This window comes from Caulobacter sp. GW821-FHT11E10 (assembly GCF_058808375.1).
The window spans coordinates 117,369-175,039 of sequence record NZ_JBXARP010000004.1; the positions used below are offsets into that span (position 1 = coordinate 117,369).

Consider the following 57,671-nt stretch of genomic DNA (forward strand, 5'->3'; position numbering starts at 1 on the left):
TTTCGCCGAGCTTCACGCCCGCACCCGTCAGCCGCGCTGGCTGGATCTGGCCCGACGGGTCCAGCACACGGACATCGTCACGCCCCTGGCCGAGGGTCGGGACGAGCTGGCCGGCAAGCACGCCAACACTCAGATCCCCAAGGTGATCGGGGCGGCCCGCCTCTACGAGACCGGCGGCGACGCAAAGGCCGCCAAGGCGGCGCTGTTCTTCTGGGAAACCATCGTCCACGACCACTCGTACGTCATCGGCGGCAATTCCGAGTTCGAGCACCTGGGCAAGCCGCGCCAGCTGTCCACGCGACTGGGCCAGCAGACCTGCGAGTGCTGCAACAGCTACAACATGCTGAGAGTGACCCGGCATCTGCACGCCTGGTCCGGCGAGGCGCGATACTTCGATTTCTACGAACGGGCCCACCTGAACCACATCCTGTCGCAGCAGGATCCCGACACAGGGATGTTCACCTATTTCTCGCCGCTGGCTTCGGGCTATGCACGGGGCCATTCGACGCCGACGGACTCGTTCTGGTGCTGCGTCGGCACCGGCATGGAGAACTTCTCAAAGCTGGGCGACAGCGTCTTCTGGCGCGACGGCGAGCGGGTGCGGGTCAATCTCTACTACCCCGCCACGCTGAACTGGGCCGAGAAGGGCGCGACGCTCGAGATCGACACCGCGTTTCCATACGGCGAAGAGGTCGTCCTGACCCTGGCCAAGGCTCGCTCGCCCCTGCCCGTCTCGCTGCGGGTTCCCGGCTGGTGCGCCAAGCCGTCGCTGAAGGTCAACGGCCGCGTGCGTCCGGCGACGGCGAGGAACGGCTACATCGCGCTAACGCTGCGCGCCGGCGATCGCGTCGCCCTGACCCTGCCCATGTCGGTGCGGACCGAGGCCATGCCGGACGATGCGAACCTGGTTGCCTATCTGAACGGCCCGCTGGTGCTGGCCGCCGACCTCGGCCCGGTCGACCAGTCGTGGGACGGCTTCGATCCTGTCGTGATCGGCGAGGCCACGCTGAGCCCGGCCGACGGTCCGCAACGGTTCGCTTTGGGCGAAAGCGGACGGCCGCGAGACCTGGCGTTCCGCCCCTATCTGGAGCAGCACCGCAATCGCACCGCCGTCTATTTTCGTCGCCTCAGCCCGGACCAGTGGGCCCAGGCCGAGCCGCGCCTGATCGCGGAGGCGAAGGCTCGCGCCGACATCCGCGCCCGCACGGTCGACATCATCCGCTTCGGCGAGCAGCAGCCCGAGGTCGATCACGATCTGAAGGCCAGTCCCGGCACTCAGGACAGCGGCAACCTGACGGTCCGCAGCCGGGTGCTGAACAAGGGCTTCATCGCGTTTGAAATGGCCGCCGCGCCAGGACCGCTGACGCTACAGGTCATCTACGACGGCTCGGCGCGCGGCAAGGCCTTCACGATCCTCGTCGAGGGCCAGGAAGTGGCGCGCGAGACCCTCGCGGGCGGGCGCACCTCGACCCTGAACGTCAGAACCTATCCCCTGCCCCAGGCGCTGACAGAAGGCCGCGGCAAGGTGAAGGTGAGGTTCGAAATGGCCGCCAACCAATGGACGGCCGTCTTCGAGGCCCGGATCTTCAAGAGCGCGCCCTAGGCCCTAGGCTTGGGCCAGGCGATAGAGCCCCGCGCCGTGCGCCGGCAGCTTGACCGAGAACCGCCCTGACACGGCGCCGAGCGCGCCGTGGGTCCACAGGTCCCGCGCCGCGCCAGAGGTCGCCAGACCGAGACTGGCTAGGTCGACGCCAACCTCGCGCGCCTTGCCGCCGGTGTTGAACAGGGCGAGGTAGGCGTCGCCGTTCGGCGCCCGCGCGGTCCAGACCCGCATCCCGTCCTCGACGAAGTGCGGGCGGTTGTCGCGCGAGGCCTGGTTCACGGCGATGACCTCGAGGTTCGTCAGTAGAGCCTTGGTGGCGGCGTCCAGATGCCGCAGGTCGCCGCCCATGATCAGGGGCGAGCGCGCGATCGACCAAAGGGTCATCAGGGTGCGCTGTTCGTCGGCGGTGAACTTGGTGTCTCGCTCGCCCAAGGCCAGACGGCCCAGCGGCAGCATGTCGGCGTCGGGCCAACCCCCATCGCCGATATAGGGCGACCAGTTTTCCAGGCGCGTGAACTGGGCGTCCAGCATCCGCCAGTCGTCCCAGAAGTCGTCCGAGATGCGCCACATCTGGGCATGACGGCGCGCGTGGGCGCCGCGGATCACCGGGGTCTCGCCCGGTGACATCGAGAGGATCATCGGCCGGCCCGAGCGCACGATGGCGCGATGGATGGCTTCGATCTCGGCCATGTGTGCGTCGTAAGGACGGCAGAGATCATCGACCTTGACGAAATCCACACCCCAGGACGCCAGCAGGGCGAAGACGCTGTCGTAATAGGCCTGGGCGCCCGGCTTGCTCATGTCGACGCCGTACATGTCGGGGTTCCAGGAGCAGACGCTGCGCTTGTCGACGATGTCGGCGACGCGGATGTTCGTGCCCAGCACCTTCAATCCCCGCTCGGCCGCCAAGCGGGGCGCGCCACGCATCAGGTGGACGCCGAAGCGCAGGCCCAGGGCATGGACGCGATCGGCGAGCGGCTTGAAGCCCGTGCCGCCGGCGCTGGAGGGGAAACGGTTCGAAGCGGGCAGCAGCCGGCCGTGATCATCCAGCGTCGGGACCGGTTTGGCCGCGTACTCGTAGCTGCTGGCGCCCGGCTCGTACCACTGGATGTCGACGGTCAGGATGTCATAACCGGCGGGCAGCAGCTCGCGGGCCATGATCCCTGCCTGCTCCAGGGTTTGGGCCTCATTGATGGTGGTGGCGAAGCTGTTCCAGCTGTTCCAGCCCATTGGCGGCGTGGGCGCCAGGACGGGCTTCGCTTTCGCGCTCGCCTTGACGCCCTTCGGTTTGGTCGCGCCCGCCGCCGGCGTGGCGGCCAGCAGGGTCGACGCCCCGAGCAGGGATCGGCGGTTCAAGTCCATCGCTCTGCTCCGGTCGCCGGACGCCTAGTGGTTGTCGCGCGGCAAGCCCTTGGTCTGGGCGATGCGCTGATACTTCACGGCCGGTTCCAGAACCGCGCCGGTCTCCATCTGGCCAACGACAGCGCGCTGCATCTCTTGCCAGGGCGTCTGGCTTTCCGGGTAGGCAAAGCCGCCCGCGGCCTCGAGGGCCTTGCGGCGCTCGACGATCTCGGCGGGCGAGACCAGGACATCGACGCGAGACTTGCGCAGGTCGAAGCGCACGCGATCGCCGCTCTTCAGCAGCGCCAGGCCTCCACCCGCCGCCGCTTCGGGCGAGGCATTCAGGATCGAGGGCGAACCCGAAGTGCCCGACTGGCGTCCGTCGCCGATGCACGGCAGCTGGGTCACGCCCTGTTTGATCAGGTAATTCGGCGCGCGCATGTTCACGACCTCGGCCGCGCCCGGATAGCCGATGGGGCCGGCGCCGCGCATGAACAGGATCGAGTTGGCGGTGATGCCGACCGACGGATCGTCGATCCGGTGGTGGTAGTCTTCCGGCCCCTCGAACACGATGGCGTCGCCCTCGAAGGCGTCTGGATCGTCGGGGTTGGAGAGATAGCGGTCGCGGAATTCCTGCGCGATCACGCTGGTCTTCATGATCGCCGAGTTGAACAGGTTGCCGCGCATGACGACGAAGCCGGCGCGCTCGACCAGCGGCCGCGAGAACGGTCGGATGACCTCCTCGTCCTCGATCTGCGCGCCGCGATACTGCTCGCCGATGCTCTGCCCCGAGACGCAGCGGGCGTCCTCGTTGATCAGGCCCTGCTCGATCAGCTGGCCGAACACGGCGGGCACGCCGCCGGCGCGGTAGTAGTCCTCGCCCAGATATTCGCCGGCCGGCTGCAGGTTGACCAGCAAGGGCACGTGCTCGCCCTTCTGCTGCCAGTCGTCGATCGAAAGCTCGACCCCGACGTGGCGCGCCAAGGCGTTCAGATGGATCGGAGCGTTGGTCGAACCGCCGATCGCCGAATTGACGACGACGGCGTTCAGGAAGGCCTCCCGGCTCAGAATGTCCGAGGGCTTCAGGTCTTCATGCACCATGTCGACGATGCGCAGGCCCGTCCGGTAGGCGTTCTCCTGGCGGTCGCGATACGGCGCCGGGATCGCGGCCGAGCCGGGCAACGACATGCCCAGGGCTTCGGTCAGCGAGTTCATGGTCGTGGCCGTGCCCATGGTGTTGCAGTAGCCGGTCGACGGGGCCGAACTGGCCACCAGCTTGATGAAGCCGGCATTGTCGATCTCGCCGCCCGCCAGCAGCTCGCGAGCCTTCCAGACAATGGTGCCCGAACCGGTGCGCTGGCCCTTGTGCCAGCCGTTCAGCATCGGGCCGACCGACAGGGCGATGGCCGGGATGTTCACCGTCGCCGCCGCCATCAGGCAGGCCGGCGTGGTCTTGTCGCAACCAATGGTCAGCACCACGCCGTCCAGCGGATAGCCGTAGAGCAGCTCGACCAGGCCGAGGTACGAAAGATTGCGATCCAGGCCCGCCGTGGGGCGCTTGCCGGTCTCCTGGATCGGGTGGACCGGAAACTCCAGCACGATCCCGCCGGCGCTGCGGATGCCCTCACGCACGCGTTCGGCCAGGACCAGATGGTGGCGGTTGCAGGGCGACAGGTCCGAGCCGGTCTGGGCGATGCCGATGATCGGCCGGCCCGACTGCAGCTCTTCCAGGGACAGTCCGAAGTTCAGGTAGCGCTCCAGATAGAGCGCGGTCATGTCGATATTGTCGGGATTGTCGAACCAGGCGCGCGAACGCAGGGCGCGGGGCGGAACGGGGGTAACGCTCATGACAATCCTTGACGACGACGACGTGGAAGCTGCGATCATCAGACGAGGCGCGAGATCGCGGACTCGGGCCTTCGCCGCTTCGCTTATAGTATTTGTCTGACTATACCTCGCCGCACCCAGCGTCAATCATCGCCCGCCCCATCGTGGTGAGGCGGCGGGAAGCGAAATTCTCTCCGATATCAACGTTCGCGACGGTCCGCCGACTAGGATTCAGGCCGGTGGCCGCGTTCGATCGCGGCGCGCGTATCGTCCAGTGCCAGGCCGACCAGCCGCTCCATCGCCTGCCGCGCCTGGTCCGCCCGACCGGCGGCGATGGCGTCGAACACTTTCCAATGGTCCGGCATCGGATCGCGCGCCAACTCGCCGCCGCGCTGCTTGAAGATCGTCGTCCAGCGCACCGCCGCGCCGATGCTGCTGCTCAGGGTGAACAGCGGGGCGTTGCGAGTCGCCTCCAGCACCGTGTCGTGGAAGTCGCGGTCGGCGGCCTGCCCGGTCTCGGTGGCGAGGGTCTCGTGCTGCATGGTGACCAGCGCGGCCCGCATCCGTTCCAGCTGGGCGTCGTCCCGGCGCTCGGCGGCCAGGGCCGCGGCCGAGGGCTCGACGATCATCCGCAACTCGTAGAGCTCCCGGAGGAAGTCCTCGCTGGGCTCGGACGCGAAGAACCAGGCCAGCACCTCGGGATCCAGGAGGCTCCAGCGCGAACGCGGGCTGACACGGGTGCCAGTCTTTGGCCGGCTCTCGACCAGACCCTTAGCGGCCAGGATGCGGATGGCTTCACGATAGGCGCTGCGCGAGACGTGCAGTTGCTCGCTGGCGTCGATCTCGTTGTTCAGAACGTCGCCCGGCTGATGCTGGCCGGAGACAATGGCGATCCCCAGGGTGCGGGCGATCGAGCCGTGGATTCGGCCGGAGAAGCCTTCATCGCGCTCGCCTTCGGCGCCACGCCCCGCTTCCTTGGCCTTCGACACGCGCCCTTCGCTCCTTCTGCGAGATCAAACCGGGCCGCGAAACCAGCCTGCCGCGACTCTAGCGAGACCATTTGTCGGAGAACAAGCGAATTCGCCAAGGGACCGCATACTCATGAGTTCTGCCCCCGCGCCTCAAATGTACGATGAATCCGACCCGCGATCGGCGCACTGAGGCCGTTCAGCCGGACACAGCGACGCGTCGGCCCCGATTTCGCCGTCGGCCATCTCAAACGCGATTTGACAGCGCGGCCCACCGCGCTATTTGTCAGACTATTATACAGCTTCAAAAAGGTCGTTCGCCGTGGTGTTCCGGTTCGTTCAGTTGAAGACCTCGCGCGGCGATCGCCAGCTGGCGGCCGTGGACGACGCGGGGCGCGCCCGCAAGGTCGAGGTCGCCGACACGCTCTACGATCTGGCCCAGGCCGCCGTGAGAGTGGGCGCCACGCTCGCTGAAGCCGCTCAGTCCCACGCGCTGGGCGAGGAGATCGACATCCCCACCGCCTTGGCGGAGGGCCGCGTGCTGGCGCCGATCGACCATCCGGATCCCGCCCACCTGGCGCTGACCGGTACGGGCTTGACCCACCTCGGCTCGGCCGAAGGGCGCGACAAGATGCACAAGGCCGCTCAATCCGGAGAGCAGCTGACCGACTCCATGCGGATGTTCCTGATGGGGGTCGAAGGCGGCAAGCCGGCTGACGGCCAGACCGGCGTGCAGCCGGAATGGTTCTACAAGGGCGACGGTTCGCAGCTGATTGGTCCGGGCCAGCCCCTCACCTCCCCGGCTTTCGCCCAGGACGGCGGCGAGGAGCCCGAGATCGCCGGCGTCTATCTGATCGGCGCGGATGGGACCCCGCATCGGCTGGGCTTCTGCCTGGCCAACGAATTCTCCGACCACGTGATCGAGCGCGGCAACTACCTGTGGCTGGCCCACTCGAAGCTGCGCAACGCGGCCTTGGGTCCGGAATTGCTGACCGGCCCTCTGCCGGCCGATGTGCGCGGCTCCAGCCGGATCATCCGCGACGGCGCGGTGGCCTGGGAGCAGCCGTTCCTGTCCGGCGAAGCGAACATGTCTCACGCGATCGCCAATCTCGAGCACCACCATTTCAAGTACGACCTGTTCCGCCGCCCCGGCGACGTGCACGTCCACTTCTTCGGCACCGCCACCCTGTCGTTCTCGGCGGGCTTCCAGACCAAGGTCGGGGACGTCTTCGAGATCGAGGCCGCGCCGTTCCACTATCCGGTCAGCAATGTGCTGGCCCAGGCGACGGAACGTCCGGTCGTGGTGAAGTCGCTGTGACGCCTATCCACCTCGCCCTGGTCGGCTTGGGAAAGATCGCCCGCGACCAGCATCTGCCGGCCATCGCCGCCGATCCGCGCTTCACGCTGGCCGCCGTGGTCAGCCGCAACGCCGAGCTCGACGGCGTCCCGCATTTCACGGCCCTCGCCGACCTGCTGGGCAGCGACGTCGCGATCGACGCGGTCGCGCTCTGCACGCCGCCGCAGCCGCGCCATGCCTTGGCCCACCTGGCCCTTGCCGCCGGCAAGCACGTGATGCTGGAAAAGCCGCCGGGCGCGACGCTCAGCGAGGTCGAGGATCTCCGTCAGGCCGCCGCCGCGCGGAGTCTGACCCTGCAGGCCACCTGGCACTCGCGCCACGCCGTCGGCGTCGAACCCGCGCGCGCCTGGCTGGCGGACCGCGCCGTCCGGGCCGTGCGGATCTTCTGGAAGGAAGACGTGCGAGTCTGGCATCCCGGCCAGGACTGGATCTGGGAGGCCGGCGGCCTGGGCGTCTTCGACCCGGCCATCAACGCCCTGTCGATCGTCACCCGCATCCTGCCGCGCCCGTTCTTCTTGTCGCGCGGCGTGCTGCACGTGCCGTCGAACCGCCAATCGCCGATCCAGGCCGAGCTCGACTTCCGCGACGCCGCCGGCGCGCCGATCCGCGCCGAGCTGGACTTTCTGCAGACCGGTCCGCAGAGCTGGGACATCGAGGTCGACACCGACGACGGCGCGCTGAAGCTGACCCACGGCGGCGCCAAGCTCTACATCGACGGCCAATTGATCCAGGAAGGTCCGGATCGCGAATATCCGGGCCTCTATGACGAATTCGCTCGGCTGATCGCCGACGGAGCCAGCGACGTCGACGTCAGCCCGCTACGCCATGTCGCCGACGCCTTCCTGCTCAGCGAACGCGTGGTGGCGCCGCCTTTCGTCGAATAGGCCGGCCCAACAGAAGAACAGAACAACAAGAGGGAGAAGACCATGAAGCTGAAGAGCATCGCCCTATGCGGCGCGGCCACCTTGCTCGCGACGACCGCGGGCGCCGCCGAGCTGTCGCGTAAGCCGTTCGGCCAGATCCCGTCGGGCGAAGCGGTCGAGGCCTTCACCCTCACCAACGCCCACGGCGTCAGCGCCACGGTGATCACCTACGGCGCGACCTTGCAGTCGCTGATCGCGCCGGGCCGCGACGGCAAGGGCGCCGACATCGCCCTCGGCTTCTCCGACGCCGCCGCCTACGCCAAGAACGCCAGCTATTTCGGGGCGACGGTCGGCCGCTTCGCCAATCGCATCGGCAAAGGCCGCTTCTCGCTCGACGGCAAGACCTACCAGCTGGCCCTGAACAACAACGGCGTCGCCGCCCTGCACGGCGGCGTGAAGGGCTTCGACAAGGTGGTCTGGAAGGTGCTGGACACCAAGTCCGGTCCGACCGCCTCGGTCACGATGGGCTATGTCAGCCCCGACGGCGACGAGGGCTATCCCGGGACCCTGACCGCCACGGCGACCTACGCCCTCGATGAACAGAACCGGCTGACCATCACCTACGGCGCGACGACCGACAAACCGACGATCGTCAACATCACCAATCACGCCCTGTTCAACGTCGCTGGCGAAGGCGCGGCGGAAGGCGCGATGGGCAATGTGTTGACCATTCCCGCCGACGGTTACTCGCCCGTCGACGGCGAGCTGATCCCCACCGGCGCCACCACCCCGGTGGCGGGCACGGCCTTCGACTTCCGCAAACCGACGGCCGTCGGGATGCGCATCCGCGACGCGCGCGACCCGCAGATGGTCATCGGCCGGGGCTACGACCACAACTACGTCCTGAACGGCAAGTTTGGCGGCGACCTGCGTCTGGCCGCGCGCCTGGAAGATCCCAAAAGCGGCCGGGTCCTGGAGATCCTCTCGGCCGAGCCGGGCATCCAGTTCTATGCGGGCAATTTCATCGACGGCACAGTGATCGGCAAAAGCGGCAAGATCTATCGCCAGGGCGACGGCATCGCGCTGGAGCCGCAACACTTCCCGGACGCGCCGAACAAGCCGCAATTCGCGCCGGTCCGGCTCGATCCCGGCCAGACCTACAAGAACACCATGGTGTTCAAGGTCTCGGTGGCCAAGTAACCGGGCTGGAGACCGGCGGGCGGCCTCCCGTCGGTCTCAGGCCTTCCGGCCCTTTAGCGCCCGGGCCACCAGCGGCGCCAAGGCCTCGCCGATCCGTTTGGCGCCGGCGGCGTTGGGATGGATTCCGTCCCCTTGCATCAGGGCCTTGTTGCCGCCGACGCCGGCCAGGATATTGGGATACAGCGGCGCGGAGAACTCCCGCGCCAGCGCCGTATAGATCCCGTTGAAGTCCCGGGCGTACGCCGCGCCGATGGTCGAGGGCGCCCCGACGCCCACCAGGACCACGCCAACGCCCCGGGCCTTCAGCTTCTGGAGGATGCCGCGCAAATTGGCCTTGGTCTGGGCCGGCTCGACGCCCTGTAGAAGATCGTTCCCACCTAGCGCCACCACGCAAAGCCGGGTGTCGACGGCGACGCTGAAACCGACCCGCGCCAACCCGCCGCCGCTGGTGTCACCCGAGACGCCAGCGGCCCGCACGATCGCCGACACGCCTTGTCGCGCCAGGGCCGTCTGCAACTGGGCGGGCATGGCGTCCCGGGCCGGAAGGCCCAGGCCGGCGGTGATGGAATCGCCCAGCACCGTCACCACGGGCGGCTTTGGAGCCGCGCCGGTCAGGGACAACAGACCAAGGCTCACCAAAATTCGGCGACGGCTCGGAAAACGCTGTGCGGTCTGGCTCATGCCTTCCTATGTAGTCTAGCTGCCGCCGCGACAATGGTCGGCGATTCAGGAAGAACCATGACCGACGACGCCCAGCCCGCCGCCCCCTTGGTTCTCCACGCCGTCACCCTGACCCTGCCCTCGTCCGCCGGCCCCGTGAACATCCTTCGCGGCGTGGATCTCGTGGTTGAACCGGGAGAGCGCGTCGCGGTGGTCGGTCCGTCGGGATCGGGCAAGTCGTCCCTGATCGCGGTCGGCGCGGGACTGGAGGAGCCCACCTCCGGCACCGTACGCCTGTTCGGCCAGGACCTAGGCAAGCTGGACGAGAACGGTCGGGCCCGCTTGCGACGCGGTCGCGCGGCCCTGGTCTTCCAGGCCTTCCATCTACTGCCCAACATGACGGCCGAGGAGAACGTCGCCACGCCGCTGGAGATCGCCGGAACCCGCGACGCCATCACGATCGCGCGCGATTGGCTGGGACGGGTCGGACTCTCCGAGCGCCTCACGCACTATCCTCATCAGCTGTCGGGCGGCGAGCAGCAACGCGTGGCCCTCGCCCGCGCCCTGGCCGCGCGCCCCGCCCTGTTGTTCGCCGACGAGCCGACCGGGAATCTGGACAGCGCCAACGCCGCCTCGGTGGCCGATCTGATGTTCAACCTCGTCGCCGAGGTTGGATCGGCCCTGGTCATGGTCACCCACGACCCGAGCCTGGCCACGCGCGCCGATCGTATCGTGCGCATGGCCGACGGCCGGATCCAGGCTTGAGCATGGCGCCGCCCGCCTTCCATTTGGCCTTCCGACTGGCCGCCCGCGAGTTGCGCTCGGGCGTGCGGGGATTCCGCATCTTCCTCGCCTGCCTGGCGCTGGGCGTGGCCGCCATCGCCGCCGCTGGCTCTACCGCCGAGGCCTTCCGCCAGGGTCTCGCCAGCCAGGCGCGCGAGATCCTGGGTGGCGATCTCTCCTTCTCCATTGAAAACCGTGACTTCACCGACAAGGAGCGCGCCGCCATCGATCGCCTGGGCGTGACGACCTACGCCGCCGGGGCCCGCGCCATGGCCCAGGCGCCCGGCGGCGATCGCCGCTTGGTCAGCCTGCGCGGCGTGGACGACCGCTTCCCGCTCGCGGGGGTCGTGAAGCTGGACGGTGCGCCGAACCTGGCCACCGCCCTGGCCGAGCACGATAGCCTGCCCGGCGCCGCGGTCGAACCGGCCTTGATGGATCGTCTCCACCTGAAGGTCGGCGACCGGTTCGAAGCCGGTTCCATGACCCTGGTCGTGCGGGCCCGGCTGCTGGGCGAGCCCGACGGCCTGTCCCGTGGCTTCTCGCTGGCGCCGCGCGTGCTGGTGCGGCGCGAGGTTCTCGAGCGGTCAGGGCTGCTCGCGCCCGGCGGCCTGTCCAGCCGCACCGTCCGGGTGGCGCTGCCGGCCAACCAGGACCCCCGCGCCACGGGGCGGGCGATGCAGACGGCGTTCCCGGAAGCGCACTTCCGCGTGCGCGACCGCCTGGACGCCGCGCCGGGCGCTCGTCGCCTGATCGATCAGTTGGAATACTTCCTCGGCTTCATCGGCCTGGCCTCGCTGGTGGCGGGCGGCTTGGGTGTCGCGGGCGCGGTGTCGGCCTATCTGTCGACCCGCGAGCCGTCGATCGCGGTCCTCAAGGCGCTGGGCGCGGAGAGCGGGCTGATCCGCGACCTGCACCTGATCCAGATCGGCGTACTGGCGTCCTTCGGCGTGGCGATCGGGCTGGCGATTGGAGCCGGTGCGCCGCTGGCCCTGGGACAACTGGTCGGCTCGTCCCTGCCCATCCCGGCGCTGTTCAAGGTCTATCCCTGGCCGCTGGCGAAGGCCGGCCTGTTCGGCGTCCTCGCGGCCATGGCCTTTTCGCTGCTCCCGCTGGCCCGTGCGCGCAGCACGCCGCCTTCGGCCCTGTTTCGTCGAGCTCCTCGCGCCCGCCTGCCCCTGGGATTGGAGACGATCGGCGCCGTCATCGCGGGCGCGGGGCTCGCGGCCCTCGCGGTCGTCACAGCCCCCACGCCCATGGCGGCCGCGATCATGATCGCGGGCGTCGCCATCGCCTTTGGCCTACTCTCGGCGCTCGGTCGGGCAGCGGCCTGGGGCGCCGGTCAGACGCGAAGGCTGACGCGTGGGCCCGTCAAGCTGGGCCTGGCCAATCTCGCCGGTCCAGGATCGGCCGCGCGCACCGCCAGCCCCGCCATCGGCCTCGGCGTCGCGCTGCTGGCCTGCGTGGTGCTGATCCAATCGGCGCTGCTGGCCCAGGTCAGCGACGTCGCGCCCCGCTCGGCCCCGGCGATGGTGTTCACCGAGATCCCCGCCGACCGGGCCGCCGCCTTCGACGCCACGGTCGCCGAGGTCGCCGGTCCGCAAACCGAAGAGACCTATCTGCGCATGCCGTTCGCCACCGGCCGGATCGTCGCCGTGAAGGGCAAGCCGGTCGACGCCAAGACGATCAAGCCATCGGAACGATGGGCGTTCGACAATGACATCAGCCTGTCGCTGTTCGCGCGCCAGCCCCGGAACGCGGGCGTCGTCGCCGGACAATGGTGGAGCCCGACCTATGCCGGCCCGCCGCTCGTCGCCATGAATGTCGAGATCGCCGAGGCGGCCGGCCTGAAGATCGGAGACGCGATCACCGTCCAGGTTCTGGGTCGCGAGATCGAAGCGCGGATCGGCGTGCTGCGAAAGGTCGACTTCGGCGGGTTCGGACCGAACTTCGCCCTGATCTTCAATCCATCGACACTGGAAGGGGCCGAGCTCCGCAGCGTGGCCATCGCCCGTCTGGATCGCGCCCGTGAAGCGACCTTGACGCGCCGGCTTGGCGAGCGATTTCCGGGCGTCAATGTCATCAGCGTGCGCGAGCAGCTCGACGCGGCCGCGGCCCTGTTCGACCGCCTGGCGTTGGCGGTCCGAGGCGCGGCCGCTGTAGCGGGGCTCGCTGGTCTGCTGGTGCTGGCTGGCGCTATCGCCGCCGGCGCACGGGCTCGTGCGCGCGAAGCCGCCACGCTGAAGGTGCTGGGCGCGACCCGCACCCAGATCCTGGTCGCCTACCTCGTCGAGTACGGCGCGGTGGGGCTGATCGCCGGCGCGGCCGGCGTCCTGCTGGGTTTCGCCGCCGCCTGGCCCGTGGTGGTCAAGGTCTTCGAGGCCAGCTGGAGCGTCGACTGGGGCGGGGTCGTGATCCTGTTGGTCGGCGCGGCCTTGCTGTCCACCGCCGGCGGGCTGATCGCGGCCGGCCTGGCCCTGTCGCAGCGCCCCGCGCCGGTTCTTCGGGGCGAGTGAGCCGGTCTAGAAACAAAAAAGCCTCCGCTGACGGATCAGCGGAGGCGTTTTTAGGCTGCGTGAGCGCTAAAGCTTACGCGCCGCCCGGGAAGCGGAAGGGAACCTTCACCGCGCCGGTCTTGGCGCCCATCGGGAGCTTTTCGGCGATGCACATGGCGGCCTTGTCGAAGCCCTTGCCGGCCGCGCTGTTGTCGATGACCTTGCAGTCCGACAGCTTGCCGCCGTCGGCGTTGCACTCAAGCATGACCTGAGCGGCGTCGCGGGTGTTCGCGTATTGCTGCAGGCAACGGCCCATCTGGTCTTCGAAACCGCCAGCGGCCGAAGCGGCTTGAGCGATGATGAGGCTGCCGGCGAAAGCCGCGGCGATCGCGATCGGATATTTCATGGCCCATTCCCTTGGTGGACGACACTTGATGTGAGGCTTTTCGCAGCCAGGCCCTAAGGAACAGCCAAGGTTCGCGGTTAATCATTTTCGAAAATCATTAACCCGGCGCGGCCGCCTAGCCCGCGAACACCCGCCGACGGCGCTCGACGCGCATCTGGTGCGATCCCGCCAGAGCGGTCGTGCGAGCCCTGATCGTCTGCAGGAAAAGCCACTCGCCGGTCACCCGCTGGGGCGTGATCTCGACCATGAGGTAGCCGCGCTGGCTGGTGTCCGCCCATTTCAGCTCGGGATTGGCGGCCATGAAGCCCTTGGCGACCAGCTTGGGGTCGGCCGCCATGTCGCCTTCCATGCCGCCCGAGGTGACGCCCTGCCCCGCGAACTCGACGCCGGCGGGACGACCATCCTCCATCAACCCATAGGCCCAGGCGTTGTGGCTGTCGCCGGACAGCATGACGAGATCTGCGTCAGCCTGCTGGGCCGACTTGAGCAGCCGCGAGCGGGCCTCCGGATAGCCGTCCCAGCGGTCCATCCACATCGGCAAGCCCAGTTGGGCGGCGCGCGCGTTGTTGCGGTAGCCGTTCACCTTGCGCTCGGCTGTCTCGGGGCGCAGCCAGCCGACGGCGTCCCGCGGCATTACCGTCCGGCCCATGATCGTGCCCATGCCGACCATCTGCCAGGCCGTCGAACGGGCATTGGTCGTCAGCGCGTGCGCCAGCCAGCCCTCCTGGGTCGAACCGAGCATGGTCGCCGAGGAGTCTCGCCACGGTCCGTCGCGGAAGGCCTTCAGCGCAGCGTCGGGGTTCGGCGCCCGAAAGGCTGAAGCGATGTCGGCGGGGCGGGTGCGCCCCAGCAGACGCGATTCCGTTCGATAGAGCGTCGCCAGCGTTCCGACCGGATAGGCCTTCCAGGGCTCGTCGGAGACCGGCATCCATTCGCGATAGACCTGCATGGCCGCGGCCTTGCGGACAATCCAGTCGCCCTCGGTCGCCACCTGGTGGTTCTGCGCCCCGCCCTCCCAGCTGTCGTTGGCGGACTCGTGATCGTCCCACAGCGCCACCATCGGCGCCATCTGGTGCAGGCGTTGAAGGTCGGGATCGGCCCGATAGCAGGCGAACCGCAGGCGATAGTCGGCGAGGCTCAGGATCTCGTTGGCCGGCTCCAGCGCCCTGCCCTCGACCCCATCGCCCTCGCGAACCGACGCGGCGCCATATTCATAGATGTAGTCGCCCGTGTGCAGCCACAGATCCAGGTCCGGGCGCGCGGCCGCATGACCGTAGGCGTTGAACCAGCCATAGGGCAGATTCGAGCAGGAGAAGACGCCGAGCCCGAACCGGGCGACGTCGCCCTCGGGCAGGGTCTTGGTGCGGCCGACCGGCGACTTGCCGCCATCCGGCGCCACGAAACGATACCAGTAGACCGTGCCCGGCTTCAGGCCCTGCACGGTGAACTTCACTGTCCAGTCGCGATAGGCGCCGGTGCGGACGCTGCCGCCCGACACGACCTTCGAGAAGCTCGGATCCAGCGCCGCCTCGACCTCCAGACGGATCGTGTTGTGGTCGGTCGCCGGGACATAGCGGGTCCACAGCAGCATGGAGTCCGTGCCGGGTTCGCCGCTGGCCACGTTGTGCGTGAAGCCCGTGGCGCCGAGCAGTTCGGCGGCGAGGCTACGGCCCGCCGGGCGCAGGAGGGCGGCCAGGCCCAGGGCTCCGCCCAGGACCAGGCTCCGGCGATCGATGTTCAAGGCCACGACGCGTACTCCGCGATGATTGAGATCACGCTCCCGGAGGCGATGCGCTCGACGGGAGGCCGGAAAAACACGGCCGCGTCGCCGGAACGACGCGGCCGCAGTCGGGGGGATGGCCTAGAAGGTGCCCTTGACGCCGATGTTCCACATCGAGCCGTAGATGCTGTACTGCTGCACCCGGGTGCGGACGTTCGAGTAGATGACGTCCGGCGCGTTGAAGATGTTGCGCCCGGCCAGCATGACCTCGAACCGCTTGCCGAGCTTGTAGCTGGCGCTGACGTTCCAGAGCTCGCGCGGCGCGTGATAAAGGATGCCGTTGTTGGCGGTCGTGGGCGTGTTGCTCAGGGCGCTGGTGCGATACTTGCCCTGCGCGTTGCCGGTCAGCTGAAAGTCGAACTTGCCGTAGCTGTAGCGAACGCCCCAATTGGCCGCCGTCTTGGGCATGTTCACGCGCTCGCCATTGGCGTCGATCTTGGTGATCGAGCCCCGCAGACCGAGGCCCCGCAGCGCGCCGGGCAGGAAGGTCAGCTGCTGGTCGTATTCGAGGGTGACGCCCTTGTTGGTGTTGGTCCCCGGCAGGTTCTGAGCGCTGCGGAAAGTGTAGCCGGCATAGTCGCCGGGGTTATAGCCGACGTCTTCGGGATCGACCGTGATCCCCGTCACCTGCATGTCCTTCACGTCGAGCTTGTAGACCGAAAGGCCGATCACGCCCGACGGTTCGAGGAAATACTGCAGGCCGGCATAGTACTTGGTCGAGTGCTCGGGCTTCAGCAGGGGGTTCGGCACGGTGACGAACAGACTGTTGTCGTCGACCGCGACCACCCCGCCCAGATTGCCGTAGTCGGGACGCAGGATCGACTGGCTGAAGGCCAGCTGACCGACCAGCTTCTTGGTGAAGTCATACTTGGCCCCGCCGCTGAGGAACCAGTCGTCGTACTCGCCGTGGCGGGTCGTATAGGTTCCGAAGCGGTACTGATAGAGCAGACCGGCGACGGTGCTGGTCGACAGACCCGCGGCGGTCACTTCCTTGGCAGGCCGGATGTCCGCGACCCTGGCGTCGGTTTCGGTCTTCTCATAGCGTAGGCCGAGGTCGAACTGGGCCTTGCCGACGCGCGGCTGGATCTCGAAATAGGCGGCGTTGACCGTCTCGCCGACCTTCTTGTTGTTGTCGAGCCGGCGCTTCAGGTTACCGACCGTGTCGGCGACAAAGTACTCAGGATGCGCCCGGTAGATGTCGTAGGTCGCGTAGTTGCTGTCGGCGCGCCAATGCTGGTCGTTCATATCGCCGGCGTCGAAGCCGTGGATCTGGAACTGGTAGCCCTTGGTCCAGGGGATGACCGCCTCGGGAGCCTTCTGGGTCAGGTCGCCCGTGGGGCCGACGTACTGGAACTGCTGGAACGAGCCTTCATTGGTCTTCCAGACGTTGGTCCGGTAGGTCGCGCCGGCCAGCACCTTGAGCTGAACGGCGCCAAGGTCGAGCTTCTTCTTCAGGTCGAAATTCAGACCATACATCTGGTTGGCGGCGTCGGACTCGGACGTGCGGATGTTGTTGCCGATGTCGTCGTCGCGATTGAAGCTGGTCGGATCGCTCCACGAGCGGCCGGCGGTCTGTTTCAGCGTCCATTCGTTGGAGTCCTCCGACGCGCGGTCCAGCGTGAAGCCGATGCGGGTCAGGTAGTCGTCCGTCCGCTGAAAGAAGCCCTTGCTGTTGTCCCGGAAATTGAACTCCGAGCTGGAATAGCTGCCGCGCAGCACGGCCTCCCAGGTGTCGCCGCGGTATTCGAGCTTCGGCGCGAACAGCCAAGAAGGCGTGCCCGCGTAGCGGTGCGAATACTGGGTGTGCAGGCGGGTATTGGTCCCGTTCGGGTTGACGACGATGTGGGTCGGCGTGGAGTCGGCCGTGGTCTGCGAGGCCGTCGTCGTGCCGAAGATCAGGTAGGTATATTGGTTGAAATACTCGACGTCATAGAACGAGTAGGTGCTGCGCAAGGACAGCGCCAGCTGGTCGGTGATCTTGTAGTCCACGCTGAGATTGGCGGCCTTACGGCTCGTCAGCTTCGGACCCGGGCGCCACATCACCTGGTACGGGATGACCCGGCCGCTGGCGAGATAGGACCAGTCGGTCTGGATACGGTCCTGCTGGACGTAGTTGGCGTTGTAGCTGGCGTTGAACGCGATCCCGAGACGACCGTCCAGGAAGACGTCGGCATAGCCGATCTGGGCCGAGGGGAAGATCCGGGCGTGCTTCTTGTCGTCCGGCATGTAGGCTTTCGAGAAGCCGGAATCCGAGGTTCCGACGCCGCCGAACTGGAAGCGCAGCAGGCGGCTGTTGCGCTGGAAGGCGTACTTGCTGCGCAGGTTGATCGCGCCGCCGGGGGAGTCGGCGTCCATGCTGGCCTGCAGCGTGTTGTTCAGTTCGATCGAGTCGACGCCGGTGATCGACATCTGCTCGAACGAGTTCTGGCGGCCATTGTTGTTGTTGGATGTGGCCGTCGCCATGCGTGCGCCGTCGGTGGTGAAGGTCGAGTATTTCGGATCCAGACCGCCGATGCGGACCGCTGTGGCGTCCACCTCGGTATAGTCGAGCGAGATGCCCGGCATGTTCTTCATGAACTCGCCCACGTCGCCCATGGTGAGGGCGCCGAAGTTGTCGGCGGCGACGACGTTCTTGGCATTCGTCGAGGCGCGACGCTCCATGATGGCGCTGGCTTGGCCCTCGCGCTTGGCGGTGATCGTCACCGCCTCGACGCCATCCGCCGAGGCCGCATAGGACGGAGCCTGCAGCGAAAACTCGACCGTCGCCACCTGGCCCGGAGCGACCGTCACGACCTGCCGCGACTCCTGCAGGCCGGTGTATTTGACGATGACGGTGACGTCGCCGGCCGGCACACCGGTCAGTCGAAAGTCGCCGCCGTCTTCGGAATAGACGACGATCTTCGTGCCCTCGGCACGGATCTCGGCGTTACGCACGAACTCGTTGGTCGCGGTGTTGAAGATCCGCCCGCGTACGACGCCCGCGCCAACGCCGGCTTGGGGCCGCGCCAGGTTCGAGGCCGACGACCGCAGCGTGATCACCTGGCCGTCATCGGAGTCGATCTGTAGCGGCGTGCCTGCAATCAGGCGACGCAGCGCGGTCCGAACGTCCATCGTGCCCTTCACCGCCTGGGTCTGGACGCCTTCCAGGTTTCGAGCCGGGGCCACGATTTGCACCTGCCCTTGGCGGGCCAGTTCGGGAATGGCGCGAACGGCCGATTGGGCCGGAATGTCGAAGACACGTTCCTGCGCGAGGGCCGGCGCGGCGATCGCGAGCACGGCTATGGAGGCGCCACAGGCGAGGATGGAATGGCGAGAATACATTGGCTGACGAACCCCAATCGTCGCTCAGTCGCGACGTTCACGGTTGAGAGCCGTCGGCCGATTGGTTCCGCTATCAGTCACAAAACTTTATTGGTGCGGCGTCGTCGCGGCCCGGGTCAGGATGACCTCGTCGCCACGCTGCTCGAGCCTAGCGTCGAACACGCGCGCGACGGCGTGGCTGAACCCCACCGGGTCATTGGCGGCGAAGAGGCCGGTCACGGGCTCGCGCGCCAAGGCCGCGTCAGGGACCTCGATCCGAGTGTCGCTGTAGCGCGCGAAGGCCTCCGCCGCCTGTTTCAGCGTCTCGCCCTCGAAGGCCAGCTTGCCTTCGCGCCAGGCCAGGTCGCGCGTGACGGCGTCCGGCCCGACGGGCCGCGGACGTTCGACAGCCCCCGCCAAGGCCAGTCGCGTATTGGCGGAGAGCGCCACGACCTTGGTGAAGCTCCTGGCGTTCGGGGCGGCGATGTCGATCCGCCCCCACTGCACCAGAATGTCGACGGGAACGGCGTCCAGCTTGCGAACCCTAAAGCCCGCCTGCGTCGTTCGCAGCCGGCGGCCATCTACCTCGACGACAAAGGGCCGCCCCTCGTCGCGCGCCACCGAGAAATAGGCCTCGCCCTTCAGCAGAGTGACGAGGCGCTCGCCCCGATCGTAGCGGACACGGATGCTGCTTTCCGTATTCAGCAGGACGGTCGAGCCGTCCTTGAGCGGCGCCAGGCGGATCTCCCCGCGACCCGTGCTGGTCACGGCGCCGGCCGTCGACACGCCGACTCCGAGGGCCGCCACGATGGCCGTGGCTGCGCCGCCGCCCGCCCAGGTCAGCGCCTGCCGGCGCGACAGGCCCACGAACGCACGCTTTGGCTCTTGGAAGGCGGTCGGGTCGAAATCGAGGCCCAGCGCCTGGGCGGACTCGCTCATCATCGCCAGCGCCTGGGCGCGCAGCAACGCGCCCTTCCGACGTGGATCCCCCTTCAGCCAGGCTTGAAGCGCCTCTTCCGCCTCCGGCGCCAGGGGCCCACGGTCCAGCCGCGCCGTCCAGATGGACGCCGCCTGATCAATGTCTCGACTGGATTCTCGTTCGGGCATCTAGCGCGGCAATCTCTGCTTCCGTCTTCCTAGAGGTTTGGGACCGCTTGTTTCCGCCACGACCGAACCAATCAATCAAGAAAAGGACGCCTCGGGAGATGTGGGTTTCGACCGTATTTTCGGATATGCGCATCCGGGCGGCGACCTCGCGTTGCGACAAACTTCGAACTCTTCGCAGGATGAAGGCCTGCCGGGTCTTGGCCGGCATCGCCGCGATCGCCCGGGCGACATGGCGCAACTCATCACGGTCGATCGCGTATTGCTCGGGGGAAGCCCCCTCGTCGGCATGTTCGAGCCGCTCGAGATCATCGACGGCGTTGATCGAGACGATGCGAGCCCGTCGCACGTGCCGCACCACGATCGAGCGCGCGACCTGGAACAGATAGGCGCGCGGATGGCGAATGCCCTCCACGCTCTCCAGCTCGGCCAGGATCGTATAGGCCTCCTGGATCACGTCGTCGGGTTCAACGCCCGACGAGGTGCTCCGCGAGAGCCAGCCCCTGAGCGCGGGTTCGTGCGGAAGGATGTTTCGCAGGAACCAAAGCTGCCTTTCCCTGTCGACGCCGCTCATCTCTGACCCGCTGGTTGGACATCGCGCCGCCGCCGACGCTTGCGGACCTGCCTAGCCGTCATTTGTGACAGTCAGGCCCTGGGTCGCGGGCCCTTCCGATTAATGGGCGAGGCCGCGCAGATCCTCTGCGCTCGCCGGCGCGAACGGCGCTCGCGTATCCCCGGTCCAGCGCATGAGCGCCAGGTCACCGGTCTGCAGGCCTTCGCGCTTGCCGTTCTCGACCAGGTAGAAGAGCCCGTGACCGACGGGTTGGAGGCCGACATCGGCCTTCTGGTTCCAACCCCGGACGCCGGTGGCGGCATCCTTCAGGCCGTCATCCGCCAAGGGAAGCAGCTGCCCCCTCTCCCACCCTTCGCCTCCGGCGTCGGGCACGCCGACGAGGTCGGTCAGCTTTGGCTTGTCGCGCGCCTCGACGGCGAACAGCCGATAGTTTGGAAAGGCCGGCTTCTTGCCCGAGTAGACACCCAGGAGCCAACGCCGCTGAGCCTCGTCATAGGCCAGGTTCTGCACGCCGTAATGGGTGTTGCCCGTGCGGACGAAATACTTACCGCGCGGGGCTGCCGGACCGTTGTGGTGCGGCGCGGCCTCGGTCAGCGGGCTGGCGTAGCGCGCCCAGTCGCTGATGTCGTACTGCAGCAGGACCTGATGGTCGTTGTCAGCACGTTCGACATTGCCATAAATCCCATAGGCGACGGTCAGGTAGCGCGGCCCATCGGTCCGCCCAAAGGCCGGACCGAAACTGACGCCGTCGATGCCGGAGCACCCGTAGCGATGATCCGGCGAGGCCGCGACGTCGTTCCGGAACTTGCCGTCATCCCCCTCGAACTGGCCGTCGCCATTGACGTCGGCGGTGTAGTCGCTCGCGACCTCGGACAGATAGACGGTGCGGAAGATGTCCGACTTGCTGGCCTCGACATCCACGCGATCGAGCAGCGCCACGTCGATCACCGCGATGTAGAAGGCTTTGTCCTTCTTGTACTCGAGGGAGCCATACACCTTGCCGTCGTCCGGATTGAAATCCAGGTCGCCAAGGTGCCCCGTCCAGCCAACCAGGGTCCCGACCAGGTTTCCCTCGAAGTCGTATTTCGCCAGCAGGTTGGTGAACGAGTAGTAGATGTAGCCGCCCCGCACATCGATGGCGACGCCTTGGACATGGCCCGAGGGCCATGCGCCGCCGCTCTGCTTGAGGGGCAGGCGACCGAGCGACGCGGCGACCGCGGGTGAGCCCATCGCGACGACGGCGGCGGCGAGCAAGAACAGCAGCGAGGAACGCGTCTTCATCGGGAACTCAAGCGGCGACTGAAACCGAAACCGCCGACCTAGCGCGCAAACGTGAACCCTTGGCGACAGTTCGCGCACCCGGACGATGATCCTAACGGGCGCGGAAAAAGCGGGCGTCGCGGGGAGGACCACGACGCCCTTGAGAGGTTTCCTACAGGGCTAGAACGTGTACCGGACCCCGACCACGAACTCGCGGCCGGTGTGGTGGTAGACGGACTCCATGTTCTGCGGCCCGATGAACTGGTCCTGGAACTGATCGGTGAGGTTGATGCCCTCGATCGACAGCTTCAAGCGCGGGTTGATCGTGTACTGCAGCGAGGCGTCGACGTTCAGCGTCTCGTTCGTGCCCTGGAACGGGATCGGCGTGACGGCTGTGTTGTCGGCGCCGGGCACGGCGGTCAGGTAGCGGCTGCGCCAGGCGGCCGAGACCCGGGTGCTGATCCGGCTGTCCTCGTAGTAGAGCGTGGCGTTGTACGAGTGCGGCGAGAGGTTGGTCAGGTTCTGGCGCGCGACCGTCACCCCCGCCCCGTTCACGTAGTTCACCTTGGCCATTACGCTGGTGTAGTTCAGCAGCACCCCCGTATTGCCCAGCAACCCCGGCAGGAATTTGAACGCCTGCTGGTAGTTGACCTCGAAGCCCTTCAGGTCGCCGCCCGGCGTCGATGTCGGGGCCGCGAAGGCCCAGGTCGTGGTGGTGACATTGCAGTCCGTCGTCTGGTTGCCGCACGCGGCGAGCGCCGCGCTGTCGGGCAGGCCGAACGGATTGCCCTGATAGGGCTGGTTGGTGGTCACGACCTGGACGAAGCTGGAGATCTTCTTCTTGAACAGGGCCACCGACAGCAGCGAGCCGGGCTGGAAGTACCACTCCGCCGCCAGGTCGTAGTTCGTGGCCCGGATCGGGTCGAGACTCGGGTTGCCGGCCGTCACCGAACGGGTCGAGCCGGCGACGTTGAAGCTGGCCCCTGGCGAGATGTTCACCAGTTCAGGCCGCGCCATCACCTTGCTGGCGCCGAAGCGGATCAGCAGACTCTCGGTCGGCTCTGCCACCAGGTTCAGGCTGGGCAGGGTGTCGGAATATTTCCGCTCGGCCGTGATCGGCGTCACTTGGCCGCCGACATAGGCGTAGCCCGACGACTGCTGCTGTGTCTGCACATAGCGCACACCGACATTGCCGCGCACCGGAATGCCCAGGGCGTCGGTGCGGAAGTCGGCCTGCAGGAAGGCGCCCTTGTCCTCCTCGACCACGCCCTTGTTGTTGGTCAGGGCGGGCGCGGTCCCCATCTTGAACAGCCCGCCCAGGGCGGTCTGGTCGTTGATGTTGAACAGCGTGTAGGCCTTCATCAGGTCCGGAATGACCCAGGCCTTCGGCGTTCCGGCCGGGATGCCCAGGCCCTTGCCGTTCAGCTTGGCGATCATGCTGTACGAGGACAGGGGCGCGATGGCGTTCAGCTGCGCCACCTGAGCGGCCGTGAACACCTCGACATTGGCCGTCGAGCCGGCGGCGTCAACACGGCGGAGCTCCGTCGTGATGAACTTGTACTTCTTGTAGTCGAGGCCGGCGCTGAACTTCAGTCCGTCGGACCAGGCGTATTTCGCCGAGACCTTGGCGCTGTCGTACTTGTTGCCCGCCGTGATCTGACGGGCCCGCAGCTCGCGCAGGACCCAGCCCGACGGATCGGTCAGATCCACCGTTCCATAGGTCAGGGCCGGGTGGCGATTGTCCGTATAGTCATAGCCGTAGCCCTGGATGTTGAACTTGTCGAAGGTCAGGGTCGACTGGAATGGGTTGTCGTGGAACGAGCTCGAGTGGCCCAGGTGCATCGCGGCGCTCAGCTTGTCGCTGAACTCATGATCGACCTGCAGGGTCACCTGCTTGAACTTGGTGTCCAACCGGTCGAAGCGGTGCTCCATCCGCAGGTCGACGTCGTTGAAAACGCCCTTGGTCAGCACGTTGTTGCTGTCGATCGTGGCCGAGACGACGTTGAAGTCGGCGACGCCGCAGTTGGTGGCCTTGTTGGCCGCGGTGCACGCCCCGCCGGTGCTGAAGGACGGCGCTTCGAGATAGTACTCGCGGCGCGTCGCCTTGAAGTCGGCATAGAGAGCGTCCAGCGAAACCAGCGTCTTGTCGCTGGGCTTCCACTGGATCGAGCCAGTCAGGCCGATCCGCTCACCGTGGTTGTCGAAGTGGTCGTAGCGCGGGAAGCGCGGGTGGAAGGCGTTGTTCAACTGGGCCAGGGTCGGGCCACCCACCGGGGCGGACTCGAAGCCCGGATTGAAGTTGCCGATGTTGCTGCCCCAACGAACGGTGCTGGAGCCTTCCTCAATGGTGTCGCGCTGCGAATAGGCGCCGGAAACCAGCACGCCCAGCTTGCCGTCCATGAAGGTCTTGGAGATCAGGCCGGCCAGGCGCGGACCGGTCTTGCGCGACAGGTCGTTGTAGGAGGCCTGGGCCGAGGCGGCGAAGCGGAAGTCGGCGCTGGTGTCGAACGGCCGGCCCGCCTGCAGATCGACCGTGGCGCCCAGTGAGCCTTCCTCCTGCGCCGCCTCGGCGGTCTTGGCCACCTTGATCGAGCTGAAGAGATCCGAGGCGAAGACGTTGAAGTCGAACGAGCGGCTGCGGTTGGCGCCGCCCGAGCTGTCGGCCCCGCCGGTGCTGGCCAGGGCCTCCATGCCGTTGATCCGCACGCGGGTGAAGGTTGCGCCCAGGCCGCGCACCGCGATCTGCCGCCCTTCGCCGCCATCGCGCGCCAGGGCCACGCCCGGAATGCGCTGGATCGACTCGGACAGATTGAGGTCGGGGAACTTGCCGATGTCCTCGGCCAGGATGGCGTCGACGGCCACCGAGCTTTCACGCTTGGTGTTCAACGCCTTGGCGAGGCTGTTGCGGAAGCCGGTGACGACGACTTCGCCGACCTCGGTGGAGTCGGCCTTGCCGGTGCTTTGAGGGCCGCTTTGGGCCAGGGCCGGCGCGCCCAATCCGATGACGGCGCAGAACGCGCTGGCCGACAACAAGGCACGACGACGCGATCGCCCAAACGGGCGTTGACGATAGCTCACGATGGTATTCCTCCCAGGTACGGAGCCCTTACCGCTCCGAAACTTCGACAAACCGCTCCACTCGCGGCCCCTGCGCGGGGGTCGTGCTGGCTGGGACGCCAGGCTCGTTCTGGGTTGGGCTTGGTGGGCGCGGCGGTCCTTACCTCGCAGCGCCGCGAGCGCGCCTCTGGCGCCCTCGCATCGTAGTTTCCCCTCCTTCGGCACACGCCGTTATTTATTATGTGACCCGGTCATATGATGAATTTTGACCGACGTCGAGCCCCCGGGCGCTTAAGCTGATTGAAGCGGGTCGGGCCAAGCTCTAGACTCTTCGCAACAGTAAGGAGTCTTCATGGCCGTCGCCCGCCGACGTTCGCTCGTCGATGAGATCTTCGACGACTTCGCGGGCCAGATCCGCAGCGGCCGGCTCGTGCCAGGCGAACGGCTGCCGACCGAGAAGGTGTTGTCGGCCGAACTCGCGGTCAGCCGCACGGTCGTGCGCGAGGCCGTGGCTCGGCTCACCGCCCATGGGCTGACGGTGCCCAAGCAGGGCTCCGGCGTCTTCGTCGCAGAAGGACCGCGCTATGAGGCCTTCCAAGTCACCCCCGATGAGCTGTCGGCCCTCGAGGACGTGATGAAGCTGCTGGAGATGCGCGTGGCCATCGAGGCCGAGATGGCCGCCCTGGCGGCCGAGCGCCGCAGCCCCGCCGATCTTGAGGCGCTGCACGACTATCTCATGGCGATGTCACCCGAGGCCCCTGCCGTCGACGAAACCGTCGACGCCGACGTCGCCTTCCACCGGTCCCTCGCCCGCGCCACGGGCAATCAGTACTTCGAGCGCTTCATCGACTTTCTGGGCGTGCGCCTGGTGCCGCCGCGCACGGTCTATCTGGCCGGGCGCGACGAGACGGCTCACCGCGACTATCTGCGCGGCATCTGGAAGGAGCACGAGGCGATCTATAAGGCGGTCGAGAAGAGTGACCCCAAGGCCGCCGCGGCCGCCGCCCGCCTGCACATGACCCGGAGCCTCAAGCGCCACGCCGAACGCCTCGGGCGCTAGGCCTGGCCGTCACGACGCGCTCCGGGGCGGGTCAGATGATCCGCGCGCCCTTGGCCCGTACGACCGCATCGGTCCGGTTGACGGCGCCCAGCCAACTCGTCAGCCGCGCCACGTGGATCTTCACCGTGGCCGGGGAGATGCCGAGATGCCGACCGATCTCCTTGTTGGTCATTCCCTCGGCAAGCAGTTGAAGCACCTGCTGCTGGCGGGGCGGCAGCCGTTTGGCCTCCAGCGCCTGTAGACCCGGGATGCGCGTTCGGACCGCCTCCATGAGGACGGCCGCCTCCGCGTTCTTGGAATAGACGCCCGCGACACCGCACGCCTGCACCGCCTCAAGCAGCGTCGCGTCTTCCACCCCTGTCACCACGAGCATCACGGCGTCTGGAATCCGTGCGCGCAGGCCGTTGATGCCGACCAGCGGCTCGGCGCCGGGCATGGAGAGATCGACGAGGCAGAAATCAGGCCGCGCGTCGGTCTTGGCCCAAGCCGTCGGGTAGTCCCCGGCCTCGTCCAGGGTTACGTCGGGCCACCGATCCTGTATCGCCGCGACCAGCGCTTCGCGCATGAGCGGATGATCGTCGCAAATCAGGCCGCGCATTTCACCTCGTTCACGGCGGGATCCGCCGCTAGTCGGATGTAGAAGGCCGCGCCGCGCGTGACGCCAGGTTTCACGCCGCACGTTCCGGCCATGGCGTCGACGAGGCCCAGGGTGGAAGCGAGGCCCAGACCGAAGCCGCCAGCCACGCCCACGTGCCCGCCTTGTTCGAACGGACGGAAGATGCGCGCCTGGTCTCCTGGGGCGAGGCCGCGGCCGTCGTCCACGACCCAGATCGTCACGTGGTCGCCGTGAGCGCGGGCGCCGATGACGACCCGCCGCCCTCCAGAATGCCGGATGGCGTTGGCGACTAGATTCTCCACGGCGCGCGCCAGGAGTTGCGCGTCCGCATGGAGCGTCACAGTCCGACCGACGAAGGAAAGACGGACATGCGCGGCGGCCGCCGCCGGCCCTTGGGTCAGCATCACCCGTTCGAACAGTTCGCCGGCCCGGAAGCGGGCGAAATCGGGCCTCACCGAGCCGCTCTCCAGCTTCAGGTGCTGCAGCATCGCGTCGACCAGCTCGCGCGCCAAGCTCAACGAGCGCTTGACGCCGCCCAGTGACGCCTGTCCGCCAGTCCTTGCGCCGAGCCTTATCCGGTCAAGAAATAGCGACGCGGCCTGCAACGGCTGCTGGAGGTCGTGCGAGGCGGCGCGGATGAAATGCGTCTTCGCGTCCCGCTCACGCTCTAGATTTACGAGCGCCTCCGCCAGCTCGCGTCGCGAAGCGTCAGCCGCGGCCTGGGCGGCGGTCGCCTTCACCACGGCTTCGCGCACGAAGCGTCGGATCGCGACCAACGTCGCTCCGAACAGCGGCAGAAACAGGATGAGCTTCTCGAAATGCGGCGGTCGCTCGATGATGAGCCAGGCGGTCAAGGAGCCCAGGACCAGCATGACCGCGACTCGAAGCACCTGGGTCGCCTCGGTCGCCGCCGCGAACTGGACGATCAGGAACCAGGCGTAGAGGACGATCAGCAGCGCCCGCAGCTCGGGCTCGGACGCCGGCATGAAGACCCAGACGCTGCCCGCGGTCGCCGCGTTGCATAGCGACATGCCGAGCTTGGCGCCGGGAATCCATCGCTTGAGAATGGCCTGGTCCGTCGGTGGTCGGACCTTGAAGCGAACCCACGCCACGAGCCAGCCAACCAGGCAGGTCGAGATGGAGCCGAGCCAGAGGAGGTAGCCGATGCGTTCCGTGCGCCCGGCGAATTCGAAGGCGACGAACGCGGTGACGGCCACCAGGCCGAACCATGCCGCGATGCTGCCCTTCAACTCGGTGCGCGCTTCATTGACGAGAACCTGGTCCCGAAACGCCGGATCGAACACTAAAGAGTTCCCCCACACTCGCGACGACGATCCGCACACGGTGCCTCGCCGTCAAGCGATGCCGGGCCTGGATGTCCCCATCTCGAGCGAACCTTGTAGCCCATTCGGTCTAGTGGCCGCGCAGGCGCCCGCGACCTAGCTTCGAGACCAGGTCGGACACCGGCACGCGCAAGACCTTAGGGGGTTATCTCATGAAGTTCGCCGCAAGTCTCGCGGGCGCCCTGGCGCTTGCCTCCGGCGCCAGCGCCCAGACCGGGTCGTTCGGCGTCAATGTCGGCACGCCGGGCATCGGGATCCAGGCCTCGGCCAAGGTCGGGAACGCGATCGTGCTGCGCGGGGCGGTCGACGGGCTGAGCATCAGCCACAACGAGACCTATTCGGACATCGCCTATGATGGGAAAGCCAAGCTGATGACCGGCGGCCTGTTCGCCGACGTGCATCCGGGCGGCGGAAGCTTCTTCCTGTCCGGCGGGGCCTATGTCGGCAAACGAAAGATCAATCTGAGCGCCCAGCCGACCACCAGCGTCGACATCGGCGGCCAGACCTTCACGCCGGCCCAGGTCGGACGCCTCGACGGCGAGGCCAAGCTGTCCAGTTTCCAACCTTTCGCGGGACTGGGCTTCGACAGCACCTTCACCGGCGATCAGGCCTGGGGCTTCCGCGCCATGGCCGGCGTCTCGTTCAGCAAGCGCCCGGACGTCAAGCTCGCGGCCTCCGGCGGCACGCTAGCGAACGACGCCAATTTCCTGACGAGACTGCGAGCCGAGGAAGCCCAAGCCCAGGATGACGCCAAGAACTTCAGGTACTTTCCGATCGTCCAGCTTGGCGTCACCCGACGCTTCTGAGCCTCCGGTCCGGGCTATTTAAACGTCACGCCGCTCACATGGGGGCCGATGTCGAGTACGCCCGCGGCGGGGCCCGTCAGCTTCCGATCGCCGATCATGACATTGTCGAAGACGACGTTCCGGACCGGTCGGTCGGCGGCCAACCCGCTGATGATCGAAGGCGCGGCGAAGCCTTCTCCGGCATAGCTGATGTCCTTGAAATAGACGCCGTCGATGAGCTTGCCGGGACTGGTGTTGTATTTGGCGTTGTAGACGACCCGCACGTTGAAAAGCTTGCCCTCTTCGATGCGCTCGACCCGGATGTCGCGGAAGGAAATGTTCCGCACCGCGTTGGTGTCGCCGGCGCTGACGGCCATCGCGCCCTCGTACTCCGGATCGTCCTCGTCCAGGCTGAGGACGTCGATATCCTCGAAGCTGACATCCTCGATGACATTGGGCTTCACCGAGTCGCCGTGAAGGCCGACGAACATGGCGTGGGCGACGTCCGGCCAGAACACCGAGCGCGTCACCTTCACGCGACGAGTGTCGCCCACGCCGTCCTTGCGCGTGGCGTAGACGGCGACGCTGTCATCGGAGGTGCGGATAAAGGCCCGGTCGATCTCGACGTCCTGGCAGGCGAAGATGTTCACCCCATCGGACCAGGCGCCGACGCTGAAGGTCTTGATGTCCCGGATCGCCACGCGGCTGGAGCTCGCGCAGGCGATCGTCCCATGGACGGGCGCCATGAAGATCGGGCCTTCGACCACCACGTTCTTCGAGTTGAGGATCACCAGCTGATCGGCCTGATCCTTGATCATGCCGTGGCCCAGGATCCGAACGTTCTGGACGTTGGTCGGCTGGAACGTGCCCTGCAATACGGCCCCGCCCGCCAGGTAGATCGTCTGGTTCGAGGCGACCGGGAAGAACTTCTGGCCTTCGGGAGGAAGGTGCAGACCCGGGCCGTAGACGGTCACATCCGGCCCCGGCTTCGGCGGCGCGATCGGCGCGCCCGCCAGGATATGCAGGTTGTGCAGGCGATCGCCGTCGAACTCGACGGACAGGTTCTGGGGCTTGTCGATCGTGAAGAACACGACGCCATCCTTCACGACGGGGGTCAGCGCGTTGTGCTTGGGACGGATTTCGACCCTGCGGAAATCGCCGTTGTTCTTCTGGACCGCGATCTCGACCGCGCCCCGGAAATCGAACTGGACCACGGAGGCGTTCTGCTTGGTGTCCTGGTCGATCGTGACCTTGTACTCGTAGAGATCGCGCCAGACCCCGCCCGGCCGCCGCACACGGACCGTGAAGTCGTCGTTGTGCATGGCGTAGATCAGCTTGGCCGGCGTCGGATAGACCTGCAGATCCGGGTCGGCCTGCTCGCTGGTCGCGGCGTCATTCTGCGCCGCCATGGCGGACGTGACGCCCAGGCAGAGCGTGGCGGACACGGCCAGGAAACAGGCCCGGCCAATGGCCAGCGAAGGACGCATGGTCTTCTCCCCTTGGGCCGACGCGAGCGACCCTATTGTTCTTGCGAGCGAACCGGCCCTTCCCGTCCCTCAGAACCCTTCCACCGCCCGCAAAGGCGCGGGGCGTCGGCTCGGCCGGACGCCCCGCCTCGGCATGGGGGAGGTAGTTTGATCCGAGAAAGTGCAGGAGGGACATACGCCCTACGGAATTGATATCGATATCACAACGGGCGTGCAACCCCTCTCACCACGAAGGCCGCAAGTCGTTCAGGCGCCGCGTGTCGCCTTGCGCGTCCCGGTGGGCGCGGGCCCTGACGAACCGCGCTTGATCAAAGTGAACTTCATCAGTTGGTGGGTCGGTGGCGGGGAAGCCCCTGCCCGCTCGGCCTTCACCTCGTCGACGATCAACGACACCGCCGCCCGTCCCATGGCGCTAATCGGCTGATGGACGGTCGTCAGTTCGGGCCAGACCGTGCTGGCGATCGGCGTATCGTCGAAACCGACCACGGTCAGGTCGGTCGGAACCGCGATCTGGAGACCATGGGCGACGGCGAGCGCGGCCGCGGCCATGTCGTCATTGCTGGCGAAGATCGCGGTAGGCCGCCGCTTTCGCGCCAGGAGGAGCTCCGCGGCGGCGAGGCCCGAGCGATAGGTGAACTTGCCCTGCACGACCAGTTCGGGATCGACCGCGATGGACGCGGCGGTCATCGCGTCGACGAAACCGTCATAGCGCAGCTCCGTGGGAGTGTGCTGAGGGTCGCCCTTGATGAAGGCGATCCTGCGGTGGCCCAGCTCGATCAAGTGACGGGTAAGAGCCGCCGCGCCCTGATAGTCGTCGATGCGAACCGAGGAGACATCGTGCATGGGCCTCGCCGTCGCCAGGGCCAGCACCTTCACGCCCGCCGCGTGCAGCATGTTGATGGTCGGACGGGAGTCACACAGCGGCGGCGGAAGGATGACGCCGTCGACCCCTTGGTCGAGCAGTCGCCGCACCGCCGCCTTTTGGCTGGCCAGGCCCGTGGAGCGCTCAAGCACGAGCTGGGTGCCCATCTTCGAGCTCTGTTCGATTCCGCCGAGCATGACCTCGCTGAGATACGAGGCGCTGGGGTTGCTGTAGAGAACGCCGATCCGGGGCCCGGCGGCCCCAGCCCGTGTATTTCGCGCCGCGATGTTGGGGGTGTAGTTGAGCTCCTTGATCGCCGCCTCGACCCGCTCGCGCATGGCGGAGCTGACATAGCTGTTTCCGTTGACGACCCGAGAGACGGTCATCGACGCGACGCCGGCGTGCCGAGCGACATCGTGGACAGTGACGGCGCGCGCGCCTTCCAACTGTCCTTGAGGCCCGCTCGTCGGTGTGCGCTTGGCCAAGATCTGGCTCCTCAATCCTTCGCGACGAGGTGCCTGAAGCGCTCCTCGCACAGCGACGTCGACAAACTCGGCGCGCGCCAAGACCAGGGCCGATTGCTCGGCCTCTCCCCGGATACCCCATCCGAGTCCCGATCGTTATCGATAACTTTCCAGACAGGGCGGGGCTTGGCAAGGCGGCGCGCCTCGCGCCGAACCGCGCCCTGGAGGTCAGCGCACCGCGGGGATCGACTGCTAGGGACTAGGCCGCTCCGTCGAAAAGGATGGCCTGGCCTCCGCTGGGCTTGAGGTCGAGCGTCAGCGTCTGGCTGGCCTCGACGACCGCTTGACGGATCTCGACCGGCGTCTTGACCGGTTTGAGGCCGGCGCCCCCGTCGGCGAAGATCGTCGCGCGCCGCTTCCCGCGCCCCAGGAACGACAGGGACACCGTCAGGGTCCTGGCCTTCTCATTGGTCATCGCGCCCAGGAACCAGCGCTGGCCATGCCGACGGGCCACGACGACGTACTCGCCGATCTTGCCGGCCAGGACCCGCGTCTCGTCCCAGGTGGTGGGGCAGGCGTCGAACCAGGCCAGCTCGGGCCACGGCTTGGTCGCGTACTTCTCCGGAGCGTCGTACCAGTAGAGGAAGGTCAGCGGGTTGTAGTAGACCGCCGCCATGGCCAGCTGGTGGGCGTTGGTCGTCTGGTTGCGGTCATTGGCGTAGCAGATCGTGTAGTCGATTGGGCCGGCCACGGCCCGCGTGAACGGCAGCGTCACATTGTGGGTCGCGGTCGGGAACTGCTCGTTGCCGCGCACGCCCTCCAGAGCCAGGTAGTTCGGCAGGGTCCGCTCCAGGCCGGCCGGTCGCAGGTTGTCGTGCAGGTTCACCAGCAGGCCGTGCCGCCCACAAGCCTTCACCAGATCGAAGATGAAGTCGTTGTCGCTCTGGCGCCCTTCCCAGACGAAACCGAATTTGACGCCAGCCACGCCCCAGGCCTTGTAGGCGGCCAGGATCTCGTCGCGCTGACGCATCACCGGCACGCGGTCGACATACAGGATGACGCCGACATTCCGGGCCTTGGCGGCCTTGATGATCCCGACCATGTCGAGCCCCTGGATCGGGCGCGAGGCGTCGCTGGGATCGGTGCCGTCGCCATACCAATGGGCGTCGAACTCGATGTACTCGAGCTTGCGGGTCACCGCGAAGTCCAGGACCTTCAGCGCGCCCTCGGTGCTGTAGGGTTTGCGGACCCTCACCGCCCGCCCCGGCCGCACCCACCGCACGTCGCCCAGCTGGTTCGGGCTGGCCAGCGTCGGAATGAGGTCGGCGCGCTCCAGCAATCCGGCTTCGTCGGGCGCGACGATCAGTACGCGCCAGGGCGTGCTTTGCCCGACCGGCCAAACGAAGGTAGTTTCCGGCGGCGTGTCGCCCGGACCGGAATAGCCCGTGGCGCGTCCAGGGAAGCGCATGAGGTGGATACCCAGGCTGTCCGCCTCGGCGCCCGGCTTGAGCATGGCGCGCGGATAGTGGAGGCGGTCGGACTCGGCGATCAGCACCGCGGCGCCCTTCAGCAGCGCCGTCACCGGAACATCGGCGAATGGACCGACGTCCGAGCTACCGGTCAGGTCCGGATGCGGCGGCGGCGCGAGCCCTGCCGACGAGGTGATCTGGTATTCGCCCTCGTCCCGGCTAGCGTAGAGCACGGTTTCGGGAGGGAGATTGAATGCGGTGGCTTCTCCCGCCAGGGTCAGGCCTCGCCCGGGCGCGTCGTTCAGCACGTAGCGTATGGCGCAGCCGTGATCATAGGCTCGCGCCACGATCGAGAAGGTCGCGCCGCTCGCCGGGTCGGCCAGCTGCAAGGTCGCTTCGGCGCAGGCCTGGTCATAGCGATCGCGGATCCCGAACGGGGGCGACCAGCTTCCCTTGATCTTCCGGACGCTGGTCTTCAGCACGCGCGCGCCCTGCCCCACCCGCCGGCCGTCGGCCAGGGTCAGGCCCAGGACGCTGGGCGCCAGGATCACCCGGTCTTTCCAGCGCACCGACCAGGTCGGGCCGGCCGCGTCGACCTGGACCCGCAAGCTCCCATCTGGAGAGATCGCCTCGACGTGCGTCGCGCGAGCATCGGCGGCGGCCGTGGCGACTGGCGTCAGCGCCGCGCCGCCGGCAAGCAGCAAGGCTCGTCGATCCAGATTCAAGCCTTCGCTCCTATTCACCAACGCCTCCCAAATGTTATCGATATCAGTTTTGCAGTTAGAGAGCCCGTGGGCAAGCGGTTCTGGCGCCTAACCCCTCACCCCAGGGCCAGGTTCACCGCGAAGCTGCGACGAACCCCGGGGCTTCGGAACGGATAGACGCAGTGAAGCATCCAGGACGGCCACAGATAGAATGCGCCGACCTCGGGCTTGACCACGAACAGGTTGCGCACGCCAACCGCCGTGCGGCTGTCGATGAACTGAAGGCATCCGACCGTGTTCTGCCGCGCCTTGTCGGCCTGGAACTCCGCCTCATAGCCGGGCGGCAGGCGCAGGAACCCGACGCTGCTGAACAGGCAACCCTGATGGAAATGAGCCGGGTTGTAGTCACCGGCGACCATGTCGTTGACCCAGCCTTCCTTGATCTCGATCTCGAGCTTCTTGTCGGCCAGTTCCTCGGTGGTTTCGTAGTTGGGATAGTGCAGCAGCGCGTTCTCGCACCGGTAGCTGAAGGTGCGCGCCACATCGAAGAGGAAGTCGCGCAAGGCGGGTGTCTCGCGGATGATGTCGGTGATCCGGATCTCGGCGCTGACATTCCCGGCCAGGTGCTGTGACCAGTCCCGCGCTTCCACCTCTTCCCGCTCGGCGACGATGGCGTCAACGCGCGCATTCAAGGCTTCGACGACGTCGGCGGGCAAGGTGGCCTTGAGGATCGAAGGACTGAACGGCGCGACCAGGCGCAGGTCGTGATCGACGCTCATCGCGGGGTTCCGGCGGCGTCGAGACCGACGTCCGAGAACCGGAACCAGTCGACATCCGTCCAGCCGATCCGCGTGGCGGTGTTGGCCAGCGTGCCGGAGGGCGCCTGGGCGAAGACCCCGACCTGGGCGCCGACCCAGCGGCCGGGCCGGCTGACGAAGGGCTCGCCGATCGTCGTGAAGGTCTTGCCGTCGAGGCTGTAGCTGAAGACCACCTCGGCGTGCCGCGACCGCAGCATCGAGGGCCAGAAGGGCGCGAAGTTTGGAGCCGGGTCGGCCACGGTGACCGGGGTGGCGGACAGGCGCAGCACGAGGTTGGCCGGCGCCTCCGCCAGCCCGACCACGACCGTCTCGGCCTTCCCCTTGTCGGCGTCGAGCCGATCGGCGCGAACCAGGCGGATGCCGGCTTCGGTCTTCTCCAGCCCGATGAAGGCATAGTCGGAGCCCAGCATGACCAGCCCCGCGCGCTCGCCGATCGCCTTGGGTTGGAAGTTGAGCCTGGCGGTCGCCACGAAGCGGTCGCCGGGCAGCTTCTGCGTCAGGACCGCGCCCGCCTCCCACAGATTGGCCGGCGACGAAATCGACTTGAGCCTCAGATGGCCGGGCGCGGCGGTCGCGCTCGACCAGTCGTCGGCGGCGTTGGCGTTCCATTGCCAGGCCAGCGACGGCGCGCGATCGAACTCGTCGTCACCCGTGATGTTGGGCGGAACCGCGCCGCCGCCGGCCTTGGGCGCCGGCCAGATCGTGACCGGCTCGCCACGGCCGTCGCCATCCTTGTCCTGGCCGATGACCGGCCAGTCCTTGCGCCAGGTCATCGGCTCCAGCCAGACCCGGCGGCCGTAGGAGTCGGCGTCCTGGAAGTGCAGGAACCAGTCCTCTCCTGACGGCGTGGTCACCCAGGCCCCCTGATGCGGTCCGTTGCTGTCGGTCTTTCCCTGGTCGAGGACATTTCGCCCCTCGTAGGGTCCCGTGATGGCGCGCGAGCGGAACACGCCCTGCCAGCCGCCCTTGACGCTGCCGCTGGGCGCGAAGACGTAGTACCAGCCGTTGCGCTTGTAGAGCTTGGGCCCTTCGGTGGTCATCCACGGCATGACCCCGTTCGAGGTCGCGACGGGCGGCATCTTGTCGGCTTCGATGATGTTGATCGGCTCGCCGACCGTCTTTTGACCGTCAGCGCTGAGACGCTTGAGCGTGATGACGTTGTTGATCCCCGAGCGACTCTTGGCCCAGCCCATGACCAGCCAGCCAGTCCCGTCGTCGTCCCAGAACGGAGCGGGGTCTATCGCGCCCTTGCTGCCGTCCACCAGCACCGGGTCCGTCCAGGGTCCCGCCGGGTCGGTCGCGGTCGTCACGAAGATTCCGAAATCCGGGTCCGGATAGTAGATCCAGAAGCGGCCCTCATGGTGCCGGATGGCCGGCGCCCAGACGCCCCCGCCTCGGCGTGGCGTCGCGAAATGCGCCTTGGGCCGCACATCGGTCAGCGCGTGCCCGATCAAGGTCCAGTGCACGAGATCGGTGGACTTCAAGATCGGCAGGCCCGGCGTATTGGCGAACGATGAGCTCGCCAGATAGTAGGCGTCGCCGACCCGCACCGCGTCGGGGTCGGAATAGTCCCCAGGCAGGATCGGGTTCGTGTAGCGACCGTCGGAACGATCGAGATTCCAAGGCGGCGTCTGGGCCAGCGTCGCCCCGGCGATCAGCCATGCCAGCGCCGCGCCGCTGAGTAACCTGCTGGCCCGCATAACCGCCTCCCAAGATCCGCCCGATTCAATGCAGGCGCCGTCTCGTCATGCCACGCTTGCCCGCCCGTGAAAAAGGTGGCGCGGGCGAAACGCCCGCGCCAAGGGGGACCCGCGGAACCGACTATTCGATCCCTCGCACGCCAGAGCCTGGCGCGACGAAACTAGAACTCCTTGCGGACGGTCAGCCAGATCGATCGCGGCGTGTTGCGCTTGATCAGGAAACCCGACTCCGGCAGCTGCTCGACGACGTCGTAGACCTGGACGTTGGCCGGAAGGTTGGTGCTGATCATCGGGTCGTAGGCCGAGATGTAGTTCTTATCGAGGGCGTTGCGGACATCGAGCGTGACCAGCGTCTTCTTCATCCCGGTGTACTGGACCGAGAGGTCGATATTGTCCTGCTTGGGCAGGAAGCGATGATCCAGCGAGTTGTTGTTGAGCTTACGCACGTCCATCCAGCGGTGGCGGACATTGAAGCGGAAGTCGTTCCAGCGGTAGGACACCGTGTTGCTGACCGTCCACTTCGGCGACCGGGCCAGGAGGCCGGCGTCGATGCGCAGCACGTCGTCGGAAGCGCCTAGGCCGTTGGCTCCCGTGTTCAGCCACACATAAGCCTCGGTGGTCTTGCCGTTCAGGTAGGTGACCGACGGATCCCACGACAGGTTGCGCGTGATCTTCCACTTCGCCCAAGCCTCGACGCCGCGCGTGAAGTACTTGTTGAAGTTCTCCGGCAGCAGATAGGTCGAGACGTTGTCAGTGTCGACGGCCGTCGGATAATCGTTCACCGCGAAGTTCTGGTAGAAGTAGGTGATCTGGCCGTTGAACTTGCGATCGCCGAACGTGTAGGCGAATTCGTGGCCCTTGATATAGGCCGTCGGGCCGAGCGGACGCACCAGGGTCGCCGCCGTGGAGTATCGATTGATGACGCCGGCGGCGGGCTGCTTCGCGTCAGTCCAGCGATAGTAGATCTTGTGCTTGTCGCTGAAATTGTAGCCGAACGCGACGCTGTAATCCCAGATGGCCACGTGCTTGTCGGCCTCGATGACCTTCGCCGCCGTCTTGGTCATGTAGAGGTTGTCGTAGACCGTCAGCGGGTCGTTATCCAGGCCGCCCGTGGTCAGCGTCGCCGCTCCGGGGTTCCGGGTGTCCCAGGTCTCCGAATAGGTCTTGGCGTCGAAGCGCTGGTACTTGGCGCTACCGTTGAAGTCCCACTTTCCGGGCGACCAGGCCGCCGCGACATAGGGCGAGATCTCGCGGATCTTGGCGCGCTGCGAAACGGTGGTGAACAGGCCCGATCCGTAGGAGCCCCAGCCGCCGGCGTCGGTCAGCTGGTAGGTCGTGCCGGTGGAGGTGACGTACTTGGCGTTCAGGTTCTCGACCTGACCGTCGGCCCACGCCGACACGCCAAGCCCGTTGGCCCAGTTGTCGTTGCGCTGGCTGGACCGCGACACGTACACGCCGGCATTGAAGCTGTAGTTGTCGCCTCGGTAGGTCGTGGTGAAGTTGCCCAGATAGTCGGTCGAGCCCCGGTCGTTGTCCTCGGCGCGCGTCAGCAGCACGAGGTCCTTGGACGCGGCGTCGACAGGCACGACACCCGAGTTGAAGGTCCCCGTGGCGGTGGGGATCGTGGCGGTGACCAGGCCGCCGCGCATGTCGATGTCGCGGTTGGGCAGGCTGTTGCCCACGATGCAGAGGCCGTTGGCCTGGAAGGTCGTCGCCGTGACGCGCGGGCACGCTACGTTGGTGCGGTAGTTGGTCCCCAGCTGCGAGCCGTTGATATTGTTCGCCACGCGGGCCACCAGCGCCCCCGCCGAGTTGTAGAACTCATAGTAGCCGGGCGTGCGGTCCAGGTTGTTGATGTTCAGGCCATAGCGTTCACGCGTCGCCGCGGCCGAGCCCAGCGAAGCCAGCTGCTGAGGCTTGTACGACTGGCCCCGATAGCTGGACTTCTGAATGCGCGCCGCGCCGGCGAAGCTCCAGGGGCCGTTGGTGTCGTGGTTCCAGCGCACCGAGATGGCGTCCTGCTTGTAGCGGTAGCCGTCCGATGGATCGAGGCTGTGCGTGCCGTCCTTGAAGGCGTTCGGCACCGTCTGCCTGCCGCCTTTCATGAACAGGTTCACGTCGCGGCCAAAGCCCGGGATTTCCTCCGGATTCTCGTAGCCATAGGTCGGCTGCTGGAAGGTCGTCAGCTCGGCGTTGGTGTCGTCCAGGTGCTTATAGATGACGTTGAACGAACCCGAGCCGTTCGAGGTCTGGTAATCCTTGTAGAGGTTCAGCTTGAACTGGCCGCCGTGGTTCAGATCCCAACCAGGCTTCACCTGGCCGTTGGAGCGGCGATAGAAGCCGCTGACCCCGACGCCCAGGTCGCCGGCCTCGTTGACCCAGCCGTAGGCGCCGTCGACTTGCTTCCACGACAGGTGCAGATCCTCGCCTTCGAAGCCGATGCGGGTCTGCAGCACCGCGCCCGGCTTCACCTTGCCGGTGATGTAGTTGAACGTGGCGCCGACCGAGGTGGTCACACCGGTCGCCGACGAACCGCCGCGAACCGATTCCACGCGGCTGGTCGAGATGTCGGCGCGGTAGAAGTAGCCATCCTGGAAGCCGCTGAACTTGAACGGCACGACCGGCAGACCGTCCTCAAGAATGGTCGACCAGAAATAGCCCGAGGTGTTCGCGCCGGTGCCGATCGTCATGCCCCGCGTGAAGACCTCGTTGCGGGCCACCCCGTCGTTGGATTCCACGACCACGCCCGGCATGTCGCGCAGCATGTCATCGGCGCTGATCGGCGTGAACTTGGACATGTCGTCCTCGTTCAGCACCGAGAAGGAGACGTTGGCCTTCTTGGCTTCGGTGCCGACCATCACGCCGGTGACGATGATGGTGTCGACGGCGGTGACCTCGGTCTCGGCGGCCTTCGGCGTCTGCGCGGCGGGCTGGGCCGGCGCGGACTGGGCGTGCGCCGCGGTCACCGACAGCGCGCTCGCGCCGGCGGCCAAGGCCAGGACCATGTGAGAAACCTCAAACGCACGGTGACGGCCGCGCTGAGCGTCATGACCACTCATCTTCTTCCTCCCCTTCGGACTTTGTCCGACGTCGCCTTGGCGCCGCACGGGTGCCTGGACCGCCGACCGCATTGTCGAAATCGAAGAGGGCAAGCCTCTCGATCAGCGTTGTTGTTATCGATACCAGTGACATTCTCGCAATGTCAAACGCTTTTGCCGAGGCCATCCGGGGAGGTGGTTTTTCCGAGGTTCGTCAACCGTGGCGCTCCTTTCCACTGTCCGCCTTTGGACTTCGGGGCGTGGAGTTGACTAGACTGTGGCCGCGACCTCCGACGAGAATCGCAAGGGAGCCAGACACCTTGAACACCCGGAAGCGACAGGCCGCGACCATCCACGATGTGGCGCGACACGCCGGTGTCTCTTCGATGACCGCGTCGCGCGTCGTGAACGACTATCCGCACGTCAGCGTCGCTGTCCGCGCGAAAGTCGAAGCGGCGATCAAGGAACTCGGCTACCGGCCCAATTCCCTGGCCCGCGCCACCCGCACCGGCATTGCCCAGGTCGGCCTCCTCTACTCGAACCCGGCCTCCTCGAACCTCAGCAACTACCTGATGGGCGCCTTCCGGCAGGCCAGTTTCAGCGGCTGCCAGTTGCTGGTGGAGCCGACAGCGACCCACCCAACTCCCCGTGACGCCGTGCGTCGGCTGATAGACCTCGGCGCCGCCTCGGTGATCCTGCCGCCGCCGCTTTGCGACGACGACGCCGTGCTTCAAGAACTGGAGGCGGCCGGCGTCGGCTTCATCGCTTTCGCGACCGCGCGGCCTCGGACGGGCGTCCCATCGGTCTTTATCGACGACTACGAGGGCGCGCGCCTGATGGCCCAGCACCTGCTGGATCTCGGCCACACGGACATCGCCTTCGTCCGAGGCGACCGCAGCCACTCGACAGCCATTCGCCGTGAACAGGGCTTTCGCGAGACCCTGGCGGCGGCGGGCGTCGCGATCCGCGAAGATCGTTTCGTCGAGGGCGGCTTTACCTATCGCGGCGGACTGGAAGCCGCCCGGCGTTTGCTGGACGAGGATCCGAGGCCGACCGCGGTCTTCGCCGCGAACGATGACATGGCCGCGGCGGTCAGCGCCGTCGCGCACGGCCTGGGGCTCAACATTCCGGGCGATATCAGCATCAGCGGCTTCGACGACAGTTCCGTGGCGACGACGGTCTGGCCCGAGTTGACGACCATCCGGCAGCCCATCGCCGACATGGCCGCCGCCGCCGTGCGCCTTGCCACGGATCTCGCGCGCTCCACGCCGGAAAGCGGCGAGCACGTCAGGGCGGAACTCACCCTGGTCCATCGCGGATCCACCGCGCCGCCTTCCCGCTAGGTTCTGCCGCCTTCCCAAGGCCCTTGCGCCATTGTTCGGCGATGATATCGATAACAAGACATCATCGTGGATGCGGCTAGGCGACGACGCGGCCCTTCCCTCGCGCTCTTCAAGGGAAAATCGCCATGCACGCGGCCGTCCAATCGAGCCCTCCCGTCGGTACGGGCGGCGCGCACTCGCTCAAGGACTGGCTGTTCGCCGCCGCCGCGCCCCTCTGGTGGGAAGCGGGCGTCGACCGCGCGCGGGGCGGCTTCCACGAAGCGCTCGACCTCCAGGGCCGGCCAACGATCAGCCCGAAGCGCGCCCGCGTGCAGCCGCGTCAGCTCTACGCCTTCGCCACCGCCGGGTCGCTCGGCTGGACCGGCCCCTGGAGCCAGGCCATCGACATCGGCCTGGAGTTCATCGACCGCGCCTACCGACGCGAAGACGGCTTCTACCGAACGCGCGTGACGTCCGGTGGCGAGATCCTGGATGACGAGGTGGTTCTCTATGACCAGGCCTTCATCCTGTTCGGCTGGGCCGCGGCCTTCAAGGCGAACCCGGCGCAGGCGCATTTGCCCGCCAAGGCCGCGACCTTGCGCGATGCGCTGAAGGCAGCCTTCCCTCACCCGCTCGGCGGCTTTTACGAAAACCCGCCCGGCGTCGCCCCTCTGCTCTCGAATCCTCACATGCACATGCTCGAGGCGAGCCTGGCCTGGTTCGAGCTGACCCGGGAGACCGCCTGGCGGAGCCTGGCCGACGAGATCGCCGAGCTGGCCCTGCGCAGCTTCATCGTGCTTCCGGGCGGTCTGCGCGAATTCTTCGAGAGCTCATGGCGGCCGGCGCCCAACCTCGCCGGCCGGATCGTCGAGCCCGGCCATCAGTTCGAATGGGCCTGGCTGCTGCTGCGCTGGGGAAGGCTGGCGGAGCGGCGGGACGCGATCGACGCCGGCCTTCGCCTCATCGCCATCGGTGAGCAGGGTTGCGATCCGCGGCGGGGCGTAGCGATCAACGCCATGCTCGATGATGGCGGCCGCCACGATGCGGTCGCGCGCCTCTGGCCCCAGACCGAGCGGATCAAGGCCGGGCTGCTCGCCTGCGCCCAGACCGGCGATCCGATCTACGCGGCGATGGTCAACAATGGTGTCGCCGGCCTCAGGGCGTATCTTGATACGCCGATCGTGGGTCTCTGGCGCGACCGCATGGACGAAGAGGGTAGGTTCATCCTCGAGCCGGCCCCGGCCAGTTCGTTCTACCACATCGTCTGCGCGATCGCCGAGCTGGACGCCCACGGAGCCTAGGCCTGCTTGATCACCTCCGTCCCGCGACCGACGCGTCGTGTGATCAGCCGGTCCTGTTCGAGCGCCAGGAGCGCGGCGCGCACGGTCATCCGCGAGACGCCGAAGCGTTTGGCCAGAATGCGTTCCGGCTGCAGCCGTCCGGCGCCGGCGGCGATGGAGCGCCGAAGGATCCGTTCGATCTGCCGGTACAAAGGCTTGGCGATATTGAAGCGCTCGAGGGTGGCCTCGTCGCTGGAAAGGCCCGATGGGATCATGGATAGCGCCTTCCTGAACTTTGTTGCGGACCCGACCCATTCGGGCACTGGTATCGATATCAGTTTGCCCCTATAAGCGATCCGAGAATGGTTGCACAACGGGCGCGAAAGCCTGGATGCCGGTTTGGGAGGCCGCCTTGAGCTTGAAGAGAAACTACGTTCTCCTGAGCGCCTTCCTGTTCTGCTATTTCTTCGCCCAGGCCATGAGCATCTCGCTACTGGCCCTCTGGCTGAAACGAACCCTGGGCCTCACCGGCGCGCAGACCGGCGTCGTCTTCGCCGCCAATTTCGTCTTCGCCATGTGCTCCCAGCCGATCTACGGCTTCATTTCCGACAAGGTCGGCCTTCGCAAGACGATCCTGTGGGCGCTGGGTGTCCTGGTCCTGCTCTCGGGCTTCTTCTTCACCTTCGTCTATGGCCCGCTGCTCAAGACCAATCTGCTGGCGGGAGCGGTCGCCGGTGGAATCTATCTCGGCGTCACCTTCATCGCCGGCAGCTATGCGCTGGAATCGTATGTCGACCGGGTGGGCCGCAAGTACGGGTTCGAATACAGCCGCGCCCGCCTGTGGGGATCGCTGGGCTTCGCCTTCGCCGCCTTCTTCTCGGGCCGCCTCTTCAATATCGACCCGCTCTACAACTTCTTCCTGGCCTCCGCCGCCGGCCTGCTGCTGTTGCCGATCCTGGCCCTGACCAAGGTCGACCTGACCGAGGAGGAGCGGGCCGAGAGCAAGTCGCTCCGCCCGGCCGATGCGCTCACCATCCTGAAGCTGCCCAAGTTCTGGGGCTTCATGGTGCTGATCCTTGGGGTGACGAACCTCTACCTCGTCTACGACCAGCAATTCCCCGCCTACTACGCCTCGCAGTTCGCCGACCCCAAGCAGGGCGCGGCCATGTTCGGCTACCTGAACTCGGCCCAGATCTTCGTCGAGGCCGGCATGCTGTTCGTCGCGCCGTACATCGTCGACCGGATCGGCGCCAAGGCGGGCCTGCTGACGGCCGCCGCGATCATGATCGTGCGGATCGCCGGATCAGGCGTCGTCGAGGGACCGGTGCTGATCTCGGCCATGAAGATGCTCCACTCGCTGGAACTGCCCATCCTGGTGGTGTCGATCTTCCGCTACATCGCCGCTCACTTCGAAGGCCGCCTGGCCTCGACCCTCTACCTGGTCGGGGTCAGCTTCGGTCATTCGCTCGGCCTGGCCATCCTCTCGCCCATCGTCGGCAAGAGCTACGATCTGATCGGATTCCCCCGCACCTACCTCGTCATCGCCGCCTTCGCCGCGCTGTTCTGGGCGGCCTCGCTGTTCAGCCTCTCCAGGACGCCACCGACCAAGGGCCGTGCCGATGGAGACAGCGTGCGCAAAACCGCCCTGCCCGCCGCCGATCTGGCGACCGAATAGCCCCTTACCCAAGACCCTCCGATGACCTCCTCACCTTCCTCCCGTCCCGCGGCCGCACCGCGCGAAGCCCTGGCGCGCCGCGACGAACTGCTGGCGCGCCCGCCCCTCACCCGCGAAGCCGCCGAACAGGCCATCGAGGCGGTGTTGGCGCGGATCGACCGCAATCTCGAGCGCTTCACCGACGCCTTCCCGGCCCCGTCCAGCATCGACGGCGTCTATCCGGCCATCGCCAACGACGAGTGGACCAACGGCTTCTGGACCGGGATGATCTGGCTGGCCTACGAGGTCACCGGAAGCGATCGCTACAAGACCGTCGCCCAGCAACAGGTGCGCGACTTCAAGAGGCGCATCGACCAGCGGGTGAATGTCGAGCACCACGACCTGGGCTTTCTCTACACCCTGTCCTGCGTGGCCGCCTGGAAGCTGGCCGGCGACACCTGCGCGCGGGACGCGGCGATCCAGGCGGCCGACGCCCTGCTGGACCGCTACCTGCCGACCGCCGGGATCATCCAGGCCTGGGGCGACCTGACGAACCCCGCCGAAGCGGGCCGGATGATCATCGACTGCAACCTGAACCTACCGCTGCTCTACTGGGCCACGCAGGTCACCGGCGACCTGGACTATGCGCGCGCCGCCGACCAGCACATCGCCCAGGCCGCGCGCTACATCGTCCGTGACGACGCCTCGACCTTCCACACCTTCTTCATGGACCCGGTCACCGGCGCGCCGCGCGGCGGCAAGACCCACCAGGGCCACGCCGACGACTCCTGCTGGGCGCGCGGCCAGGCCTGGGGAGTCTACGGCTTTCCGCTTGTCCATCGCTACAAGGCCGACCCGGACCTGATCGCCCTTTCAGGACGGCTCGCCAACTACTTCCTCAATCGCCTGCCCGAGGATTTCGTCTGCTGTTGGGACCTGATCTTCACCAGCGGCGACCATGAGCGCGACAGTTCGGCCGCGGCGATCACCGCCTGCGGCCTGCTGGAACTGGCCCGCGCCCTGCCGCTTCTCGACCCGGACCGCGCCGCCTACGAGGCCGCCGCCCAAGCCATCGTCGCCAGCCTGGCGGAAGGCTACGTCCTGCCGCTGGGCGCGCCCGGAACGGGCGTTCTGGGCCACGCCGTCTATCACATGCCCAACGGCGTCGGCGTCGATGAGGCCTGTATCTGGGGCGACTACTTCTACTTCGAAGCGCTCGTGCGCCTGACGCGGGCATGGGAGCCCTACTGGTGATTCAGATCGGTATCGATTTCGGCGGCACCAAGGTAGAGGCCGCCGCGCTCGACGCGGATGGCGGCTACCTGCTTCGCAAGCGCGCGTCTAATCCTGGAGCCTATGACCCGGCGGTGCAGACCGTCCGCGACCTCGTGCTCGCCCTCGAGGCCGAGACCGGATCGATCGGCACGGTGGGCGTCGGATGCCCAGGCTCGATCTCGCCCGCGACTGGCGTCATGCGCAACGCCAACTCGGTCTATCTCAATGGCCGCCGGTTTCGCGAAGACCTGAGCGAGGCCCTGACCCGCGACGTTCGCATGGCCAATGACGCCAATTGCCTAGCGCTGTCCGAAGCCGTCGACGGCGCGGCGGCCGGCGTTCGAGTGGCCTTCGCCATCGTGCTGGGCACCGGATGCGGCGGTGGCCTGGTGGTCGACGGGCGTCTGGTGGAAGGCGGCAACGGCAACGCGGGGGAATGGGGTCACATACCCCTGCCCTGGCCCAGCGCCGAGGAAAGCCCCGGTCCGGCCTGCTGGTGCGGACAACGCGGCTGCCTGGAAATGTGGGTGTCGGGGACGGGCCTGAGACTGGACCATCAGGGCCACAACGAGGTGGCGCTTTCAGGCGAGGAGATCGTCGAGCGGATGCGCGCGGGCGAGCCGGCCGCTATCGCGACCTTCGATCGCTACATCGACCGCCTCGGGCGCGCGATCGCCGTGCTCTGCAATACGGTGGACCCCGACGCCATCGCCATCGGCGGCGGGCTCTCCAACGTCCAGGAGATCTATGACCGCGTGCCCGCGATCGTACGCCAGCGCATCTTCTCGGACAGCTGGCGAACCCGCCTGGCTCCGGCCCGCTGGGGCGATGCTTCCGGCGTCCGCGGCGCCGCGCGACTTTGGGATTTCGGCGATCCGGCGGGGCTGACGCTCGACGCCGGCCGCGCGAGCCCGTCCGCACTGGCCGCGTCCGGCGCGGCGACTGGTCAATAGAGAGGAGAGGCGTCGATGACGCGGCGATCCAAGACCTCGACCCTGGCGGCGCTGCTCTGCGGCGCGGGGCTACTGGCGATGGCGGCCCCGGCCGGGGCTCAAACGCTCCGACATGGCCACCCTTATCTCGACTTCAACGACGCCCAGGTGCGCACGTTCAAGTCGCGCGTCGCCGAGGACGCCGGCGCGCGCACAGCCTGGGCCGGCGTCAAGGCCAAGGCCGACGAGGCTCTCGCCAAACCTCCCAAGGGACGAGCGGCCGAAGGCTCGCTGACCGCCCTGGCGCTCACCTACCGCATGACCGGCGAGCGACGATACGCCGAGGCCGCGCGCGACGGGCTTCGGCAGGTCGCGGCCCGCGCCAATTGGGTCACCGACGCGCCGCTTCTGGCCCGCGATCCGGTCTGGAATTCGGATCTCGGCATGGGGACGAGCGCCTATGTGTTCGCCCTGACCTTCGACGCCATCCATGACGCCCTGAGCCCGACCGAGCGCCAGGAGCTCGCCAAGGGCCTCGTGCGGGGCGCGATCGATCCGATCCTCGGCGACTGGGTCAATGGCGCCGACCGCATCCACACACTCGACACCATGGGCCACAACTGGTGGAGCCACATCGTCTTCGGAGCAGGCGTCGCGGCCCTGGCCGTGCTGGACGAAGAACCGCGCGCCAAGACCTGGGTGGCGCGCCTCGACGAAGCCAGCCAGGAATGGGCCAACTATTCCGGCAGCGCCATCGAGACCAAGCCCGCCACCTTCGGCTCGGGTGGCGCTTTTACCGAAAGCGTCAACTACGCCGACTTCGGTGGCGACGGTCTGCTGCGCTTCCGCCGCGCCTGGTCCGAAGCGCTGAAGGAGCCGCTGGCCCCGCTGCCGGTGCTCGATCGCTTCGGCGAGTATTTCGTCGCCAACAGCTATCCGAGCGCCGACGGGACACTCTCGGTCAATTTCGGCGACGGCTCGCCCCGGTCCAGCGGCGCGCACGCCCTGGTCAATCTCTGGGCCCTCGGCGACCGGAACCCACACTATCTCCGCTATCTCGACGGTGTCCGCGCCCTGCCCAAGCAGGACGTCTTCGCCGAGCCGCAGCATATGATCCTCTGGCCGAGCGCCGCCGAACGCGCCGCCGCCACCAAGGCCGCGGACCCGGCGCTATCCTGGATCGATCGAGATCTCGGTACAGCCACCCTGCGCTCGTCCTGGAAGCCCGACGCCTCCCTTTTGGCCATCCGATCAGGCTTCACCTGGAACCACAATCACGCCGACGCCGGCAGCTTCATCCTCTGGAGCCAGGGCAAGCCCCTGCTGATCGACTCCGGCAACAGCAGCTATTCGCGGTCCGAGTATGACGGCTACTACCGCCAGAGCGCGGCCCACAACGTCGTCACCCTGGACGGCGAAGCCGAGCCCACCAGCAATACCTACGACGGCTCGCACCTTTCCGGCCGGGTCGATCATCTGATCGACGACGGCGACCTGCGTTTCGTCTGGGCCGACGCGACCGGGCCCAACGCCAAGACCTTCGCGCGAAAGTTCCGCAGCTGGCTATGGATCGGCGACACCATCCTGGTCATCGACGACCTCAAGGGCTGGAAGGCCGGCCGGTTCGAATGGCTGATGCACTACGCCGGCGAAGCCAAGCGCGTGGGACAGGTGATCGGGATCAAGAACGGCGCGGCCGAGCTCGCGGTCCAGCCCCTCTTCCCTGAAGCCTTGCCCGACGGGGGACTGCCCACCGACTATCCCGAAAAGCTGGGACTGGCCGAAGGCGTTGGTCTCGAGGACCACGCACCCGACACCAAGACGCCCTATTTTCGACTGCAGGCGCCGGGCCTGACCGACCGCGCCAAGTTCATCGTCGCCTTGCAACCCGGCAAACCTGGATCCGGCGCTCGCCTGGAGCGGTTCGAGACCAAGAACTATCTCGGCGTCCGGCTGAGAAAGGACGGCCAGGTGACCGAGGTCTATCTCAACCTGCTGGCCGACGGCCGGATCCGTCACCGCAACGCCAACGCCAAGCTCGGCCCGTGGGAAACAGACGCCTACCTGCTGACCGTGACCTATCCCGAGGGCGGCTCGGCCGCGCAGCCGACGCGCTGGTTCGTGGCCGACGGCAGCTATCTGCGTCGCGACGGCGATGTGCGGCTGGATTCCCTGTCGAAGGTCTTCGTCGCGGTGCGCGCGGGCGGCGACCGCGCGCACGCCACGCTCGAAGCCCAACCGGTTCACGCCGTGCGGCTGGGCTGCGGCGGCGCGCGCGTGATGACCGTCGATGGTCAGTCCCTGAACTGTCCGGCCGGCGTCGCTGTCGCCCGGACCACGGCCCGTCGATGACCGATCGCGCCTCATCCGGCGTCCTGAAACCCTCGGAGGAAGCATGACCCGCAAGAGAGCTGGCCTAGGTCGCCTAGCCTTCGCGCTCGCCGCAGCGACACTGCTTGGAGCGGCGGGTTCGGCCCTGGCCGGCACGCTGCTGACCTATCCGACGCCGTCGGCGCTGCTCTATTCGGCGCACAACGACGATTTCACCGTCCGCGTTCGCACGCCTGGCGGTGAATGGCGGGACCTCTACGAATACCGGGTGCAGGTCGACACCGACACCAAGCAGAACGCCTCGATGGTCTATTTCGATTTTGACGGCGTGGTCGAGCTTGAGGTCCTGAAGAACAACGGCCGGTTCGAGCAGGTTTCGGTCGCGCCGCTGTCGAGCGCCATCAAACCCGAACGTAAGGGCGCGATCCTGCGCATGACGCTCAACAAGCCAGAGCGTTTCTCGCTGCAATTCGACCACGATGGGCTGCACAACCTGCACATCATCGCCGGCGAACCGCCCGAACCCCGGCCGACGGGGGCCGACGTGGTCTATTTCGGCCCCGGTGTTCACGCACCGCCTCCCGGCCAGGACTATTTCCCGGTGAAATCGGGGCAGCGCATCTTCATGGAGGGCGGCGCGGTCCTGCGAGGATCGTTCGACCTCACCGGCCTGAGCGACGTGAAGATCTCCGGTCGCGGCCTGCTGTGGGACCCGGGTCGCGCGATCGATCTGGAAAAGGCCGCCAACGTCGAGGTCTCCGACCTGATCATCGTCAACAGCGACCGCAAGGACGCCGCGCGGGTCATGAACATTCGCAACTCCCGCAACGTCAGCGTTCGCGGCGTGACAGGCTTTACGTCCGGCAAGTGGTCGGACGGGATCAACATCTCGACCTCGCAGCAGGTGAAGATCCAGGACGGCTATCTGCGCGTCTCCGACGACGCCGTGGTCGTCTATGCGGTCGCCGACTGTCCGATCTGCCGCCAGAAAGCGGCCCAGACCGGCGTTCCTGATCCCAATCCGCCGGGAGACACCTTCGACATCGACGTGCGTGACATGCGCATCTGGGTTGACGTCGCCCATGCCCTGTATGTCGGCCACTTCGGCGACAACAGCGATCCGCGCACCATTCGCGACGTCACTTTCGACAACATCGACGTCGCCAACCTGGACGAGGACGATCCCGACTGGGAGGGCGTGATGGCGATCTATTCGGGCGACAGCACGCTGATCCGCGACGTGACCTTCAGCAACATCCGCGTCGACCGGATCGAGGAGGGCAAGCTGATCAACATCGTGGCGGGCGACAACCCTCGCTACAACAAGGCGCCAGGTCGGGGTGTCGATGGCGTCACGCTGCGCGACATCACCTTCACGGGCGACGGCATGCCCAGTTCCTCGATCATCAAGGGTCTCTCGCCCCAGACCGCCGTCAGCAACGTCACCATCGACAACCTGCGGATTGGCGGCCGTTCCATCAAGAAGGCCAAGGACGGCGAGATCCTGGTCAGTGGAAACGTCAACGGTCTGAAGGTTCGCTAGGTGACGGGGCCCGCGCGTGAATAGGTGAGTTGGCCGCCCACGCGAACGCGCGAGCGGCCTCGTAATCAGAACCGCGCGCGAACGCCCACGGTGTAGTAGCGGCCCATGATGTCCTGCCCCCCTGGGACCGGGAACGTCAGGCCGATCGAACCGGCCAGCGGCACGATCTCGGGCTTGGCGTTGGCCACGTTCTGGATCGTGACATAGGCCGTTGTGTTGGCGTCCTTGCCGAACTTGTACTCGACATTGATGTCGGCGCTGTTGAACGGGCGGACGTCGGGATCGACCCAGACCTGGTTCGGCGAGGTGATCTTGCTGAATCCGCCCAGCCAACGGTCTTGAACCCCGATGCTGAGGTTCTCGTGCTCATAGCGGAGAATCCCGGTCACGCGGGTTTGCGGGGCCGAAACCGTGGTGAACGGCGCGCCCGGAAAGGCCTGCGAGACGTTGGTCGGCTGGTAGTTGGCGAAGATGCGCGCCACCCACGACCCGCTCAGGGCCTCGAACCGATAGTTGGCCTCGACATCGTAGCCCTTGATCTCGGTGAAGGCGGTGTTGAGGCTGAGGTTGAAGACCTTGGTCGGGAAGTTCGCCGGCGAGTGGTCGCTGAACGGGCCCGGACGCTCGAACAGGGTGCAGTACTGCGATGAGCCACCGGAGTCCTCGCACAGCTTCTGGACGGTGTTGTTACCCGCCGAGACCGCGCCGATCGCATTGTTCATGCTGATCTTGTACCAGTCGACCGAAGCGGTGAAGCCTGGGAAGAAGTCCGGCGTGAACACCGCTCCGACCGTGTAGGTGCGGGCGATTTCCGGCTTCAGATCCAGGTTGCCGCGGCTGTAGTTGAACACCGTGTTGCTGGTCGAGGTGTGCAGGTCGACGAACCCGCTGACCGAGCCTTGCAGCGGCTGGAACAGGTCGTTGAGCGTCGGCGCACGGATGTCGCGCGACGTCGTGGCCCGGAACCGAAGGGTGTTGTTGACGCGATAGTCGAGACCGACCTTCCACGTCTGCACCGAACCAGACGTGCTGTAGTCGGTGTAGCGACCGGCCAGATTGGCGTCGAGGCTGCTGACCAGCGGCAGGTCCTTCAACAGCGGAACGGCCAGCTCACCGGCGACTTCCCAGACATGGTTCTTGGCGGCGATCTGGGCCGAGACCGGCTGGGACCATAGCGGCAGGGCCGGATTACAGATCCGCAGACCGGTGCAGTCGACCGAGGCCGTCGGGCTGGCGTCGCTCTTGACCTGGTACTTGCTCCAGCGCGCTTCGCCGGAAATGGCGAAGTTCACCGGACCGGCCCAGTTGTGGAACGCCGTGCCCGTGAAGCTGCCGCCCACATTGTCCATCTTGTTGATGACGTTCTGGTGGGTGTTGTCGGTGAACCAGTCGAAGGCGTCGGCGGTGATCGCCGTTGGACCGAAGGCGTTGAGCGGAACACAGCCCTTATAGGCGGCGGCCGTGGCCGCCTGGGTGGCCGCGTAGCACTGCACCGTCCCGCCCACGGTCACGGCGTCCAGGGCCGCGAACTGCTTCTGGTAGTTGGAGTTGTTACGGCTCTCGACCATCAGGTCGTTCTTGCCGTGGACGTAGAACAGGTCCCAGTGGAACTGACCGATGGAGCCGGTCAGCCCGGTGTTGAAGTTGGCGTATTCGTTGATGTTCCGCGTACCGGTCAGGCCCTTGGGACCGGTGCTGATGATGTAGGTGCCCAACTGGAAGGTGTTGGTGGCGTCGCTGAGCCCGTTGTCGCCCAACGCCGTGCGGACCGCCGAGGTCAGGAACGGGTTGTTCTTGTAGAAGGTGCTGGCCTGGCCGTTGCCGGGGGTCAGCTTGACCGGGAAGTGCCAGCCACCGCTGAAGGCCTTGGCGTACGAGGCCTGGGCGTAGAAGTTCACCGTCTCGGTCAGATCGAAATCGAAGCGACCGAACAGCTCGTCCTGGCGCATGGCGACCAGCGCGGTCGTGTAGCGAGCATAGGCGCCGTCGCCGCCGACATTCTGGTTGCCGGTGCCGGTCGTCTGGCCCGGCAGGAACGGGCCGAGGACGCCATTGGAAACGAACTGCTGGTTCAGCACCGAACACGACGCCGTACAGGCGGTGATCTTGCCGCCGAACGCGGAATCCCCGCGCCGCACATTGGCCGAGGTGGTGAACGGCGCGGCCGTCGTGCCATTGCCGGTCAGGGTGAAGACGCCACGGCCGTATTCACGATCGAAGTTGGAGACGTCGTCGGTCTCCCGGCGCTGGTACGAGCCCAGGAAATGCCCACGGCCGCCCAGGACCTTGGCGCCGCCGGCGATGCCGAACTTGTAGCTCTCACCATCGCCATAGGTGGAGATGCCGGCATTGGCCTCGATCTTCAGGCCGGTGAACCGCTTATCGAGGATGAAGTTCACGACGCCCGTCACGGCGTCGGAGCCGTAAACCGCCGAAGCGCCGCCCGTGACGACGTCGACGCGCGAGATCAGCATCTGCGGCAGGCTGTCGACATCGACAGTGCCATTGGCGTTGGACGGCGTCAGGCGGTGGCCGTCGATCAGCACCAGCGTGCGCTGAGTGCCGAAGCCCCGTAGGGCCAGGACGTTCTGGGCCTGGTTGCCGGCGCCGTCGCCCGACCGGGTCGGAATGGCCGAGCCTTGGAAGATCGGCAGCTTGTTCAGGCCGTCCGGCAGGTTGCTGGGCGTCGTTTGCTGGATCTGTTCGGCCGAGACCACCGTCACCGGCGTCGGCGCATTGGTGGCGATCGCGGTGATCCGCGAGCCCGTCACGGTGACGGCCTCGACCACCTGGGAGTCGCCCGCGCTGGCTACCGGCGCCGAGGCGCTCTGAGCCAAGGCGTGACCGCCGCAGCCGAGAACAATCGCGGAAACGCCGACCAGCAGACTCGCGCGACGCGCGGACCCGTTCTTATGACTATGCATGATGTTGCACCCCTTTATTGTTTGAGCAAGTTTCCCCTCCTGCTCAACTCGAGGTGAGTTTTACTTTTGTATATTCTCTTTAGCTCTCTCCGACGGCTTGATTGACGCCGATCCATCGGATTTCACCGCGCCAAGACCTTCCAGCGCCCAGGTGAGCGCAACGCGACGGCACCCCGTCCAATCGGCCATGGCGAATTCTGTTTGTTGAAACCCCCGTTTCCCCCCGCCGCCCACGGGGACGGCCTTCCTGCCTGGCATGGCCGCTGAGCGGTCCTTGTTGTTTCGCGATGCGCAGCTGGCGCACCGCTTAAGTGGCATGACCATATTTTCTGGGTTTGTCAAATTGGCCTGGCCAAATACCGCGCGCCGCCGCATGGTTCGTCCGACGAGCCGATGCCGCCGGAGACGCCTTCATGCCCACCGAAAGCCTTTCACGCAGAGGCCTCATCGGCCTCTCCGCCGCCGTGGCGCTGACGCCGTCGCTCAGCGAAGCCTCGTCAACCGGTCATACCACCGCCGACCTGCTCCCCTACGAAACCCTGCTGCGAACCTGGTGCGACGGCTTGGTTTCGCGCCAGGTCGCCGGCCTGGCGGGCGCGGGCCTCAATGGCGGCTTCCTGTGCCCGAGCTGCGCCATGATCCACGGCCGTAGCGCCGACGCCGTCTACCCCCTGCTGCGCGTGGCCCGCACCACCGGCGACGCGCGCTACGTCCAGGCGGCCAAGGCGGTGCAGGATTGGGGCGAGCGCAACGTCAGTCGCCCCGACGGCAGCTGGGTCAACGACGTCTTCCTGAACGACTGGAAGGGCACGACCGTCTTCCGCGCCATCGCCCTGTCCGAGGCGCTGATCCATCATGGCGATCTGCTGGACGCCGCGACGCGGTCGGCCTGGCGCGCAAGACTCGCCAAGGCCTACGACTTCCTCCAGCGCTTCATCACGATGGAGACCGGCAACATCAACTACCCGGTCTCGGCCGCCTACGCCTTCTCCCTGGGGGCGGAAGTCCTTGAGCGTCCCGACTACGAGGCGCACGCCAGCAAGCTGGCCCATCAATGTCTCGACTATTTCACGTCGAACGGTCTGCTGTTCGGCGAGGGGCATCCGCAGCGCGGGCTTACGGCCAAGGGGCGCCGGCCGGTCGATCTCGGCTACAATGTCGAGGAATCCCTGCCCGCCCTGGCGATGTACGCCTCGCGAACCCAGAACAAGGCCGTGCTCGATCGCGTGCTGGCCAGCATGACCGCCCACATGGAGTTCATGCTGCCCGACGGCGGCTGGGACAACAGCTGGGGCACACGCAATTTCAAATGGACCTGGTGGGGCAGCCGCACCAGTGACGGTTGCCATCCGGCCTACCGGCTGCTGGCCGAGCACGACCCGCGCTTCGCGGAGGTCTCACGACGCAATTTGGCTCGGATGGCCGCCTGCACACACGACGGCCTGCTCCATGGCGGGCCGCACTATCGGCCCGCGGGCTACGGGCCTTGCATCCACCACACCTTTAGCCACGCCAAGGCGCTGGCGGCGGTGATCGACTTGGCCAGGCCCGGATCGTTCGCTCCGACGCCTCTGCCCCGTGACGCTCCCTACGGCCTCAGGAGCTTCCCTGAAATCGGGACGCACCTGGCCTCGATTGGGCCGTGGCGCGCGACCTTCACCGACTACGATTTCGACTACCTGGCGCCGGCCGGCGGCGGCCATGCCTCCGGCGGGGCCCTCTCTCTGCTGTATCACCAGACCCTGGGGCCGGTCATCGCGGCCAGCATGACCCGCTACAAGGCCGTCGAGGTCAGCAACCAGCAGACGCCCCGCGACGCCGCGCACCAGACGCTGTCGCCAAGGATCGAGATCGTCGACGGCAAGGACGTGTACTCCAGTCTCGCCGACCTCGCCGCCGAGATGACGATCCAGGGCGACGCTCGCCAGGCGCGGGTCACGGCGCGAGGCCGGCTGCTGACGCCCGAAGGCCGAAGCCTCGATCCCGCCGTGTCCTACGCGTTGACCTATGAACTCACGGCGGACGGCTTGGCTCTCACCGCCCGCGTTTCCGGCTTGCCGACGGGCCGCATCGCCCGCTTGGTCGCGCCGGTCATCGCGAGCGAGGCGGAACTGGTCGAGCGGCTGGACGCGCGGCGCGTCGTCGTGTCCCGCGCGAGCGGAAAACTGCGGGTGGAAAGCCTGGACCTCGACTTCGAAACCCCGACGTCCGCGCGTATCTTCAATCTCGTGCCCGGCTTTCAAGCCGCGCCCTTGTCGGCGGTGCTCGCAGACAGTCACGCAGCCCGTCTGCTGTTCTCCGCCGAGCTGTCCTAGGAAAAAGTAGGCCTACGTTCGGTGACGGTCTTGTGGTCGCCCCCCATGCGTCACACGGTCGCAGTTCGCGCCTCGCCGAATTGGTGATTCATAGAGGTAACTTCACTATAGCGTGCACGGCCTGGAGCTTGGCGCGAGCTGTCCAGGCCGAAAGGGCAAGGCGTTCGGAAGATGTCCATCGAGCGACGTCCACGACTTGCCGATGGGGCGGCGGCGATCCGCACGGCGCGGCCCCGAACCCGTTGGTCGCGACCCGCAAACCTGATGTCGACCATCGCCGCTGTCGGTTGCATTGGCCTTGCTCTCGCGCTTGGCGTGACCCTGCTGACCGCCCGCAAGGCTGACGCGGCCGAAGCCAGGCCTTCGCTCGAGTATCAGGTCCGAGCGGCCTACCTGCTCAAGTTTCTCCCCTTCGTCGAATGGCCGGCGCCGCTCGCCGAACATGGCGAAGCGTTCAACATCTGTATCGTCGGCGACGATCCCTTCGGGATGGAACTGGAGCGGCTCGCCGACCACCAGCAGATCGATGGTCGCCCGATCGCGGTGCGCCGCCTGAACCGCGTTTCCCGGACCTCCGGCTGCCGGGTTCTCTATCTGGCCGAAACGACCGAACAGCCCGCGTCCGAAGTCCTGCGCAGCGTCAGGGGGACGCCATGCTTGACGATCTCGGAGAGCACCACCGCCGGCGACAGCGTCATTCAGTTTCAGGTGCGAGACAGCCGGGTTCGTTTCTCCGTCAATCTGGACGCCGCCGGCCGCAACGGCCTGACCCTGAGTTCGAAACTGCTGAGCCTGGCGCTTACCGTCCGCAAGGGAGCCACGCCATGACGCGCTCCCAGGCCTTTTTCCAACAGTTCCGGCTTAGGTTCGCGCTGACGCTGGCCCTACTGGGCGCGGTGGCGCTGCTGGTCGTCGGCCTGCTGATGGGCGTCTACAATGAGCGGCTCTATCGGGCTCAGAAGGCGCGTGAAGTCGCGGTTCAGGCCGAGATTCTCGGCGCGAGCGTCGCGGCGGCGCTGCTGTTCGAAGATCGAAAGGCCGCCCAGGAATATGTCGACGCGCTGCGGCTAAATCCCGAGGTGGAAGCCGCTGGCGTCTACGACGCTCTCGGTGGCCGGTTGGCGGCCTATGCCCGCCCGGGCGCCGCGGCGCCCTCGCTGGAAGCTCCTACCGCTCCCTTGGCCACCGATGCCCGGCGTCTGGCCGTCGTCGTCCCGGTCAAGCAGGACAATCTGGTCGCGGGGAAGGTCTATCTGCGCACCCTCGTCGAGCCCCTGCCCCGCCGCCTGGCGCGCTATGCGGGCGTCGCGGTGCTCATGCTGATGGCCGCCATGCTTCTGAGCGTGCTCGGCGTCGGCTACGCCCTGCTCGGCCGCGCCAACGCCAAGCTCGCCGACCGGGCTCAAGACCTCGCGGACGCCAATAACGCCCTGCAAATCCACATCCAGGAGCGCGATCGCGCCGAGGAAGCCCTGCGTCAGGCCCAGAAAATGGAGGCGATCGGCAAGCTGACCGGCGGCATCGCCCACGACTTCAACAATCTCCTGATGGTCGCCTCGGGCGGGCTCGACGTGCTGGAACGGACCGATGACGTGGCCAAGCGGGCGCGCTTCGCCAGCGCGGTTCGTCAGGCGCTGGACCGTGGCGCGGATCTGACCGCCAAGCTCCTGGCCTTTTCGCGCCGTTCGCCGCTCAAGCCGGAGTGCGTGGACCTTCTGGACCGTATTCCGGACCTATCCGTGCTGCTCGACCGGTCGCTGCGCGAGGACATCATCGTTGACCTGCGGCTCGCGGCCGATCTCTGGCCCGTCGAGGTCGATCCAGCCCAGTTGGAGGTCGCCCTGCTCAACGTCGCCGTCAATGCGCGTGACGCCATGCCCAACGGCGGGGCGCTCACCATCGTCGGCGAAAATCTGTCGGACTTCGCCGATGGCGACCTGGCCGGCGATTTCGTTCGCCTGGACATTGTCGACGAAGGCCAGGGCATGCGCGCCGACCAGTTGGCCCGGGCCTTCGAACCCTTCTTCACGACCAAGGAGGTCGGTCGCGGCACTGGTTTGGGCCTGAGCCAGGTCTACGGGTTCGCCCGAGCCTCCGGTGGCGATGTCCGGCTGCGCAGCACGCCGGACGAAGGCACGACGGTCAGCCTCTATCTGCCGCGCTCGAAGCGAACACCGACCGCAAGCCAAGTCTCGACAATCGGAACGGTGAGCACCGCCGCGCCGGGCCGCGTGCTCCTGGTCGAGGACGACGACCATGTCGCCGAGGTCGTGGTGGAAATGCTGCAGCGGCTGTCCTACAGCCCCATCCGCGTCGCCAGCGCCCGTGCGGCCCTGGATCTGCTCGCGCGGGATCGCGGCTTTGATCTGATGTTCTCGGACATGGTCATGCCCGGCGGCATGGGCGGCATGGATCTGGCTCGTGCGGTCAGCCAGCAATATCCGAAACTGCCCATCGTGCTGACCACCGGGTTCAGCGAAGCGGCCACCGCGGCGGCGAGCGCCGGCTTCCGGGTGCTGCCCAAGCCCTATGCGATCGAGGCGCTGGCCTGCGAACTCGGAGCGGCCCGGGCCGCCTAGAGCGACCTAGAACCGAAACCGCCGCGGGGCGCCAACCCGCGCGATCGTCCACTCACCAAGAGCCGTCCGCGCTTCTCTTAGAAACGCCATTGCAGGCCCAGGGAGACGTTCCTGGGGAGCGCCGGGCCGCCCGGGAATTCTCGGCGTCGATCATGAAGCAGGTTGCGCCCCGACAGCGAGACCTGCACGCGGTCGGTGACGGACCAGGCCGCCGTGGCGTCGAGCTCGACGTAAGAGGGCACGCGCGGGTCCGGCAGGACGCTCACATAGCGCAGGGCCGCATCGAGCTTGAAATCGCGCCCGAGGTCCATCGACGACCTCAACGACGCCTGATGCTCGGGATCGTCACCCGCCTGCTTGACCCCCGACACGCCGCTGGCGCCGGGCTTGAACTTCAAGCGCTTCTCAAGCCGACTGTACCCAGCGTTCAGCCGCCACCATGGCGTGACGCGATACTCGCCCCAGGCCTCCAGCCCGTAGGTGTGGCCCTCCATCCCGTTGCCCCAGTAGAGCGGCAGGAAGGTGACCGGGGTGAACTCGATGCTGCGCAGGTCGTCATAGACATTGTAGTAGGTCGAGATCGAGAACGAGGCCT

General features: G+C 66.9%; 40 protein-coding genes (2 of these 40 cut by a window edge). 18 read left to right on the forward strand and 22 right to left on the reverse strand.

The genetic code is table 11. From position 1 onward, the window contains the following. On the forward strand, positions 1–1,603 hold the 3' portion of the coding sequence (locus AC1RRV_RS09365; protein WP_492859349.1) for a beta-L-arabinofuranosidase domain-containing protein. 719 nt of this gene lie to the left of the window's left edge; the window shows 1,603 of its 2,322 coding nt (coding positions 720–2,322); its start codon lies off the left edge, out of view; it ends in the stop codon at positions 1,601–1,603. Between the two features lie 3 nt (positions 1,604–1,606). Here the strand turns inward: AC1RRV_RS09365 and AC1RRV_RS09370 are convergent, their stop codons facing one another. The 3 genes from AC1RRV_RS09370 to AC1RRV_RS09380 all read right to left on the reverse strand — a co-directional run bounded on the left by AC1RRV_RS09370 (position 1,607) and on the right by AC1RRV_RS09380 (position 5,760). Beyond that, positions 1,607–2,959, reverse strand: coding sequence for a glycoside hydrolase family 27 protein (locus tag AC1RRV_RS09370; RefSeq protein ID WP_492859350.1), 1,353 nt, complete (start codon positions 2,957–2,959; stop codon positions 1,607–1,609). A 30-nt stretch (positions 2,960–2,989) separates the two neighbouring features. Further along, entirely contained in the window at positions 2,990–4,792 is a 1,803-nt protein-coding gene (locus AC1RRV_RS09375) for an IlvD/Edd family dehydratase (RefSeq protein WP_492859351.1), read from the reverse strand. A 203-nt stretch (positions 4,793–4,995) separates the two neighbouring features. Continuing rightward, on the reverse strand, positions 4,996–5,760 hold the full coding sequence (locus tag AC1RRV_RS09380; protein ID WP_492859352.1) for a FadR/GntR family transcriptional regulator: 765 nt from the start codon (positions 5,758–5,760) through the stop codon (positions 4,996–4,998). A 301-nt stretch (positions 5,761–6,061) separates the two neighbouring features. Here AC1RRV_RS09380 and araD1 point away from each other — a divergent pair, with 301 nt between their 5' ends. Genes araD1 through AC1RRV_RS09395 form a run of 3 tightly spaced genes read left to right on the forward strand, consistent with a single transcriptional unit; the run spans position 6,062 to position 9,159 of the window. Then, a complete protein-coding gene (gene araD1, locus AC1RRV_RS09385; RefSeq protein WP_492859353.1) occupies positions 6,062–7,057 on the forward strand; it encodes an AraD1 family protein in 996 nt (331 codons plus the stop codon). Then, on the forward strand, positions 7,054–7,980 hold the full coding sequence (locus tag AC1RRV_RS09390) for a Gfo/Idh/MocA family protein (RefSeq protein WP_492859354.1): 927 nt from the start codon (positions 7,054–7,056) through the stop codon (positions 7,978–7,980). Before araD1 ends, AC1RRV_RS09390 begins: the two co-directional genes overlap by 4 nt. Positions 7,981–8,022: 42 nt before the next feature. Further along, positions 8,023–9,159 carry an aldose epimerase family protein gene (locus tag AC1RRV_RS09395; protein WP_492859355.1) on the forward strand — a complete coding sequence of 379 codons (1,137 nt, stop codon included), beginning with the start codon at positions 8,023–8,025 and terminating at the stop codon, positions 9,157–9,159. Between the two features lie 36 nt (positions 9,160–9,195). Here the strand turns inward: AC1RRV_RS09395 and AC1RRV_RS09400 are convergent, their stop codons facing one another. Continuing rightward, entirely contained in the window at positions 9,196–9,840 is a 645-nt protein-coding gene (locus tag AC1RRV_RS09400; RefSeq protein ID WP_492859356.1) for an arylesterase, read from the reverse strand. A gap of 57 nt (positions 9,841–9,897) precedes the next feature. Here AC1RRV_RS09400 and AC1RRV_RS09405 point away from each other — a divergent pair, with 57 nt between their 5' ends. Then, positions 9,898–10,584 carry an ABC transporter ATP-binding protein gene (locus tag AC1RRV_RS09405; protein ID WP_492859357.1) on the forward strand — a complete coding sequence of 229 codons (687 nt, stop codon included), beginning with the start codon at positions 9,898–9,900 and terminating at the stop codon, positions 10,582–10,584. Positions 10,585–10,586: 2 nt separating this feature from the next. Next, complete coding sequence (locus tag AC1RRV_RS09410) at positions 10,587–13,115, forward strand: ABC transporter permease (protein WP_492859358.1); 2,529 nt, start codon at positions 10,587–10,589, stop codon at positions 13,113–13,115. 73 nt (positions 13,116–13,188) lie between these two features. Here AC1RRV_RS09410 and AC1RRV_RS09415 read toward each other — a convergent pair whose 3' ends face one another. The 7 genes from AC1RRV_RS09415 to AC1RRV_RS09445 form a co-directional block, all read right to left on the reverse strand. Further along, positions 13,189–13,500: a hypothetical protein gene (locus AC1RRV_RS09415; RefSeq protein WP_492859359.1), complete on the reverse strand. Its 312-nt coding sequence runs from the start codon at positions 13,498–13,500 to the stop codon at positions 13,189–13,191. A 115-nt stretch (positions 13,501–13,615) separates the two neighbouring features. After that, positions 13,616–15,247 (reverse strand): alkaline phosphatase D family protein, encoded by a 1,632-nt coding sequence (locus AC1RRV_RS09420; protein WP_492859360.1) that lies wholly within the window; start codon positions 15,245–15,247, stop codon positions 13,616–13,618. 114 nt (positions 15,248–15,361) lie between these two features. Further along, the gene (locus AC1RRV_RS09425; RefSeq protein ID WP_492859361.1) at positions 15,362–18,556 is read right to left on the reverse strand and encodes a TonB-dependent receptor domain-containing protein; all 3,195 of its coding nucleotides are present in this window, start codon (positions 18,554–18,556) and stop codon (positions 15,362–15,364) included. A 132-nt stretch (positions 18,557–18,688) separates the two neighbouring features. Further along, on the reverse strand, positions 18,689–19,687 hold the full coding sequence (locus AC1RRV_RS09430) for a FecR family protein (RefSeq protein WP_492859362.1): 999 nt from the start codon (positions 19,685–19,687) through the stop codon (positions 18,689–18,691). Beyond that, entirely contained in the window at positions 19,656–20,258 is a 603-nt protein-coding gene (locus AC1RRV_RS09435; protein ID WP_492859363.1) for an RNA polymerase sigma factor, read from the reverse strand. Before AC1RRV_RS09435 ends, AC1RRV_RS09430 begins: the two co-directional genes overlap by 32 nt. 99 nt (positions 20,259–20,357) lie before the next feature. Continuing rightward, a complete protein-coding gene (locus tag AC1RRV_RS09440) occupies positions 20,358–21,539 on the reverse strand; it encodes a hypothetical protein (RefSeq protein WP_492859364.1) in 1,182 nt (393 codons plus the stop codon). A gap of 159 nt (positions 21,540–21,698) precedes the next feature. Then, complete coding sequence (locus AC1RRV_RS09445) at positions 21,699–24,548, reverse strand: TonB-dependent receptor (RefSeq protein ID WP_492859365.1); 2,850 nt, start codon at positions 24,546–24,548, stop codon at positions 21,699–21,701. Positions 24,549–24,927: 379 nt separating this feature from the next. Between AC1RRV_RS09445 and AC1RRV_RS09450 the strand changes: the two genes are divergently transcribed. Beyond that, on the forward strand, positions 24,928–25,635 hold the full coding sequence (locus AC1RRV_RS09450; RefSeq protein ID WP_492859366.1) for a FadR/GntR family transcriptional regulator: 708 nt from the start codon (positions 24,928–24,930) through the stop codon (positions 25,633–25,635). 31 nt (positions 25,636–25,666) lie between these two features. Here the strand turns inward: AC1RRV_RS09450 and AC1RRV_RS09455 are convergent, their stop codons facing one another. Beyond that, positions 25,667–26,233 carry a response regulator transcription factor gene (locus AC1RRV_RS09455; RefSeq protein ID WP_492859367.1) on the reverse strand — a complete coding sequence of 189 codons (567 nt, stop codon included), beginning with the start codon at positions 26,231–26,233 and terminating at the stop codon, positions 25,667–25,669. Then, positions 26,221–27,555 (reverse strand): sensor histidine kinase, encoded by a 1,335-nt coding sequence (locus AC1RRV_RS09460; protein WP_492859368.1) that lies wholly within the window; start codon positions 27,553–27,555, stop codon positions 26,221–26,223. Before AC1RRV_RS09460 ends, AC1RRV_RS09455 begins: the two co-directional genes overlap by 13 nt. A gap of 191 nt (positions 27,556–27,746) precedes the next feature. Here AC1RRV_RS09460 and AC1RRV_RS09465 point away from each other — a divergent pair, with 191 nt between their 5' ends. Beyond that, positions 27,747–28,400 (forward strand): hypothetical protein, encoded by a 654-nt coding sequence (locus AC1RRV_RS09465; RefSeq protein WP_492859369.1) that lies wholly within the window; start codon positions 27,747–27,749, stop codon positions 28,398–28,400. A gap of 14 nt (positions 28,401–28,414) precedes the next feature. Here the strand turns inward: AC1RRV_RS09465 and AC1RRV_RS09470 are convergent, their stop codons facing one another. The 6 genes from AC1RRV_RS09470 to AC1RRV_RS09495 all read right to left on the reverse strand — a co-directional run bounded on the left by AC1RRV_RS09470 (position 28,415) and on the right by AC1RRV_RS09495 (position 38,888). Further along, positions 28,415–29,866, reverse strand: a complete 1,452-nt coding sequence (locus tag AC1RRV_RS09470; protein ID WP_492859370.1) for a glycosyl hydrolase family 28 protein — start codon at positions 29,864–29,866, stop codon at positions 28,415–28,417. Between the two features lie 246 nt (positions 29,867–30,112). After that, the gene (locus AC1RRV_RS09475) at positions 30,113–31,213 is read right to left on the reverse strand and encodes a LacI family DNA-binding transcriptional regulator (protein ID WP_492859371.1); all 1,101 of its coding nucleotides are present in this window, start codon (positions 31,211–31,213) and stop codon (positions 30,113–30,115) included. 238 nt (positions 31,214–31,451) lie between these two features. Continuing rightward, positions 31,452–33,386, reverse strand: coding sequence for a glycoside hydrolase family 97 protein (locus tag AC1RRV_RS09480; protein ID WP_492859372.1), 1,935 nt, complete (start codon positions 33,384–33,386; stop codon positions 31,452–31,454). 95 nt (positions 33,387–33,481) lie between these two features. Next, positions 33,482–34,144: a putative 2OG-Fe(II) oxygenase gene (locus AC1RRV_RS09485; RefSeq protein WP_492859373.1), complete on the reverse strand. Its 663-nt coding sequence runs from the start codon at positions 34,142–34,144 to the stop codon at positions 33,482–33,484. Next, the gene (locus AC1RRV_RS09490) at positions 34,141–35,883 is read right to left on the reverse strand and encodes a glycoside hydrolase family 43 protein (protein ID WP_492859374.1); all 1,743 of its coding nucleotides are present in this window, start codon (positions 35,881–35,883) and stop codon (positions 34,141–34,143) included. Before AC1RRV_RS09490 ends, AC1RRV_RS09485 begins: the two co-directional genes overlap by 4 nt. A gap of 161 nt (positions 35,884–36,044) precedes the next feature. Then, positions 36,045–38,888 carry a TonB-dependent receptor plug domain-containing protein gene (locus tag AC1RRV_RS09495; protein WP_492859375.1) on the reverse strand — a complete coding sequence of 948 codons (2,844 nt, stop codon included), beginning with the start codon at positions 38,886–38,888 and terminating at the stop codon, positions 36,045–36,047. Between the two features lie 293 nt (positions 38,889–39,181). Here AC1RRV_RS09495 and AC1RRV_RS09500 point away from each other — a divergent pair, with 293 nt between their 5' ends. Beyond that, a complete protein-coding gene (locus AC1RRV_RS09500) occupies positions 39,182–40,264 on the forward strand; it encodes a LacI family DNA-binding transcriptional regulator (RefSeq protein WP_492859681.1) in 1,083 nt (360 codons plus the stop codon). Between the two features lie 125 nt (positions 40,265–40,389). Beyond that, a complete protein-coding gene (locus tag AC1RRV_RS09505; RefSeq protein ID WP_492859376.1) occupies positions 40,390–41,544 on the forward strand; it encodes an AGE family epimerase/isomerase in 1,155 nt (384 codons plus the stop codon). On the opposite strand, the gene AC1RRV_RS09510 is transcribed toward AC1RRV_RS09505, so the two are convergent. Next, the gene (locus AC1RRV_RS09510; RefSeq protein WP_492859377.1) at positions 41,541–41,798 is read right to left on the reverse strand and encodes a GntR family transcriptional regulator; all 258 of its coding nucleotides are present in this window, start codon (positions 41,796–41,798) and stop codon (positions 41,541–41,543) included. The two genes, AC1RRV_RS09505 and AC1RRV_RS09510, sit on opposite strands and share 4 nt — an antisense overlap. A 137-nt stretch (positions 41,799–41,935) precedes the next feature. Between AC1RRV_RS09510 and AC1RRV_RS09515 the strand changes: the two genes are divergently transcribed. Genes AC1RRV_RS09515 through AC1RRV_RS09535 form a run of 5 tightly spaced genes read left to right on the forward strand, consistent with a single transcriptional unit; the run spans position 41,936 to position 49,258 of the window. Continuing rightward, the gene (locus AC1RRV_RS09515; protein ID WP_492859378.1) at positions 41,936–43,198 is read left to right on the forward strand and encodes an oligosaccharide MFS transporter; all 1,263 of its coding nucleotides are present in this window, start codon (positions 41,936–41,938) and stop codon (positions 43,196–43,198) included. A 21-nt stretch (positions 43,199–43,219) separates the two neighbouring features. After that, on the forward strand, positions 43,220–44,431 hold the full coding sequence (locus AC1RRV_RS09520; RefSeq protein ID WP_492859379.1) for a glycoside hydrolase family 88 protein: 1,212 nt from the start codon (positions 43,220–43,222) through the stop codon (positions 44,429–44,431). After that, entirely contained in the window at positions 44,428–45,405 is a 978-nt protein-coding gene (locus tag AC1RRV_RS09525) for an ROK family protein (protein WP_492859380.1), read from the forward strand. Before AC1RRV_RS09520 ends, AC1RRV_RS09525 begins: the two co-directional genes overlap by 4 nt. Positions 45,406–45,420: 15 nt before the next feature. Next, positions 45,421–47,736, forward strand: a complete 2,316-nt coding sequence (locus tag AC1RRV_RS09530; protein ID WP_492859381.1) for a heparinase II/III domain-containing protein — start codon at positions 45,421–45,423, stop codon at positions 47,734–47,736. A 43-nt stretch (positions 47,737–47,779) separates the two neighbouring features. After that, positions 47,780–49,258: a glycosyl hydrolase family 28 protein gene (locus tag AC1RRV_RS09535; RefSeq protein WP_492859382.1), complete on the forward strand. Its 1,479-nt coding sequence runs from the start codon at positions 47,780–47,782 to the stop codon at positions 49,256–49,258. A 65-nt stretch (positions 49,259–49,323) separates the two neighbouring features. Here AC1RRV_RS09535 and AC1RRV_RS09540 read toward each other — a convergent pair whose 3' ends face one another. Further along, positions 49,324–52,182: a TonB-dependent receptor domain-containing protein gene (locus tag AC1RRV_RS09540; RefSeq protein WP_492859383.1), complete on the reverse strand. Its 2,859-nt coding sequence runs from the start codon at positions 52,180–52,182 to the stop codon at positions 49,324–49,326. Positions 52,183–52,595: 413 nt separating this feature from the next. Between AC1RRV_RS09540 and AC1RRV_RS09545 the strand changes: the two genes are divergently transcribed. The 3 genes from AC1RRV_RS09545 (at position 52,596) to AC1RRV_RS09555 (ending at position 57,076) form a co-directional block, all read left to right on the forward strand. Further along, entirely contained in the window at positions 52,596–54,497 is a 1,902-nt protein-coding gene (locus AC1RRV_RS09545; protein WP_492859384.1) for an ulvan lysase-like protein, read from the forward strand. Between the two features lie 171 nt (positions 54,498–54,668). Beyond that, positions 54,669–55,325: a TOL_0243 family YfiR-like periplasmic protein gene (locus AC1RRV_RS09550; RefSeq protein ID WP_492859385.1), complete on the forward strand. Its 657-nt coding sequence runs from the start codon at positions 54,669–54,671 to the stop codon at positions 55,323–55,325. Next, positions 55,322–57,076 (forward strand): ATP-binding protein, encoded by a 1,755-nt coding sequence (locus AC1RRV_RS09555; RefSeq protein WP_492859386.1) that lies wholly within the window; start codon positions 55,322–55,324, stop codon positions 57,074–57,076. Before AC1RRV_RS09550 ends, AC1RRV_RS09555 begins: the two co-directional genes overlap by 4 nt. Before the next feature lie 77 nt (positions 57,077–57,153). On the opposite strand, the gene AC1RRV_RS09560 is transcribed toward AC1RRV_RS09555, so the two are convergent. Next, positions 57,154–57,671, reverse strand: partial view of a TOL_0244 family TonB-dependent receptor gene (locus tag AC1RRV_RS09560; RefSeq protein WP_492859387.1) — the final stretch only. Its footprint extends 1,420 nt past the window's final position; 518 of the gene's 1,938 nt are visible here — the last part of the coding sequence; the start codon falls outside the window, past its right edge; the stop codon is at positions 57,154–57,156.

Excerpts from the sequence above, each read along its gene's own strand:
- AC1RRV_RS09405 (WP_492859357.1), top strand. The coding sequence starts at position 9,898 with ATGACCGACGACGCCCAGCCCGCCGCCCCCTTGGTTCTCCACGCCGTC.
- AC1RRV_RS09520 (WP_492859379.1), top strand. The coding sequence starts at position 43,220 with ATGACCTCCTCACCTTCCTCCCGTCCCGCGGCCGCACCGCGCGAAGCC.
- AC1RRV_RS09435 (WP_492859363.1), bottom strand. The coding sequence starts at position 20,258 with ATGAGCGGCGTCGACAGGGAAAGGCAGCTTTGGTTCCTGCGAAACATC.
- AC1RRV_RS09530 (WP_492859381.1), top strand. The coding sequence starts at position 45,421 with ATGACGCGGCGATCCAAGACCTCGACCCTGGCGGCGCTGCTCTGCGGC.
- AC1RRV_RS09505 (WP_492859376.1), top strand. The coding sequence starts at position 40,390 with ATGCACGCGGCCGTCCAATCGAGCCCTCCCGTCGGTACGGGCGGCGCG.
- AC1RRV_RS09440 (WP_492859364.1), bottom strand. The coding sequence starts at position 21,539 with ATGAAGACGCGTTCCTCGCTGCTGTTCTTGCTCGCCGCCGCCGTCGTC.
- AC1RRV_RS09540 (WP_492859383.1), bottom strand. The coding sequence starts at position 52,182 with ATGCATAGTCATAAGAACGGGTCCGCGCGTCGCGCGAGTCTGCTGGTC.
- AC1RRV_RS09400 (WP_492859356.1), bottom strand. The coding sequence starts at position 9,840 with ATGAGCCAGACCGCACAGCGTTTTCCGAGCCGTCGCCGAATTTTGGTG.
- AC1RRV_RS09555 (WP_492859386.1), top strand. The coding sequence starts at position 55,322 with ATGACGCGCTCCCAGGCCTTTTTCCAACAGTTCCGGCTTAGGTTCGCG.
- AC1RRV_RS09535 (WP_492859382.1), top strand. The coding sequence starts at position 47,780 with ATGACCCGCAAGAGAGCTGGCCTAGGTCGCCTAGCCTTCGCGCTCGCC.
- AC1RRV_RS09455 (WP_492859367.1), bottom strand. The coding sequence starts at position 26,233 with ATGCGCGGCCTGATTTGCGACGATCATCCGCTCATGCGCGAAGCGCTG.
- AC1RRV_RS09410 (WP_492859358.1), top strand. The coding sequence starts at position 10,587 with ATGGCGCCGCCCGCCTTCCATTTGGCCTTCCGACTGGCCGCCCGCGAG.
- AC1RRV_RS09465 (WP_492859369.1), top strand. The coding sequence starts at position 27,747 with ATGAAGTTCGCCGCAAGTCTCGCGGGCGCCCTGGCGCTTGCCTCCGGC.
- AC1RRV_RS09495 (WP_492859375.1), bottom strand. The coding sequence starts at position 38,888 with ATGGTCCTGGCCTTGGCCGCCGGCGCGAGCGCGCTGTCGGTGACCGCG.
- AC1RRV_RS09430 (WP_492859362.1), bottom strand. The coding sequence starts at position 19,687 with ATGCCCGAACGAGAATCCAGTCGAGACATTGATCAGGCGGCGTCCATC.
- AC1RRV_RS09510 (WP_492859377.1), bottom strand. The coding sequence starts at position 41,798 with ATGATCCCATCGGGCCTTTCCAGCGACGAGGCCACCCTCGAGCGCTTC.
- AC1RRV_RS09470 (WP_492859370.1), bottom strand. The coding sequence starts at position 29,866 with ATGCGTCCTTCGCTGGCCATTGGCCGGGCCTGTTTCCTGGCCGTGTCC.
- AC1RRV_RS09545 (WP_492859384.1), top strand. The coding sequence starts at position 52,596 with ATGCCCACCGAAAGCCTTTCACGCAGAGGCCTCATCGGCCTCTCCGCC.
- AC1RRV_RS09550 (WP_492859385.1), top strand. The coding sequence starts at position 54,669 with ATGTCCATCGAGCGACGTCCACGACTTGCCGATGGGGCGGCGGCGATC.
- AC1RRV_RS09485 (WP_492859373.1), bottom strand. The coding sequence starts at position 34,144 with ATGAGCGTCGATCACGACCTGCGCCTGGTCGCGCCGTTCAGTCCTTCG.
- AC1RRV_RS09395 (WP_492859355.1), top strand. The coding sequence starts at position 8,023 with ATGAAGCTGAAGAGCATCGCCCTATGCGGCGCGGCCACCTTGCTCGCG.
- AC1RRV_RS09415 (WP_492859359.1), bottom strand. The coding sequence starts at position 13,500 with ATGAAATATCCGATCGCGATCGCCGCGGCTTTCGCCGGCAGCCTCATC.
- AC1RRV_RS09490 (WP_492859374.1), bottom strand. The coding sequence starts at position 35,883 with ATGCGGGCCAGCAGGTTACTCAGCGGCGCGGCGCTGGCATGGCTGATC.
- AC1RRV_RS09450 (WP_492859366.1), top strand. The coding sequence starts at position 24,928 with ATGGCCGTCGCCCGCCGACGTTCGCTCGTCGATGAGATCTTCGACGAC.
- AC1RRV_RS09375 (WP_492859351.1), bottom strand. The coding sequence starts at position 4,792 with ATGAGCGTTACCCCCGTTCCGCCCCGCGCCCTGCGTTCGCGCGCCTGG.